Source organism: Aeromicrobium sp. A1-2 (assembly GCF_003443875.1).
GTDB lineage: Bacteria > Actinomycetota > Actinomycetes > Propionibacteriales > Nocardioidaceae > Aeromicrobium.
Window position 1 is genome coordinate 3,120,515 of the sequence record NZ_CP027482.1, and the last position, 57,671, is coordinate 3,178,185.

Sequence of the window (57,671 nt, forward strand, 5' to 3'; positions counted from 1 at the left end):
TCGTCCAGCTCGGTGCTCGACACGCCGGCCGAGAGCTTGTCGATGTCTGACCGCAGGCTCCGCGCATCGGCACGGCGCTCGTCGACGCGGTGCGCCCGTTCCTGCAGGAGCGAGGCCAGGTCGCCGCCGGCGGGGCGCAGGTCGTCGCCGCCGGCACTGACGGACGCCGCAACGAACAAGAAGCCCGTGACGGTGAACACGGCAAGGACGGCGAGCGGCCAACGCTGGCGTGCATGCATCCCGGTCTTTGCCACGCCGAACCCCTCTCACTCAATGGCCTACGCTATCGGAGAGCACCAATCGATGCGGCCGACGCCGCAGCAACCTTCCGGAGACGTCGTGGCGAAAGACAAGACCCCCCCGGGACCCAAGCCCACCAAGATCGGCAACCGGTGGGCTGGTCCGGCGATGATGGCTTCGGGCATCATCGGTCTGCTGTGGATTGTCGTGTTCTACACCCTCAGCAACCAGGCGATCAACTACCCGTCGTTCCTGCAGTGGTACGACGACCTGAGCAGTTGGAACCTCGTCATCGGCATGGGATTCATCGTGTCGGCATTCGGTTTCGCCATGAAGTGGGAGTGAGTTACACCGGTGTAGTTATCCACATCTGTGTGCACACCTGTTGACAGCGGCGTCGACGTAGTTAGCTGGTGAGTTGTCCCGTGCGGACGACGAGAGCGCCGATGATGCCGATCCACATCACCGCGAAAACGGTGACCTGGATCAGGGTCCGGCGATCGCGGGGGGCGTAGGCGAAGGCGAGCCCCAGCAGGCAGCCAAAGATGAAGCCGCCGAGGTGGCCCTGCCAGCTGATGTTGCCGCGCGTGCTGAGGAAGGCGTTGATCGCCAGCAGCACCAGCAGCGTGCTGACGTCCTGCTTGGCCTTGAGCAGGAAGACCAGCGCCATGCCGAACAGGCCGAACACCGCGCCGGAGGCCCCGATCGTCAGGGCCCGCGGCTCCGAGAGCCAGTAGACGAAGACCGAGGCGCCGATCGCCATCGTGAGATACGCGGCGATGAATCGCGCGGTGCCAAGGGCTCGCTCGACGAACGGGCCGAACAGGTACAGCGCGTACATGTTGAACGCGATGTGCAGCAGGTTCTGGTGCAGGAAGGCCGAGGTCAGCAGCCGCCAGTAGGCCCCGTCGTCGACGCCGGTCAGGACGTCGCCGGCACTGTTCACCGCACTGGACGACAGCATCGCCCCGTGCTGGAAGACCGGTCCACTGTTGCCGCCACTGACCAGCGTCACGAGGAAAGCCGCGACGTTGAGCGCGATCAGCACCATCGACACAGTGCCCGCGTTCGCCGAGATCGCCCCGCCGGCGATCGTGCGAGGTGCACGAACCGACTTGGCGCCCTCGGCGACGCACGACGGGCAGTGGAAGCCCACCGACGCATCGTTCATGCACTCCGGACAGATCAGCCGTTCACAGCGCTGGCACGAGATGTACGCCTCGCGGTCAGGATGCCGGTAGCAGCGATAGTCCGAAGCAGGGAGGTTCACGCCTCGCGACGCTCGATGGTCAACTTCTCGATCACGACAGGCGGGTTCGGTCGGTCGAAGCCGTCCGTCGCCACCGCGCCAATGGCGTCGACGACCGCCTTGCTGTCAGCGTCGACGACTGCACCGAAGATCGTGTGCTTGCGGTTGAGCCAGTCGGTCGGCACGAGGGTGATGAAGAACTGCGAGCCGTTGGTGCCCGGTCCGGCATTCGCCATCGCCAGCAGGTAGGGCTTGTTGAACTGCAGGTCCGGGTGGAACTCGTCCTCGAACTCGTAGCCGGGGCCACCGGTTCCGGTTCCCAGCGGGTCGCCGCCCTGCAACATGAAGTTGGGGATGACACGGTGGAAGCCGAGGCCGTCGTAGAACGGCTGGTTCGAGATCTGGCCCGTCTTGGGGTCGATCCAGTCCTTGGTGCCCTCGGCGAGGCCGACAAAGTTGTCGACGGTCTTGGGGGCGTGGTTGGGGAAGAGCTCCACGACGATGTCGCCGTGGTTGGTCGTGAAGGTCGCAATCAGCGAAGCCACAGTGGGTTGTCCTTTCAGTGTGGTCACCCCATCTTTTCATGGGATGCCAAGCGCGCAGCGGCGGCAGGCGGGTGCCCAGGCCACAGATCTGGTCGCTATCGTGACCCGCATGTCGAAGCCCAGTAAGAGACATCCCGTCCGCAAGATCCTCCTGGTCGCCCTGGCGGCCGGTGCTGCCGTCGCCGTCCGCAACGCGGTCGCCGACAAGGGCGGCTCGTACGACCCCTCCGACTCGGGCACCCGCTGATGTCGGTCTCCGTCGAACGTACCGAGGGCGACATCGCTGTCCTGACCTTCAGCGTGCCTCCGGTCAACCTCTATTCGCTCGAGCTCCACGAAGAGCTCGACCGGGCACTCGACGAGGTCGTAGCCGCACCGCCGCGGGCGCTCCTGATCCGAGCCGAGGGCAAGATCGTCTCCGGCGGCGTCGATGTCTCGCAGTTCCACGCCCGCCGCACCAAGGCCGACACCCAGGCCTTGTACGACCGGATGCTCGAGCTGCCGACCCGCATCGACGCGCTGCCGTTCCCCACGATCTTCGCTGCGCACTCCCTCACGCTGACGTGGGCGTTCGAGGTCGCGGTTGCATGCGACCTCATCCTTGCGTCCGAAAAGGCCCGGTTCGGGCTCGTCGAGCGGGTCATCGGCCTGACCCCGACGATGGGCGGCACACAACGCCTCGCAGCCCGCGCCGGTGTCGCCCGGGCCAAGGAGTTCGTCTTCACCGGCGATCTCTACGATGCGGCGACGATGGAGCGGTGGAATGTCGTCAACCGAGTCCTGCCGGTCGAGGGTTTCGACGAGGCCGTCCTGGCCTACGTCGAGCACATCGCGGTCGGTCCGACCCAGGCCTTTGCGGCTGCCAAGGAGATCTTGCGCCACTTCGAGGCCGGCGGTGTGCCCGAGGCGATCGCTCGGACGACCGGCATCGCAGCCGAGCTGTTCGACACCGACGATCTGCAGCACGGCATGGAGTCGTTCCTGCAGGACGGCCCGGGCAAGGCGACCTTCACGGGCCGCTGAGGGTCAGGGGGTCAGCTGCGGCGCATCGGCACGGTGCACCGCGGCCGTCGCTCGGTGCTCGGCCCAGAAGCTCACGAACGGGATCGTGGCCAGCAGCATCGTCGCGATGATGAAGGACGGCTTCCACTGGTAGCGGCGCGCCAAGATCGCGATCAGGACCAGAAGCGCCATGAAGAGATAGCCGTGGACCATGTCCACGATGCCGATCGCGCCGGAGTTGCGGTTCCACCACGACGAGTCCGCGGTGGAGAGCTGGGCAATCCAGGCGCCGATGACGAAGATCAGGTTGATGCCCACGACATAGGCGAGCACCCGGTAGGCAACGGCCACTTTGTTCACGGGCTCAGTGTTCACGGCGTCAGGCTACCTTCGCCCTCGTAGCGGCGACGCTCTCGGTCGACATCCGCCACCACATGAACACCGCGAACAGACCGAAGACCCACCACTGCAGGGCGTACGCCAGGTTGCGCAGACCCACGGTCCACGACACGTCGCCCGGCTTCGGGACCGGAACCAGCTCGAGCCCGCCGGACACTGGTGTCGTGGTGCTGATGGCGTAGCCGGAGAACAGGTCGTAGGGCAGCTCGTTGGTCAGGGCCGGGATCCGCACCGAGCCGATCTCGCGTCGATCCGGGTCGTACGCTGCACCTCCTGCCTCGCCGGGCTGAAGGACCGCGTCGATGCTGATCCGGCCGGGCGGCACCTCGGGCAGGCTCGTCGGCGCCGGCGCCCAACCGCGCACGACCAGCAGGGCGTGATCGCCCTCGACGAGGAATGGCGCCAGCAACCACGCGCCGGTGCGGCCGCCCTGCTTCTTGTCCGTGACCCACACCTGGTCGGATGTCGGGGCAAACGTGCCCTCGGCGGTCACCGGTCGACTGTTGAGCCTGGCCTCGAACGGCTCGTCCGGCCCCCAGAGGCCGGCCAGTGCGACGCGAGGCACCTCCTGTTTGTCGGCGCGCTCATGTCCCTGACGGGAGTCGTACACCCCGAGCTGCCACAGCCCCATGAAGACGCAGAAGGCCAGGGCGACCACGGCGAACAGATGCAGACCGAGCAGGCCCGGACTCACCCACAGCCGCGCGGTCGAGCTGCGCGTCACGCCGTGAAGGGTGTGATGTCCGGGTAGAGCGGGAAACGCTCGGCCAGCACCGTCACACGCTTGCGCAGACCCTCGAGGTCGACATCGCCGGGCAGCAGTGCTGCGGCGATGATGTCGGCCACCTCGGTGAACTCCGCGGCGCCGAATCCGCGGGTCGCCAACGCCGGCGTGCCGATGCGCAACCCCGAGGTCACCATCGGCGGGCGCGGATCGTTGGGGACCGCATTGCGGTTGACCGTGATGCCGGCCTCGTGCAGCAGGTCCTCGGCCTGCTGGCCGTTCAGAGCGGACTCACGCAGGTCCACCAGCACGAGGTGGACGTCCGTACCGCCGGTCAGCACGTTGATGCCGGCGGCGCGGGTGTCCTCGGCCATCAGGCGGGCGGCGAGAATCTGCGCGCCTTCGATCGTGCGCTGCTGGCGCTCGGTGAACTCCGGCTCGAGCGCCATCTTGAACGCCACGGCCTTGGCCGCGATGACGTGCTCGAGCGGTCCGCCCTGCTGACCAGGGAAGACGGCCGAACGCATCTTCTTGGCGACGTCCTCATCGTTGGTGAGGATCGCACCGCCACGCGGACCACCCAGGGTCTTGTGCGTCGTGGTCGTGACGATGTGTGCGTGCGGCAGCGGGCTGGGGTGCAGACCCGCGGCGACCAGACCGGCGAAGTGCGCCATGTCGACCCACAGCTTGGCGCCGACCTCGTCGGCGATCTCACGGAACAGCGCGAAGTCGAGCTGGCGCGGGTAGGCCGACCAGCCGGCGATGATCACGGTGGGCTGGTGCTCGTGCGCCAGTGCACGGACCTCGTCCATGTCGACCAGGCCGGTCTCGGGGACCACGTGATACGCGATCGGGCGGTAGAGCTTGCCGGAGAAGTTGAGCTTCATGCCGTGGGTCAGGTGCCCACCGTTGGCCAGGTCAAGACCGAGGATCGTGTCGCCGACTGTGGCAATCGCGTGCAGCGCGGCGGCGTTGGCGGTCGCGCCCGAGTGGGGCTGGACATTGGCATAGCCCGCGTCGAACAGCTGCTTCAGGCGATCGATCGCGATCGTCTCGACCTGGTCGACGAACTCGCAGCCGCCGTAGTAGCGCTTGCCGGGGTATCCCTCGGCGTACTTGTTCGTCAGGACGCTGCCCTGAGCCTCGAGCGACGCGACGGGTGCGAAGTTCTCCGAGGCGATCATCTCGAGCGTCGACTGCTGACGGTGCAGCTCAGCGTCGAGGAGCGCTGCGATGTCAGGGTCGAACTCGGACAGGTGCTGGTTGTGGCTCATGCGGCAAGGGTATATCGCCGCCGAATCTGCCCGATCGCCTGTCGTCGGTAATCAAACTGCAACTTTGCGAGACCTTTCCGGACCGCGACGGGCCGGTAACGTGCGAATGGCTCAGTCCAGCATTTGGACAACGCTGCCGTGCACTGCGGCTCGAACATGTAGGAGAGCAATGAAGAAGTTCCGACGCGGAACCGCGATCGTCGCGGCCACCGCACTCGCAGGTCTCACGCTTGCGGCGTGCGGCTCGGGCAAGGACAGCGGTGGCGGCGACAGCGGATCCGGCATCATCGTCGGCACGACCGACAAGGTCGTCTCGATCGACCCGGCCGGCGCCTACGACAACGGCTCGCTGAACGTCCAGACGCAGGTCTATCAATACCTCCTCAACTTCCCGGCCGGCAGCACGGACCTCACGCCCGACGCGGCTTCCAAGTGCGAGTTCGACGCCGATGACGCCACCAAGTACGTCTGCACGATGAAGGACGGGCTCAAGTTCGCCAACGGGAACGATCTCACCGCCTCCGACGTGGTGTTCTCCTTCAAGCGGATCGTCGCGATCAACGACCCCAACGGTCCTGCCACCCTGCTGGGTGCGATGAAGAGCATCGAAGCCACCGGCGACAGCACTGTGACGTTCACGCTCGCAGCGCCCAACGACGTGACCTTCCCGCAGGTCCTGGTGACTTCGGCCGGTCCGATCGTCGACGAGGAGACCTACCCCGCGGACAAGGTCATGGACGATGACGCCGCGGTCGCGGCCAACGGCTTCTCCGGGCCGTACACGATCTCGAAGTACAGCAAGAACCAGCTCGCCGAGTTCAAGGCCAACCCGGACTACGACGGCACCTACGGCAAGGCGAAGACCCAGACGGTCACGATGAAGTACTACGCCAAGGCCGAGAACCTCAAGCTCGACATCAAGAACAAGGACATCGATGTCGCCTACCGGTCGCTCACACCGACCGACATCGCCGATCTCGACAAGACCGACGGGGTCAACGTCGAGGTCGGAGCCGGTGGCGAGCTCCGCTACATCGTGTTCAACCTGAACAAGATGCCCGGCGACAGCCCCGAGCAGAAGCTCGCGATCCGTAAGGCGGTCGCCTCGTCCGTCAACCGCTCGGAGATCTCGACCGAGGTCTACAAGGGCACCTACACGCCCGCCTACTCGATGGTGCCGGACGGACAGGCCGGAGCAACGGAGGCGTTCAAGGATGCCTACGGCGACAAGCCGGACAAGGCCGCAGCCGAGAAGTACCTCAGCGACGCAGGTGTCTCGACCCCGGTGAGCATCAAGCTGCAGTACAACCCGGATCACTACGGGTCGAGCTCGGCCGAGGAGTACGCCGCGGTCAAGCGTCAGCTTGAAGCGACCGGGCTGTTCAAGGTCGACCTGCAGTCGACCGAGTGGGTGACGTACTCCGAGGAGTACCCCGCGGACACGTATCCCGTGCACCAGCTCGGGTGGTTCCCGGACTTCCCGGATGCCGACAACTACCTGTCGCCATTCCTGAGCCCGTACAACAAGGACAAGAGCGGCAACTTCACCAACTCGCACTACAACGACGAGGACACCGCATTCGTGGACACCACGATGTCGAAGCTCCTCGACAGCGAGCGCACCGATGGTGACCAGGCCTCTCGCGAGGCGACGCTCGGAGAGATCCAGGCCCGCGTCGCCGACGTGGTTCCCTACCTGCCGCTGCTGACCGGCACGTCCGTGGCCGTGGCAGTGGACGGTGTGGACGGCGTCAAGGACACCCTTGACGCATCGTTCAAGTTCCGCTTCACCTCGTTGTCGAAGTGATCCATTGAGGAAGGGCGGGTCCGGCTCGTCGCCGGACCCGCCCTTTCCCTTCGTACCAGCCGATCAGGCGCTCCGATCCTCACGAAATAGGTATCGATGACCACCGCAGAAGTCCTGGCCCCCACGCCTGGCCCGCCCGAATCGCCAGCGAAGCGCGGTGCCGGACTCAGTCCGCTCGCCCGCTACCTCCTCGTGCGCGCCGCGCTCCTGGTACCCATGGTCTGGGTGCTCGTCACAATGGTGTTCCTCCTCATGCGGGTCATCGGTGATCCGATCCAGGCAGCGCTGGGCGGGCGCCTGTCACCCGCGCAGATCGCTGAGCGAAAGGCCGACGCCGGCCTCGACCGGCCCATCCTGACGCAGTACTGGGAGTACATCTCCGGACTGTTCCGCGGCGACTTCGGCACGACCCTGACCGACAAGCGGCAGGTGTCGACGATCCTGGTCGAGAACGGCGCCGCGACGCTCGAGCTCGCCTTCTGGTCGCTGATCGTCGCCTTCGCGATCGGTATTCCGCTGGGACGGCTCGCCGCCCGCTACCGAGACCGGCTCCCTGACGTCTTGCTGCGACTGTTCGCGATCCTCGTGTACGCCGCGCCGGTCTTCTTCGTCGGGCTGCTGCTGAAGCTGGCCTTCACGCCGTTCGGCTGGCCGTCGTCAGGTCGCGCCTCGATCGGCACCGAGCTGACCCTGCAGGACGTCAATCCCCACACCAACATCATGATCGTCGACGCGATCCTGTGGGGCGACCCGGCCATGATCGGAGACGTGCTCAAGCACGCCATGCTCCCGGCCATCGCCCTGGGACTGCTCACGGGTGGCGTATTCCTCCGGCTCGTCCGGGTCAACCTTCTGCAGACGATGCGCATGGACTACGTCACCGCCGCGCGAGCCCGAGGTGTCAGTGAGCGGCGTGTCCTCAACAAGCACGCCTTCCGCAACGCACTGGTCCCGGTCGTCACTGTCATGGGCCTGCAGATCGCCCTGTTGCTCGGTGGCGCGATCCTGACCGAGACGACCTTTGAATGGAAGGGCCTGGGCTACCAACTCGCGGAGTACCTCATCAAGCGGGACTTCCTTGCTGTCCAGGGCATCGTCACGCTGATCGCGATCGTGGTCGGTGTGAGCAGCTTCCTGATTGACGTGATCGTTGCGTTCGTCGACCCCCGAGTGAGGTTCTGAGATGGCCGGCATCACCAAGAAGCTGGTTCCCACGATCGTGCGGCAGAGCCATGGCCTGCAACGGTTCATGCTGCTGTTCGGCTTCGCGATCATCGCCATCTTCCTGCTCGTCGCGATCTTCGCGCCATGGCTTGCCCCCTACAACTTCAACGCCGATCGCACCGCAGACGGCGTGGTGTTCGGCAGCCAGCAGGCGCCGTCCGCGGCTCACTGGTTCGGCACGACCGTTGGCGGCACGGATGTGCTGTCACGCGTCATCTTCGGAACCCGGACCGCGGTTGAGGTCATCGTGCTCGCCGTCCTGCTGTCGGGCGTCATCGGCGTGCCGCTCGGACTGGTGTCGGGATATCTCGGTGGCTGGCTCGACCGGGCACTCGTCCTGGTCATGGACGCGCTGTATGCGTTTCCGTCGCTCCTGCTCGCCATCGTCGTCGCCATCGTGCTCTCGGGCGGCAGCAGCAGCGCGTTCGGCGGAATCATGGCTGCGGCCATTTCGATCACCGTGGTGTTCATCCCGCAGTACTTCCGGGTGATTCGCAACGCCACCATCGCCGTCAAGGTCGAGCCCTATGTCGACTCGGCACGAGTCGTCGGCGTCCGCACACCGCGCATCCTGCGCAAGCACATCTTCTCGAACGTGTCTCAGTCGCTGCCGATCATCGGCACTCTCAACGCCTCCGAGGCGATCCTCACCTTGGCCGGTCTGGGATTCCTCGGCTTCGGCATCGAGCCGTCGGCCGCAGCCGAGTGGGGCTACGACCTCAACAAGGCCATGCCCGACGCATCATCGGGCATCTGGTGGACCGGTGTGTTCCCCGGTCTGGCGATCGTTCTCATCGTGCTGGGTGCCACGCTCGTCGGCGAAAGCCTCAACGACATCCTCAACCCGTTGCTGCGCAACCGCGGCACCGACACCACATCGGCCGACGAGGAAGAGATCGCCCACAAGTTCGAAGAGGTCACCGGCAGTGACGACGCGTCGGTCGAGGTTCGTGCCGAAGCGCCACCCGGTGATCCGAAACGTGTCGTCGCGCTGTCGCTGACCAAACTGGAAGTCACGTTCCAGACAGACGGTGGGCAGGTGCACGCGGTCAACGGTGTGAGCTTCGATGTCGCACCCGGCGAGGTTGTCGCGGTGGTGGGTGAGTCCGGCTCCGGGAAGTCGGTCAGCTCGCGGGCGATTCTCGGCCTGCTCCCCCCCAGTGCCGAGGTCGCCGGCTCGGTGCGCCTCGGTCAACGCGAGCTGCTCGGCATGTCCAACGACAAGCTCCGTCCGATCCGCGGCGACCAGGTATCGATGGTCTTCCAGGAACCGTCCACCGCCCTGAACCCGGTGTACACCGTCGGGTGGCAGATCATCGAGGGCCTGCAGGCGCACATCAACGTCTCGAAGAAGGACGCCCGCAAACGGGCGATCGAGCTGCTCGAGCTGGTTGGCATGCCCGATCCCGAGCACCGGGTCGACTACTACCCGCACCAGCTCTCGGGTGGTCAGAAGCAGCGAGTCGTCATCGCCATGGCGATCGCCTGCGAGCCTGACGTGATCATCGCCGATGAGCCAACCACGGCTCTCGACGTCACGGTCCAGGCTGCGATCCTCGAGCTCTTGCTGTCGCTGCGCGATCGGCTGGGGACTGCCATCGTGCTCATCACCCACAACATGGGTGTCGTCGCGGACATGGCAGATCGGGTCGTCGTGATGTACCGCGGCAATGTGGTCGAGACTGCGCCGGCACGGCAGCTTTTCGCGTCGCCAAAGCACCCCTACACGCGGGCGCTGCTCGACGCCGTTCCGCACCTCGGTCGCGAGAACGGTCCGGGGCTCGTGGAAGCCAACGACATCGTTCTCAAGGTGGACGACCTCGTCGTCGACTTCGCCGGCCGGTTCGGGCAACCGGTTTTTCGCGCCGTCGACCATGTGTCGCTCGAGGTGCGCAAGGGTGAGGTTCTCGGACTGGTCGGTGAGTCCGGCTCCGGCAAGTCGACCATCGGGCGGACGACGGTGGGTCTGCAGCAGCCCACCTCCGGCACGATCGACGTGTCGGGCAACCGAATCTCCGGGCTGTCGGATCGGCAGCTGCGGCCGTTCAGGTCGCGGTTCGGGTTCGTGTTCCAGGACCCCGCCTCATCGCTCAATCCGCGGATGTCGATCGGTCAGTGCATCGCCGAGCCCCTGCACGTACAGACCGACATGACGCAGGCAGAAGTCGACGCCAAGGTGAGGTCGCTGCTCGAGAGCGTCGAGCTGGGCGGTTCCTATTCCGAACGTTTTCCGCACGAGCTCTCCGGAGGACAACGACAGCGCGTCAGTCTCGCACGGGCGCTGTCGCTCGATCCGGATCTGCTGATCGCCGACGAGCCCACCTCCGCGCTCGACGTGTCGGTGCAGGCCAGGGTGCTCGAGCTGTTCACCGAGCTGCAGCATCGACTCCAGTTCGCGTGTCTGTTCATCAGCCACGACCTGGCTGTCGTGGACACACTTGCAAACCGGGTCGCGGTCATGCAGGACGGCAAGCTCGTCGAGATCGGGCCGCGCGACCAGGTCCTGGGCAATCCACGGGAGGACTACACCAAGCGGCTCATCGCGGCCGTTCCGGTGCCCGATCCCGATGAGCAACGGCGAAGGCGCGAGGAGCGCGGTCACCTGCTGACTGACATCTCCTGACGTGACCCTGGCCAGTTCAGGTCGTTGGTCCCTCCAGACCAATCTCCTGGAGGATCCATGTCCCGCACGCGACGTTTCACTGCAGCCTTTGCCCTGGTGGCATCGGGTGCACTGACGGTGTCCTCCATGGCCGCTCCTGCGGGCGCAGCCAAGCCCTCCCCCACGGTCTACAAGGAGTACGTCTCGCTCGGCGACTCCTGGACGGCCGATGTCGTCATCCTCAACGCGCAGGGTCTTCCCGCCACCGAGTTCGCCCCGATTGACTGTGCCCAGTCCCGCGTCAACTATCCGCGCCTTGTCGCCGCAGCCCTGAAGGTCAAGACCTTCCGTGACGCATCGTGTGGATCTGCGACGACCCAGCACTTCACCCAGCCGCAAACTGGCCTCCCGATCGGAGGCACCAACCCGCCGCAGTTCGATCGTCTGTCCAAGACCACCGATCTCGTGACGGTCGGCATCGGCGGCAACGACGCCGGCGTCGCCTCGGCCGCCATGGGATGTCTCAACCTGCTGCCAAATCTCGGCCTTGGCCTGCCGTCGCCCCTCGGTGGCTCCTGCAAGGACAAGCTGACGGCCGGGGGCAAGGACCAGCTGACGACTCAGATCCTGGCCGCCGAGCCGAAGGTCGTCGCTGCTCTCAAGGCGATCCACAAGAAGTCCCCGAAGGCGCGCATTCTGGCCGTCAACTACCTGGCCGCCGTGCCGAAAACCGGCTGCTACCCGTACGTGCAGGCCGACAATGCCGACATCGCCTATCTGTACGTGAAGTTCAACGAGCTCAACGCGATGGTCAAGAGGGCAGCGAAGAAGGGCGGAGCCGAGCTCGTCGACACCTACACGCCGACCATTGGTCACGACGTCTGCCAGCTGCCGCATGTGCGCTACGTCGAAGGCGTCATCCCGTTGTCACTCAACGCTCCGGCGCTGAGCATCCCGCTGCACCCCAACTCCTCCGGAGCTGCCGCTCAGGCGAAGGCAGTCCTCGCACAGATCCAGAAATAGGTTCATCGGGCGCGCAGGCGCCGGAGGGACACGGTCGGAGGTATGCACCCGGCCGAATCGACCCGGGTCCTGGTCGGGTGCCACCACCCGACCCGGATCCTGAGCGGCATCGCGGGTCTTGACGCAGACTGGGATGGTGAACACACGTGCCGCTCCGCCGCATGCCCCCGAGCGCCAGACGCTGGAGGCATTTCTGGACGTCTACCGCGTCACCGTCGTCCGCAAGGCGACGGGACTCACCGACGCCGACGGAGCACGGCGGCTCCTGCCGTCATTGACCACGGTGTCGGGACTGCTGCGACATCTCGCCGATAACGAGCGCAGCTGGTTCCGGGAGATCATGGCCGGTGAGGACGATGTGCCCAGCCTCTGGAGCGCCGAGGACCCCGACGCCGAGTTCCGGGTGACCCAGGACGACACCGTGGCCACGCTGATCGCCGACTACGAGACCGCCTGCGCGGAGTCCCGCGCGACGATCGAGGCGTTCAACCTCGAGGACCGGTGCGTCGGGCTCGAGCAGCAGTACACGCTCCGTTGGATTTTGCTCCACATGCTCGAGGAGACGGCCCGGCACGCCGGACACCTCGACATCCTGCGGGAGCTCCTAGACGGGAAGACCGGCGAATGACTCCGCTCCAGTCGGTCCGCAAGCGAGCCGGTGACGCGATCTTCGCCAGGGTCGCCGGGGACGAAGGTCCGGCGCGACGCGACCGGATCCATCTCGCCGAGGGTCCGCGCCGGTTTCCCTCGGGCTCACCCATCCATGTCGTGCATTCGGATGCGTCGATGTTCGTTGGCGGCATCCGAGCGCTGCTCCTGCAGTCGATGCACCCGCTCGCGATGGCGGCGGTCGACGCGCACTCGGGATTCCGCGGCGACCCGTGGGGCCGGTTGCAACGCACCAGCACGTTCCTGGCCGAGACGACCTTCGGGACCGATGAGGACGCCGACGGGGCCATCGCGGTCGTCCGAGCCGTCCACGACCGTGTCCGCGGCACGGCTCCCGACGGCCGGCCGTACGTTGCGTCCGACCCACACCTGATCCGCTGGGTCCACGTCGCCGAGATCGACAGCTTCCTGCGCGCGCACGACCGCTACGGCGCCCGCCCGCTCGATGCCGCAGGGCGCGACGAGTACGTCTCGCAGACAGCGCACGTGGCCCGCGCGCTGGGCGCTGTCGACGTCCCCGAGACGGTCGCGGAGCTCGAGCAGGTACTGGCCGACTACCGCCCCGAGCTCGAGGCGACCGACGCCGCCCGACGGGCGGCCCGCTTCATCTTGGTCCAGCCGCCGGTCCCGCTCACACTGCGAGCGCCGTATGGGCTGCTGTCCGCTGCGGGGGTCGCGATGATGCCCCGCTGGACGCGGTGGCCGCTGCGGCTGCCCTGGCTGCCGATCGTCGAGGCCACCGCGGTCCGCGCGAGTGGTGCCTTGATCACCAGCGCGATCCGCTGGGCGATCGGATCGGCGCCACCTATGCCGGATCACGCCTGACCGTGTGAGCCCCGCACATCGGGGTACGCGGTAGCGAAGGAGTGATTCATCGTGAAGAAGTTGACCCTGCTCGCCGCAGCGGCAGCCGGCTACGTCCTCGGCTCTCGCGCGGGACGCGAGAGGTACGACCAGATCAAGGCCCAGGCCACGAAGGCCTGGAACAATCCCACGGTGCAGAGCGCCGTCGACGACGTGCAGGCTCAGGCGAAGCAAGCAGGCGCCGACGCCGGGAGCAAGGTCGGGCACAAGGTCGCCGGTGCAGCGAGCGATGCCAAGGCCAAGGTCGCCGACCGGCTGTCCGGCGCCGACGCAGATCCGGCGTCAGACACGTACCGACCAGATGACGAGGTCGTCGGTCCGCCGCCCGCCCCCGGCGGGTCCCGCATTGCCGACGCGGCCCGGGAAGGGACCTCGTGACGCGCTCTGATCAGTCCGAGGCGTCCACCGGCCTGCTCATCGCCCAGGCCACCGAGGACATCTCCACCCTGATCCGCGACGAGATGCAGCTGGCCAAGCGTGATCTGGCGCAGAGCGGGAAGCGTCTGGGGACCGGGCTTGGCCTGTTCGGCGTTGCCGGAACGCTCGCGCTGTACGGCCTTGGCGCGCTGGTCGCCACCGCGATCCTCGCGATCGCCCAGTCGCTGGATCCGTGGCTCGCGGGCCTGATCGTGGCCGCGGCGCTGTTCTTCGTCGCCGGGCTGGCGGCGCTGGTCGGCAAGAACCGTGTGGGCAAGGTCGGCGAACCACCACTCGAGCGGGTCGACAGCGTCAAGGCGGACGTTGCGACGGCACGCCACGGTTCGGACGGAGGACACGCATGACCAGCGAGCTCGAGCAGGAGATCGACCAGACCAGGGAACACCTCGCCGCCACCGTCGACGCGCTGACTGCCAAGGCAGAGACCGGCCGGCGCCGCGCGACTGTCGTGGCTGGGATCAGCGCGGCTGCCGTCGTGGGACTGTTGCTCTGGCGCCGGTTCGGCTGACCCCTCAGCCGAGCAACGTACGGCGCAGCCAGTCCGCCTGGTCGGCGGCGATGCGCTGCTGACCTGCACCGAAGCACGGCTCGAAGTGATCGACGTCGTACCGGTGCAGCTCGGCTGCCGCGGCGCGCTCGGCGAGCCGTTCGATCGCCCGGTTCGAGACCGTGATGTCCCGCTCGCCGAGACTGACCCACACCGGGCACGTCAGGTCGCTCGCCAGCCGGACCGGGCGGTGGAACGCCACCGTCGCAAACACTGCCGGCGAGATCTCGTTGCGCCACGGTGAGCCTGGCGCCGCGGCGGCGGCGAACCCCTCGGCCTCGCCGGGCCAGGACATCGCTGCGCAAGACCCGGATGCTCCGGTGACCGGGATCAGGACGGGTCGGCCGGCCAGACTGCGCAACGCCGCCGCCATGACCCGCACCGCGACCAGCGGGCTGCGGCGGACCGTACCGATGACGCGGTGACGGCCGTCGAGGAATGGGTCCGTGAGGATCGCGCCGGCGATGCGCGGATCCGCGGCCGCGAGCTGCACCGCGGTGCCACCGCTGAAGGAGTATCCCCACACCACGATCCGATCGGGATCGACCCCGTCAAGTCCCCGTGCGTGCTCAACCGCCGCGACGAGATCGTCGCGCTGGTCCGCCGCGTTGAACGTCTGCCGTGGCTCCCCGCCGGAGTCGCCCAGGTGGCGGAAATCGAAAACCAGCACGGCTGCCCCGGCGGCGGCGAAGCGCTCGGCGTACGTCTCGAGGCCGTCGTGCCGAGTCATCGAGAATCCGTGCGCCATGACGACGCACGGCACCGGACCCGTGACGTCCTCAGGCCGGTAGAGCCAGGCGGCACACTCGTCGCTCCCCGACCTGAACGACAGGTCCTGGCGACTCACTGGCCGCGCGCGATCCACTCGTCAAGCTGTGGTGCCTCGGCACCGATCGTGGTGTCGTCGCCGTGACCGGTGTGGACCACGGTCTCGTCCGGGAGCATCAGCAGTCGCTCACGGATCGACCTGATGATCGTGTCGAAGTCCGAGTACGACCGTCCGGTCGCTCCGGGTCCGCCGGCGAACAGTGTGTCGCCGGTGAAGACGACACCCAGATCCTCGGAGTACAGGCACATGCTGCCTGGTGAGTGTCCCGGGGTCGGGATCGCCCGCAGCGTGGAGCCGGCGACCTCGAAGGTGGCGCCGGTGTGCAGCTCACGATCCGGCGGGGTGTCGTGCTCGACGTCCCACAGCATCCGGTCCGCGGGCGGGAACCAAACCTGGGCACCCGTGGCGCGGCCCAGCTCGACCGCGGCATTGATGTGGTCATTGTGGCCATGGGTCAGCACGATCGCGACGACCGAGCGGCCACCGATCGCGTCGAGGATCGCTGGGGCGTCGTGCGGCGCATCGATGACCAGCACCTCGGCGTCGTCGCCGACCAGCCAGACGTTGTTGTCGACATCCCAGCTGCCTCCGTCGAGGCAGAACTGGCCCGAGGTCACGACCTTGTTGATGCGGGCCGCCATCAGAGCTCCACGACCGAGCGCAGCACGGTGCCTTCGTGCATCTTGGCGAAGGCAGCCTCAACGTCGTCGATGCCGATCTTCTCGGTCACGAAGGCGTCGAGGTCGAGTCGGCCCTGCTGGTAGAGGTCGACCAGCATGGGGAAGTCGCGTGACGGCAGGCAGTCGCCGTACCAGCTGGACTTGAGCGATCCGCCACGGCCGAACACGTCGAGCAACGGGATCTCCAGCTGCATCTCCGGTGTCGGCACGCCGACCAGCACCACGGTGCCGGCCAGGTCGCGTCCGTAGAACGCCTGCTTCCACGTCTCGGGGCGGCCGACTGCGTCGATCACAACATCGGCGCCGTTGCCGCCGGTCAGTGCCTGGATCGCCTCGACGACGTCGCCGGCGCCGGCGTTGATCGTGTGGGTCGCGCCCATGCCCTTGGCCCACTCGAGCTTGCGGTCGTCCAGATCGATCGCGATGATCGTCGCGGCGTTGGCGAGTCGCGCTCCCGCGATCGCCGCGCTGCCCACCCCACCGCAGCCGATGACGGCGACGGAGTCGCCGCGCTGCACGTTGCCGGTGTTGATCGCGGCGCCGAGCCCCGCCATGACACCACAGCCCAGCAGGCCCACGGCTGCGGGCGAGGCAGTCGGGTCAACCTTGGTGCACTGGCCAGCAGCCACCAGGGTCTTGTCGGCAAAGGCCCCGATCCCGAGGGCGGGAGAGAGCTCCGTGCCGTCCTCGAGCGTCATCTTCTGCGTCGCGTTGTGGGTGTTGAAGCAGTACCACGGACGGCCGCGCAGGCAGGCCCGGCAGCTGCCGCACACAGCGCGCCAGTTGAGCACCACGAAGTCGCCCGGGGCCACGTCGGTGACGCCCTCGCCGACGGACTCCACTACGCCGGCGGCCTCGTGGCCCAGCAGGAACGGGAAATCGTCGTTGATGCCGCCCTCGCGATAGTGCAGGTCGGTGTGGCACACCCCGCAGGCCGCGATGTCGACCACGGCCTCACCCGGACCCGGGTCGGGGATCACGATGTTCTCGACGGTGACGGGTGCGCCCTTGGCACGAGCGATCACCCCACGGACGGTCTGCGGCATGCGGATCTCCTCGACGTGGTGGCGTTCACTGAGACGCTATCTGGCGGGTGGTTGCTCCGCCACAGCAGCCGCCACGGCAGGAGGATCCAGGTGAATTACATGCGTGTTGTTTGTCCACATGTATGTGCACAGGTGTGGATGAAGTCGGCCCGCCCACACGGCCCGGTGCCGCGTCGACGGTCTGCGCTTTTGGGTCACCGAACGACAAAACCTCCACCCCGTGATCGGGATGGAGGTTTGTCATGATGTGTGGGGGAGCCACGGGGATCCCTCGTCGGACGCCGTCCTCCGGGCGCCTTCGGCGCTGGTGGCACGGCGTGTTGGTGGAGCCACGGGGACTCGAACCCCGAACCCCCTGCTTGCAAAGCAGGTGCGCTACCAATTGCGCCATGGCCCCTCTGTCATGCACTCGCACCTTCGTGCGAGACCAACGTGTTCAGTTTTCAGCGGTCCCGCCAGGCGGAGCCGAGATCGTAGAGCCGGTCAGACCTGATCGCTGGCGGCGGCCCAGGTGTCGACGGGCTGCTGCTGCTTCGACCTGCCGATGGCCCAGATGACTCCGGCGATTGCCAGCCCGAGGGCGAGAATCTTCTTCATCTGGACCTCCATTCGAGTGGGCGTACGAGGACTTGAACCTCGGACCTCTTCCTTATCAGGGAAGCGCTCTAACCAAGCTGAGCTATACGCCCGCAACAGCGGTGAACTTTACCGCACCGCCCGCGGTCTCCCAAAACGGGGAGGGGTCAACTACTTCTCCTCGGTGAAAGTGACCTCCACGCCACCGAGAAGCTGGGCCGCCAAGTTGTACAGGTGCGCACCGATCGTGGCGACTGCGGTCAGCAGGATGACGTTGATCGCAGACAGCACCAGGGCCAGGCCCACCAAGCGTCCGAACCCGAGATAGTCAGTGATGTTGAAGCTCGACGAGTCGTCGCTCAGCACCGATGTCACGCTGCCGTTGATCTGGTCCCAGACACCCGTGGCCTCGAGCACAACCCAGAAGATCGTGACCGCGACGACCGAGACGATCATCATCGCGACGGAGATGGCGAACGCCAGTCGGGTGACCGACCACGGCTCGATGTGGGTCAGCCGCAGGCTCGCACGGCGACCTGAGCCGGACGCGGGAGATGGAGCCGTGGCGGGACGCGCCTTGTCCCTGAGCTTGTCGATCTTGTCCTTGACTGCCGGGATCACCGCGGTCGCCGAAGCAGACTGCGCGGTCGTGTGTGCATAGTCCGCCGCAGTGAGCGTCCGGCCCGTGGGCCCGCCGGTCGGCTTGCTCTGGCTCGTGGGAGGCATTGGCTTGTCCTTGGGCTCAGGCTGCTTCGGTGGGACCTTACGCGGACGACCCTTGTCGGTCTCGCTGACGGTCGGCTGGTTCGGAGCGGCCTTCTTGGCCGGCTCCTTCCTGGCCGCGGTCGCCTTCTTGGCCGATGATCCTGAAGGCTTCGGGACGCGCGGGACTGCCTGGGTAGGAGCCGCGTCCCCGGCGCCAGATCCTGGCGCAGAGCTCGGGTCCTGCTTGTCGTCTTCGCTCACTGGTCCTGATCCTCGTCGGTCGACGTCACCTCGGTCTGTGCCTCGTCCTGCGGAAGCTCGGCGTTGCGCGCAATCGTCACGACCCGGTCATTCCCCTTGAACTTCACGAAGCTCACCCCCATCGTGCCACGCCCGGTGGGATTGACACCTGAGACGAGGCTGCGAGTGACCTGGCCGGCCGCCGTCACCGAGATCACGTCCTCGGTATCGACCAGAACCAGACCACCGACGAGCTCACCCCGGTTCTCGGTGATCTGCATCGCCTTGATGCCCAGTCCGCCACGACCCTGCAGGCGGTACTGGTCAACCGGGGTCTTCTTGGCGTAGCCGCCGTCGGTGACCGTGAAGACGAACAGCTCATCGGCCTCCGGCACCTCGGTCTGCTCGAGGGCATCGGCCGAACGGCGGATGACCGACATCGAGAGCATCGAGTCCTCGCCGCGGAACTTCATGCCCGTGACACCTGAGGTTGCGCGTCCCATCGGGCGGAGCTGCTCGTCGTCGGCGCGGAACCGGATCGCCTGCGCCTTGCGGGAGATCAGGATCAGGTCGTCGTCGGGCGTGACGAGCTCGGCACCGATCAGCTCGTCGTCCTCGTCGCGGAAGTTGATCGCAATGACGCCGGCCTGACGCGGGCTGTTGTAGTCGCCCAGGCGGGTCTTCTTGACCAAGCCCTTCCTGGTCGCCAGCACGAGGTACGGCGCCTGCTCGTAGTCGCGGATCGCCAGGACCTGAGCGATGTCCTCATCGGGCTGGAACGACAACAGGCCGGCGACGTGCCCGCCCTTGGCATCACGTCCGGCCTCGGGCAGCTGGTACGCCTTGGCACGGTAGACCCGCCCAGCCGTCGTGAAGAACAGGATCCAGTGGTGGGCGGTCGTTGAGAACAGGTGCTCGACCATGTCGTCGCCGCGCAGTGCTGCGCCGCGAACACCCTTGCCGCCACGGTTCTGGACCCGGTAGAGGTCAGTCTTGGTCCGCTTGGCATAGCCGCCCTTGGTGATCGTGACCACGACCTCCTCGTCGGGGATCAAGTCCTCGTCGGACAGGTCGCCGTCCGCGGGGATGATCGACGAGCGGCGGTCGGTGCCGAACTTGTCGACAATCGCGGTGAGCTCGTCGGACACGATCTGACGCTGGCGCTCCGGCTTGGCGAGGATGTCCTTGAAGTCTGCAATCTCGATCTCGAGCTCCGCCAAGTTGTCGATGATCTTCTGCCGCTCGAGGGCAGCCAGACGACGCAGCTGCATGTCGAGGATCGCGCTGGCCTGAATCTCGTCGATCGCCAGCAAGCTCATGAGGCCCCCGCGAGCCTCGTCGACCGTCGGGCTGCGGCGGATCAACGCGATGACCTCGTCGAGGGCGTCGAGGGCCTTGGCGAGTCCGCGCAAGATGTGGGCGCGCTCCTCAGCCTGGTCCAAGAGGTACTGGGTGCGTCGCTGGATGACCTCGACCTGGTGGGTGATCCAGTTGCTGACGAAGCCGTCGAGCGTCAGGGTGCGCGGAACCTCGTCGACCAGTGCCAGCATGTTGGCGCTGAAGTTGGTCTGCAGCTCGGTGTGCTTGTAGAGGTTGTTGAGCACGACCCGGGCGATCGCGTCCTTGCGGATCTCGATGACGACGCGGCGACCGACGCGCGACGACGACTCGTCGCGCAGGTCCGAGATCCCCTGGATGCGACCGGCATTGACCAGGTCGGCGATCTTGCGCATCAGGTTGTCGGGGTTGACCTGATAAGGCAGTCCCGTGACGACAAGCTGGATGCGGCCCTTGGTGTCCTCCTCGATCGACACGATGGCTCGCATCATGATCGAGCCACGACCCGTGCGATACATGTCGTCGATGCCCTTGGTGCCGACGATCAGTGCGTCGGACGGGAAGTCAGGCCCCTTGACGCGCTCGATCAGCGCTTCGAGCAGCTCTTCCTTGGACGCGTCGGGGTGCGCCAGCGCCCACTGCGCACCCTCGGCGACCTCGCGCAGGTTGTGCGGCGGGATGTTGGTCGCCATGCCGACAGCGATACCTGCCGAGCCGTTGACCAGCAGGTTGGGGATGCGGGCCGGCAGGACCGTCGGCTCCTGCGAGCGGCCGTCGTAGTTGGGGCGGAAGTCGACGGTGTTCTTGTCGATGTCGCGCACCATCTCCATGGCGATCGGCGCGAGCCGGCACTCGGTGTACCGCATGGCGGCAGCGCCGTCGTCGCCCGGCGAGCCGAAGTTGCCCTGTCCGTCGATCATCGGTGCGCGCATGACCCACGGCTGGGCCAGACGGACCAAGGTGTCGTAGATCGCGGTGTCGCCGTGCGGGTGGTACTGACCCATGACGTCACCGACGATGCGGCTGCACTTGGAGAAGCCGCGGTCGGGCCGGTAACCGCCGTCGAACATCGCGTAGAGGACGCGGCGGTGCACCGGCTTGAGGCCGTCGCGCACGTCGGGAAGTGCGCGCGACACGATGACGCTCATGGCGTAGTCGATGTAGGAACGCTGCATCTCGTCCTGCAGCTCAACGTGCTCGATCCGGTCGTGCTCGGGAGGTGTGGTCTCAGTCATGTGGGGATCCCTGTCAGATCAGATGTCGAGGAAGCGGACGTCTTTGGCGTTGCGCTGGATGAACGAGCGCCGCTGCTCGACGTCCTCGCCCATCAGGATCGTGAACATCTCGTCGGCCATCGCGGCATCCTCGAGAGTCACCTGGCGCAAGATCCGGTTGGCCGGATCCATCGTGGTGTCCCACAGCTCGGAGTCGTTCATCTCGCCGAGACCCTTGTAGCGCTGGATCTGCTGGCCGACCTCCTTGGGAAGTCGCTTGCCGTCGGCTGCGCCGGCCCGGAGCATGACGTCGCGCTCGGCATCGGAGTAGGCCAGTTCGTCGGTCGAGTTGCTCCACTTGATCTTGTAGAGCGGCGGCTGGGCGAGGTAGACGTGCCCACCGTCGATCAGCGGCTTCATGAACCGGAACAGCAGGGTCAGCAGCAGCGTCGAGATGTGCTGGCCGTCAACGTCGGCATCGGCCATCAGGACGATCTTGTGATAGCGCAGCTTGGCGATGTCGAAGTCCTCGTGGACTCCGGTGCCGAGTGCCGAGATGATGGCCTGGACCTCGGCGTTCTGCAGGATCTTGTCGATGCGGGCCTTCTCGACGTTGAGGATCTTGCCGCGCAGCGGCAGGATCGCCTGGGTACGCGGGTCGCGACCGCCCTTGGCCGAGCCGCCGGCGGAGTTGCCCTCGACGATGAACACCTCGCACTCCTCTGGACTGCGCGACGAGCAGTCGGCCAGCTTGCCTGGAAGGCCGCCGCCGCCGAGGAAGCCCTTGCGGTTGCGGGCCAGGTCACGGGCCTTGCGGGCCGCCATGCGCGCGGTCGCGGCGTCGATCGACTTGCGCACGATGGTCTTGCCCTCGCCGGGGTGCTGCTCGAACCACGCACCGAGCTCTTCGTTGAGCACCGACTGGACGTACGACTTCGCCTCGCTGTTGCCCAGCTTGGTCTTGGTCTGGCCTTCGAACTGCGGCTCCTCGAGCTTGATCGAGACGATCGCGGTCAAGCCCTCCCGAATGTCCTCCCCCGAGAGGTTGTCGCTGGCCTTCTTGATCAGGCCCTGGGTCGTGGCGAACTTGTTGACCGTCGTGGTCAGTGCTGCCCGGAAGCCCTCCTCGTGCGTGCCGCCCTCGTGCGTGTTGATCGTGTTGGCGAAGGTGTGGACCGACTCGATGAAGCTGTCGTTCCATTGCATCGCGATCTCCAGCGACAGGCCCTTGGACTCATCCTCGGAGTCGATCGAGATGACATCGCGGTGGATCGGTGACTTGCTGCCGACGTTGATGTGCTCGACGTAGTCGACCAGGCCCTTGTCGTAGCGGAACCGGGCGTCGCGCTCGATCTCGTCGACGGCGGTGTCACCCTCGGCCGCGTCCTGGGCAGCGTCGCGGTCGTCGCGCAGGACGAGCTCGAGCCCCTTGTTGAGGAACGCCATCTCGCGGAACCGGGTCTTGAGCGTCTCGTAGTTGTAGACGACGCTCTCGAAGATGTCTTCGCTGGAGTAGAACGTCGTCGTCGTCCCGGTCTCGTCGGTCTCTTCGTGCCGCTCGAGTGGGGCATCCGGCACGCCGTACGTGAAGGACTGGGTCCAGCGGTAGCCGTCGCGCTTGATCTCGACGTCGAGCCGGGTCGACAGCGCGTTGACGACCGAGACGCCGACACCGTGCAGTCCGCCGGAGACCTTGTAGCCACCACCACCGAACTTGCCTCCGGCATGCAGCGAGGTGAGCACCAGTGTGACGGCAGGGATCTTTTCGGTCGGGTGCTCGTCGACCGGGATGCCTCGACCGTCGTCGACGACCCGCACGCCACCATCGGGCTGGAGCGTCACGGCGATGTGCGACGCGTATCCAGCCAGCGCCTCATCGACCGAGTTGTCGACGACCTCGTAGACCAGGTGGTGCAGGCCGCGCTCACCGGTCGAGCCGATGTACATGCCGGGACGCTTGCGGACCGCCTCCAGACCTTCGAGGACCTGAATGTTGCTGGCGTCGTATGAGGCTTCAGGATCTGGAGTTTGAGTCACTCGACCAGTATACGGGCGATTGTGTGCGTCTCAGTGGATACCCACAGTTCCAGGGTGGCGAGTCGCGACCACCGGGTGGCCCTGAGAGCCACAGAACGGCCGATTTGAAGCGGCCGGAGGCCCGTCACCAACCTCGGGTATCGCCCCGGGCGCCCCACGACGCCCATTCCGGGACCAGCGTCCGGCGCGGTCCCGAACACTTGGGGCGCATCGGGCATCGTAGAGGAATGATCACCGATGCCACCCGCCGCGACACCGCCATCCCGGCGCTCGGCGTTGCCGTGGTGGCAGCAGTCGTGCTGCTGGCGACCGTCCGCATCGCACTCCAGTCTTCCCGGGGACAGCACTGGGACAACTCTGCGATGACCACTGTCGTGGCGGGCAATGATGCCCAACTGACGTTGCTGAGCGGGCTCGGCTACGTCTCGATCGGCGCGATTGGGCTCGTCGCTGCAGGGTGCGTGCTGGTGGCCCTCCTCCGCGGCAACCTGCGCCTCGCGGTGGCCGCCGCGGTGCTCATCGCCGGTGCCAACATCACGACGCAGGTGCTCAAACGGGTCCTGCTCGATCGGCCCGACTTCGGCCTGGGAGTGCTCAACAGCCTGCCGAGCGGGCACACAACGGTCGTCGCGAGCGCGACAGGAGCCGTTCTGCTGGTGGCCCCCCGGGTGCTGCGGCCCGTGACCGCGGCCGTCGGCGGCTTCGCAACGACCCTGGTTGGCGCGTCGACGATCGTCGCGGGATGGCACCGCCCGGCGGACGTCGTGGCAGCGCTCGCGATCAGTCTGGTCTGGACCGGTGTCCTCGCGGCGATGATCCACGGACCACGCCACCCCGTCACCGGCACGTTCGTGAGCTCGGTGGTGGGCTGTGGCTCCGCGCTCGTCGTGCTCGTCGCGATCGGCGTCCGGCCTGCCTACGGCTGGGTCGGTTTCACCCAGGCCTCGCTGGTGCTGGGAGCTGTCACAGCCGTGACGGTGCTGTTCGTCGTCGCGGCTGCCGCGGTGTCTCCGGACGAATAGCCGCTGGTTGAGCCTGTCGAGAGCACGCTCGTTCGACAGGCTCAAGGACCGGGCTATCCGTAGGTGTCGCGGGGACCGCGAGCGCCGCGGATCGATCGGGGCCCCTTTTTCCACGACGGCGCCTGCGGTCCGCGCACGATGATGCGCAGCACCGACCCGTCACCGAGCTGTTCGTTGAGCTTGGCCACGACGCGCGGCGCGAGCATCCGCAGCTGGGTCGCCCACGCCGTCGAGTCCGTACGTACCTCGACCTCGCCATCGTCGAAGGCAATGACCTCCGAGTGCTGCGCGACCTCAGGGCCGACGATCCCGGCCCAGTCGGTGAAGACACGCTGCGCCGCGAGGCGTTCGTCCCAACCCTGGTCGTTGACGACCTGACCGAGCAGGTCGGCGAGCGGGCTCGGTTCGTCGCGCTTGTCGCGTGAGGGCTTGGCGGGTCGTACGCGACGCTTGCCGGACGGCGGGACGGGTGTGGCTTTGCCCCGATAGGAGTTGGCGATGTCGCGGGCCAGGCCGAGCCCGTCCTCGCGCGGTGTCGGCTCGTCGGGATCAGGCACGGACGACCTCCCCTCCCGCGACATCGAAGCGATGACCCTTCAGCGCCCCGGGCACGTCGTCGGCAACGGCGGCCGTGACGAGCACCTGCTCGGCATCGCCGACGAGCTCGGCCAGCTGTTGCCGCCGGCCCTGATCGAGCTCGGCAAAGACATCGTCCAGGATCAGCACCGGGTCGTCGTCATCCTCGCGCAGCAGCTCGAACGACGCCAGCCTCAACGCGAGGGCAAGCGACCACGACTCACCGTGGCTGGCATATCCCTTGGCCGGCAGGTCGCCGATCATCAGCGTGACCTCGTCCCGGTGCGGGCCCACCAGGCTGATGCCGCGGTCCATCTCGTCCTGTCGCCGGCGGGCGATCTCGTCCATCAGCGCTTCCTGGATCACTGCCTGGTCACGGATGTCGGGCGCCAGGTCGAGTGACGGCTTGTACGACGCGGTGATGGTCCGCCGGTCGGGGGCCGATGCCGCCGCGACGCGGACGTACGCCTCGACCAGGTACGGTCCGAGCGCGTCAAGCAGGCGAAGTCGGTTCGCCACGAGCTCGGCGCCGGTGCGTGCGAGGTTCTCGTCCCAGATGTCGAGGGTCGCGATCTCGACGTTGCGCCGCCCCCGCGCCGACTTCAGCAGCGTGTTGCGCTGCTTGAGCACGCGGTCGTAGTCCGCACGGACGCCGGCCAGCCGCGGCGTGCGCAGCACCAGGAGCGAGTCCAGGAATCGGCGTCGGTCGGACGGATCGCCCTTGACCAGCGCGAGATCCTCCGGCGAGAACATGACGGTCCGCAGGACGCCGATGATGTCGCGGGTTCGTGGCAGAGCCCCGCGGTTGACCCGGGCGCGGTTGGACTTGCCGGGCGTGATCTCGAGCTCCAACAGGGCCTTGCGGTCACCGCGGACCACGTCGGCCCGCACGACTGCGCGCTCGGCGCCCGCCCGCACCAGCGGCGTGTCGCCCGAGACGCGGTGCGAGTCCAGTCGGGAGAGATAGTCGATGGCCTCGACCAGATTGGTCTTGCCCTGGCCGTTCGACCCGATGAATGCTGTCGCTCCGGGGTCGAGGTCGATCTCGACCGAGGCGTACGACCGGAAGTCGTGCAGGATCAAACGGCTGACGTGCACGCCTAGACGGGATCCGAAGGATTCGGATCGGCGGGAGCGACACCAGCCTCCTCGGCGGCACGCACGGCATGTCCGCCGAACTGCTGGCGCATCGCGGCGACGGCCTGCATCGCGGGCGACTCCTCCTGGCGGGAGCTGAATCGTGCGAACAACGATGCCGCGATCGTGTGCATCGGCACCGCGTTGTCGATCGCGGCCTCAACGGTCCAACGGCCCTCGCCCGAGTCCTCGGCGTAGCCGCGGACCTTTGACAGGCCCGGGTCCTCCTCGAGCGCCTTGACCAGCAGGTCGAGCAACCAGGATCGAACGACCGTGCCGGTGCGCCATGAATCGAAGACCTCGGTGACGTTGTCGACCATGTCGACCTTCTCGAGCAGCTCGAAGCCCTCGGCGTACGCCTGCATCATGGCGTACTCGATGCCGTTGTGAACCATCTTGGAGAAGTGCCCGGCGCCGACGCGACCTGCATGGACGAACCCCGAGTCGCCCTCGGGCTTGAGCGCATCGAAGGCGAACTGCACCTTGGCGATGTCCTCAGACGTGCCGCCGGCCATCAGGGCGTAGCCGTTGTCGAGTCCCCACACGCCACCGCTGACGCCACAGTCGACGTAGCCGATGTTCTTCTTCTCGGCCAGGGCCGCGTGCTTCTCGTCGTCGGTCCAGCGCGAGTTGCCGCCGTCGACGATGACATCGCCCTCGCCGAGCAGCTCGATGAGCTCCTCGACCGTCGCCCGAGTGATGTCACCGGCGGGAACCATGACCCAGACGATCTTGGGGCTGGGCAGCCGGTCCACCATGTCGGCCAGGGACGACGCGTCGCTGATGTCCGGATTGCGGTCGTAGCCGACCACTGTGACGTCGGCATTGCGCAGGCGCGTGCGCATGTTGCCGCCCATCTTGCCGAGACCGACGATTCCGATGTCCATGGCCGTCACGATTCCCTTCGTCAGCTCTGCAGGCGAACCGGCATGATCAGGTAGCGGAACGCGACGTCCGGGTCGGCTCCGATCTCCGATACGCCTGATATCGCAGCAGGTTTGGTGTGCTGGGTGAAGGACAGGTGCACGACCGGATCGGACATGACCGCGAGCCCTTCCAGCAGGTAGGTCGGGTTGAAGCCGATCGAGATGTCGGCCCCGTTGATTGTCGCCTCGATCGACTCCGAGGCCTGGGCCTCGTCGCCGCTTCCGGCCTCGAGCAGCAGCTGCCCGTCCGAAAAGCTCAGGCGTACGGGTGTGTTGCGCTCCGCCACCAGGGCGACGCGCTTGACCGAGTCGACGAACGCCTGTGTCTCGACGTACGCGACCGTCTCGGCCTGGGCCTGGAACAGCTGACGCACGCGGGGGAAGTCCCCCTCGAGCAGGCGGGTCGTGGTGCGGCGGGTGCCGTTGCCCACGACGCCCTCGAAGCCGATCAGTCCGTCGCCGGCCTCGCCCGACGACACCGCGATGGTCACATCGCCGCCGGAGGTCAGGGCTCTTGCCGTCTCGTTGAGGACCCGCGCTGGCACGAGCGCCTGGGCGGAGAGGTCACTGGACTCGGGATACCACTCGAGATCACGCAGGCTGGCGCGGAATCGGTCGGTCGCCATCAGCGAGATCTTCGAACCTTCCAGCTCGAGCCGGACGCCGGTCAGCAGCGGAAGCATCTCGTCGCGCCCCGCGGCGGCACTGGCCTGGGACACCGCCGTGGCGAAGTCGTCGGCCTTGATCGTGCCGGATGCGGTTGGCATCTCGGGCAGCTGCGGGTACTCCTCGACGGGCATGGTCTGCAGGCTGAAGCGCGCGTTGCCGCACACGACCTGGACCTTGGTGCCATCGAGCGAGACGTCGACCGGCTTCGCCGGGAGGGACTTGACGATCTCGGCCAGGAGACGTCCCGAGACCAGAGCGCGGCCGTCGGCGCTGACCTCGGCCGGGAGCGTCGCGCGGGTCGAGGTCTCGTAATCGAAGCCCGACAGGGTCAAGCCATCCGCGGCCGTCTCGATCAGGAGACCGGCGAGGACCGGGACGCTCGGACGGTTGGGCAGGCTGCGCGCTGTCCAGGCGACGGCGTCGGCGAGCGTGTCGCGGTCGATGCGGAATTTCACGTGGTGGGGCCTTTCCGGGGACGGGAGCCGTCGTGATGAATCCTGCCACGGGATGCGTCGCGGGAGGTACCCAGGGGAACTCCAGAAATTGTCATCCACACACAGGCCGACACGTGACTTCTGCGGGTCTTGCGGAGATATAGAAGAGTAGTAGTCGTAGTAGCCTCTGTGGATTCGGTGGACAACCCCGATTCCTGCTGGCGAGACAGTGTTTGGACCGGTGGACAACCTGTGGTTCCAGCAGGCCCAAAACTACAACCTCCTGTGGATGTCCGCCGGCCGTTCACATCGTGTTCACATCGTGACCGAAGATGTCCACGTGACAGGTGGGTTTTCCCACAGCCTCGTCCCCAGGTGTGAATGGTCGATTTTGACCATTCACAGGTCATGACTGTCGGGCTTGCTGCTTGATGCGGGCGGTCAGCTCGGTGACCTGGTTGTAGACCGCGTGCTTCTCAGCCATGAGCTTGCGGATCTTGCGATCGGCGTGCATCACCGTGGTGTGGTCGCGGTTGCCGAATTCCTGTCCGATCTTTGGCAGCGACATCTCGGTGAGCTCTCGGCACAGGTACATCGCGATCTGGCGCGCGAGCACCAGATCGCGGCTGCGGTTGGTGCTGCACAGGTCGTCGATCGAGAACTCGGAGTACGCCGCGGTCTGCGCCATGATCATGCCGACCGTGATGTCGGGTTCCTCGCCCTCGGCAATGAGGTCCTTGAGGACGATCTGTGCGAGCTGCAGGTCGACCGTGGTGCCGTTGAGGTTCGCGAAGGCCGTGGCCCGAATCAGCGCACCCTCGAGCTCTCGAATGTTGGTCTGCACCTTGCTGGCGATGAATTCGAGCACGTCCGCCGGCGCTGTGAGCTTCTCGTTGGCGGCCTTCTTGCGGAGGATCGCGATGCGGGTCTCGAGATCGGGTGGTTGGACGTCGGTCGTCAGGCCCCATTCGAATCGATTGCGCAACCGGTCCTCGAGGGTCGTGAGGTTCTTGGGTGGCCGGTCCGACGTCATGACGATCTGCTTGTTCTCGTTGTGCAGTGCGTTGAACGTGTGGAAGAACTCGGTCTGTGTCGACTCCTTGCCCTCCAGGAACTGGATGTCGTCGACCAGGAGGACGTCGATCTCCCGATACTTGCGCTTGAGCGCGGCAGTGCGGTTCTCACGAATCGCGTTGATGACGTCGTTCGTGAACTCCTCGCTGTTGACGTAGCGCACCCGCGACGAGGGATAGAGGTTGAGGACGTAGTGGCCTATCGCGTGCAGCAGGTGGGTCTTGCCCAGACCGGACTCGCCGTGGATGACCAAGGGGTTGTACGCCTTGCCCGGCGCCTCCGCGACGGCGACGGCCGCGGCGTGCGCAAATCGGTTGGACGAGCCGATGACGAAGTTCTCGAACAGGTATCGGGGGTTGAGTCGTGCCTCGGCCACGCTGCCGATGCGCGGTGGACCGGTCTTGCGCTCCGCCCAGCTCGGCACGAACTCGTCCTGCGCATCGTCGTCATCGTCGAGATCGCTGTCGGGCACGTAGCGGTTAGGTCGATTTGTCGACATATCGTCTTGTGGACTTTGACTGAAGTCAATCAGAGTCGGCTCAATCGTGACGACGAGGCGCGTCTGCTGCTGCAGTGCCGTGCTGATCGCGTGTTCGAGCGCGGGGCGCACACGGGACTCAAGCTGTGCGCGGGTCAGGTCGTCCTGCACTGCGACAATCAGGATGTTGTTGTGCAGCGTGAGCGGCTTGGCCGAGTAGACCCAGACCTTCGCCCCCGGGGAGAGTGTGTCGACGGCTCCCTGCCAGACGCGGTTGAGATGTTCTTCCGGGCTGGGTTCCTGGCCGTCGCTCATTCAAATGCCTCCCGACATGTCCACAGGGTTTTCCACATGGTGTGAATGCGAACTCGAGAGTTGAGGCGGCCCTTGTGGAAAAGTCGATACCGCGGTGACGCTAGCAGCCTTGGAAGGTCCATACAAGCGGATTTCCCCAGCGCGTCCGGAGCCTGCGGCGTGTCGTGTGGACGGCGCTTCGCCTGTCGCGTATGAGTGTCAGTTTGACCGCGGTGCGGGCCACCCGTACCGTTGTCTAGTCGTCCTAGAACGACTTCCGCCGCATGCCCATGACAACTGCACTATCCGGTTGTGGGCGAGCGGTGGCCGTCGACCGGCCCAGACCGAATCCGTGAGGAACACATCGTGAGCAAGCGTACTTTCCAGCCGAACACCCGTCGTCGTAGCAAGAAGCACGGCTTCCGCCTTCGCATGCGCACCCGCGCCGGCCGCGCCATCCTGGGCGACCGTCGCCGCAAGGGCCGCGCCAAGCTGTCTGCCTGATCCGTTGCTCGCACGCGTTCAACGCATGCGCAGCGGGGATGACTTCCGGCACACGATCCGTCGTGGAGCCAAAGGCGCTCAGCCAACCCTCGTCACCCATGTCGTTCCGGGAACCGGCGGACCTACGTCCGTCGGTTTCGTCGTGAGCAAGGCCGTGGGTTCGGCGGTGGACCGCAACCGGGTCAAGCGTCGGTTGCGTCACTTGATGCGCGAACGGGTGGATGTTTTTCCAGCAGGGTCGCGCGTTGTCGTGCGAGCCCTTCCGACGTCGAATGGCGCGAGCTCAACGACGTTGGCCGAGCAGCTGGACGTGGCCCTGGCGCGGGCCGGTGCTCGGTGAAGTACCCCTTGATCTGGCTGTTGAAGGCCTATCGATTTGCGATCAGCCCGCTGTACGGGCAGGTCTGCCGCTATCACCCGACCTGTTCGGCCTACGCTTTGCAGGCCGTGGAGACTCACGGAGCGATACGCGGGACCTGGCTGGCGGGTCGGCGCGTCCTGCGTTGCCATCCCTGGAGTGCCGGCGGCTATGACCCGGTACCCCAGTCACACAGAGGAGAACAATGTTCGGCTTCCTAGGCGACATCGGCGGCGCGATCATGACGCCTCTGTACTACGCCGTCTCCGGAGTGCTGCTGGTGTGGCACCGGATCTTCTCGACCGTGCTGTCGGAGGACTCGGGCTGGACCTGGGCGTTGTCGATCATCGGCCTGACGGTGACGATCCGAACCATCCTGATCCCGCTGTTCGTCAAGCAGATCAAGTCGAGCCGCAACATGCAGCTGCTCCAGCCGCAGATCAAGGCGCTCCAGCAGAAGTACAAGCACGACCGCGAGCGCCTGACGCAGGAGCAGATGAAGCTGTGGAAGGACACCGGCACCAACCCCTTCGCTTCGTGTCTGCCACTGATCCTGCAGATGCCGATTTTCTTCGCTCTTTTCCGTGTGATCGACCGCGCTTCCAAGGACGGTGCAGAGGGCGCACGCGGGTTCCTCTCCGGCGCCGATGCGGAGTCGCTGTCCAAGGCGAAGCTGCTGGGAGCCCAGATCGCCGACACGTTCATCAAGAGCTCGGCCGTCGAGACCAAGATCCTGACCATGACTCTGGTGCTGCTGATGGTCTTCACGCAGTTCACGACTCAGCGCCAGCTGATGAGCAAGAACATGCCGGCAGACGCCATGACGGGTCAGTACGCCCAGCAGCAGAAGATGCTGCTCTACATCCTCCCGGTTGTCTTCGCCGTGGGTGGCGTGGCCTTCCCGCTAGGTGTCCTCTTCTACTGGACAACCTCGAACTTCTGGACGATGGGTCAGCAGTTCTACGTGATCCGCAACAACCCCGCCCCCGGCACGCCGGCCTTCAAGGCCAAGCAGGACCGCGATGCCAAGCACGGCAAGGCCGTCGACCCCGATCCGGCTACGGTCGAGATCGAGGAGGCGCCCAAGCCTCCGGCCCGCCAGCAGCCCAAGAACCAGGCCCGCAGCCAGCGTAAGAAGAAGCCCGCTGCCCCGCCACAGAAGAAGAAGAAGCCTGACATCACGAGCAAGAACGACACGGACAAGGACGGCACGCAGTGAGCGATTCCGCGAAGAAGTTGGAAAGGGAGGGCGACATTGCCGCAGACTTCCTCGAAGGTCTGCTTGACATTGCCGATCTCGATGGTGACATCGATATGGATGTCGACGGCGACCGTGCCGCGGTCGACATCGTCGGCGGCAACCTTGACCACCTCGTCGGCCGTGAGGGTGAGGTGCTGGATGCTCTGCAGGAGCTGACCCGCCTTGCTGTCTACCGCGAGACCGGTGAGCGTAGTCGCCTGATGCTCGACGTTGCTGGTTTCCGGGCAGCTCGTCGAGTCGAGCTCGTTGCGATCGCTGGCGTGGCGATCGAGAAGGTCAAGAGCAATGGTGACTCAGTCTCACTCGATGCCATGACACCGTTCGAGCGCAAGGTCGTGCATGACGCGGTAGCCGACGCCGGACTGTCCAGCTCCTCCGATGGCGTTGAGCCGAGCCGCTACGTCGTCGTCCACCCCGCGTCCGAGTAAGCGACGATGACAGGGTCCGATCCCGATCCTCGAAACATCACCGAGGGTGATGTTTCACGTGAAACACCCCCGCCGCACGCGGCGGGGGTGTTCGCTTCTCGTCTGCCGATGGCGCAGGAGTACGCGGACATCCTCGCGACCGACGGCGTTCTCAAAGGTCTGATCGGGCCGCGTGAGGTCCCCCGCATCTGGGACCGACACATCATGAACTCGGCCGTCGTGGTTCAGCGGGTGCCTCACGGAGCGTCGGTCGCTGACATCGGTACCGGCGCAGGTCTGCCTGGCCTGGTGTGGGCCATTGCCCGGCCTGATATTTCGGTCGCTCTGGTGGAGCCGTTATTGCGCCGCACGACGTTCCTCGAAGACGCCGTCCGAGATCTTGGCTTGGACAACGTCTCGATCGTGCGTGCCCGCGCCGAGGATGTACACGAGACTTATGACGTCGTCACGGCTCGCGCTGTGGCGGCGCTCGACAAGTTGGGTCGCTGGTGCCTCCCCCCTGTTGCGCCGGGTGGTGTCCTGCTGGCTTTGAAGGGCCGCACGGCTCAAGACGAGATCACCACGGCCACGGCAACCCTTCACCGGCTCGGCGCGACGACTATCGTGGTGGCGACGTATGAGAACGGCGACGTTCCGACGACTGTCGTGGAGGTGACCAAGTGAGCGACACACCACTTGTCTCAAACGTCCATGTTTCACGTGAAACCAACGAAGGGGATCTATGAGCGACATGTCGCCCACACCCGGCCCCGCGACAGCTTCGAGCTTTCGGGTGCCTGTGCCGTCTCATGACGACTCGACGCCACTCGCCTCGGAGGTCGAGGAACACATCGCACTGGTCCAGCGCGCCTCTGCCACGACCAGGTTCGATCCGCCGGTTTCCACCCGGGTGTTCGTGGTGGCGAACCAGAAGGGTGGAGTTGGCAAGACCACGACCACGGTCAACATAGCCGCGGCCCTGGCACTCAAGGGTCTGCGGGTGCTGGTCATCGACCTCGACCCGCAGGGCAACGCCTCCACAGCACTGAACATCCCGCATGCCGAGGGGACGCCCGGCGTCTACGAGGCGATCGTGGATGGCACCGACCTCGACGAGCTGGTCAAGCCATGCCCCGACATTCCCGGTCTTACGGTGCTGCCTGCATCGATCGACCTGGCCGGCGCTGAGATCGAGCTGGTGTCGCTGGTCGCACGTGAATCACGACTGGATCGCGCCCTGCAGACGTACCTCGCCGACTGCGAGGCGGCAGGAGATCGTATCGACTACGTGCTGATCGACTGCCCGCCCTCCCTGGGGCTCCTGACAGTCAACGCGATGGTCGCCGGTCGCGAGGTCTTGATTCCGATCCAGTGCGAGTACTACGCCCTGGAGGGTCTGGGGCAGCTGGTCCGCAACATCGACCTGATCCGTTCCCACCTCACCCCCAAGCTCGAGGTCTCGACGATCTTGCTGACAATGTTCGACGCGCGTACGCGGCTGTCTGCTGGCGTTGCCGACGAGGTCCGCAGCCACTTTGCCGACAAGGTGCTCAGGACAGCAATCCCCCGATCCGTACGTATCTCGGAGGCGCCCAGCTACCAGCAGTCGGTCATCACCTACGACAGGTCGTCATCGGGCGCGCTGTCCTATCTCGAAGCAGCCCGGGAGATCGCCGTGGCCGGACGTCAGGAGTCACACCGATGAGCACCACTCGACGCGGCCTGGGCCGCGGCCTGGAGTCGCTGATTCCTTCGAGCCCGGCCGAGGCGCAGGCATCAGGTCTGCAGGAGATTGCCGGCGCACGGTTCGCCGAGATCCCACTCGAGCAGATCGTCGCCAACCCTCGTCAGCCTCGCCAGGTGTTCGACGAGGATCACATGGCCGAGCTGGTCCACTCGATCAAGGAGGTCGGGCTGCTTCAGCCCGTCGTCGTTCGTGAGGTCGGCAAGGATCGCTACGAACTCATCATGGGTGAGCGTCGGTGGCGGGCCAGTGGCAAGGCGGGCCTCGACACGATCGGCGCGATCGTTCGGGACACCTCGGACGAAGACCTGCTGCGCGACGCGCTGCTGGAGAACCTGCACCGTTCACAGCTCAACCCGTTGGAAGAAGCGTCGGCGTATCAGCAACTGCTGGAGGACTTCGGCTGCACGCACGAGGAGCTCGCCGAACGCATCGGGCGCTCCAGGCCACAGATTAGCAATACGTTGCGGCTGCTCAAGCTGACCCCGGCCGTCCAGCGCCGGGTCGCTGCGGGCGTGCTGTCGGCAGGCCATGCGCGTGCGCTCGTCAGCATCAGCAACCCCGAGATCCAAGACCGACTTGCGACCCGAGTGGTTGCGGAGGGTCTCTCGGTGCGTGCGCTCGAGGAGATCGTGACGGCGGGCCCCGACTCGACCAAGCGACCGGCGGCTCGGCAGTCACCCAAGATCTCGGCGCCGCGGCTGGCCGACCTGGCGGCGCGACTCTCGGAGCGTTACGACACCCGGGTCAAGGTCGATCTCGGCCGATCCAAGGGCAAGGTCACGGTTGAGTTCGCGACGCTCGACGACCTCGAGCGGATCGTCGACATGATGGACCCCAAGAAGCCCTGATCGCCAGGTCGTCACGTCGCCACATTGCTAAGTCGTCACATCGCTAGGTCGACATATCGATAAGTCGACTTAACAACTTAGCAACTTAATGATTCAAGGCGGTGGGCTGTCGCCGACGACGGTGCAACCCCAGCGCGCATGCGATTGTCGCGATCATGAGTGATACCTCGGCCAGTGCTGTCGAGCACCGTTGGCCGCCAGTCGGGACTCTCCTGACCACGCTGAACGGGAAGGCCGCGCGGCGCGGCGCATGCTGACACGGCGCATGCTGACCTAAGAGTCGACCCGCCAGCAAGGGCTAGGTCGAGAGTCGACCCGGACTGCACGACCCTTCCCGCATCGTTGTGGCGGGTCTCCGCAATGCCACGGCAACGCAGGCAACCGAGACATTGCGTCACGCCAATTAGAACTTGAGTTCGGGTTCAACTGCGGCCGAATCGCTGTTACGGTGTGAGCCGGGCCACGCAACTTGCGGCCCCGGACTGAAGGGAAGAACGTGAATCCACGTCGATTGAAGATGCTGAGCCTTGTCGCATCAGCCGCTGCCTGTGCACTCGTCCTGTCTGCGTGCCAAGCGGGCACTGACAGCGGTTCCAGCAGCAAGGACGGTGGCAAGTACGACATTGCCCTCAGTCTGAGCTATACCGGAAACGACTGGCAGGACAACGCCACCAACCTGGTCAAGGCCGCGGCGAAGACCGCGCCCTACGACAAGAAGGTCAACCTGCGCGTCGACATCGCCGGCAGCGAGGTGGGCAAGCAGATCCAGACGTTGAACAACGAGATCTCCGCGGGCGTCGACGCGATCATCGTGTACCCGATCTCGCCGACAGCCCTGAACGCCACGATCAAGAAGGCCTGTGACGCCGGCATCATCGTCTACGCCTACGACAGCCTGGTCACCGAGCCGTGCGCTTACAACGTGCACATCGATCAGTACGAGTGGGGCGTAGTCAACGCGACCTGGCTGGCCGAAGAGCTCGGCGGGAAGGGTGACATCGCCGTGATCGATGGAGTTCCGGGCACCACGGTCGCCCTCGACCGGCAGAAGGGCCTCGATGACGTCCTGAAGAAGTACCCCGACATGAAGGTCGCGGGCAAGGCTCCGGGCGCCTGGGCGCAGGCTCAGGGCAAGACGGCATTCACCTCGATCGAGGCCGCGAACCCCAACCTGGACGGCATCTTCGCCCAGGCCGGCTGCTACGCCATCACGAAGTACCTGAACGACGGTGACAAGAAGGTGTTGCCCTGCGCCGGTGAGTACTCCAACGGTCACCACGTGCAGATGCTTTCGCCCGAGGTGTGCAAAGAGGTCGACATAGACCCCAAGGAATGCCTGCACCTGCCCAGCATCTCTTCGGGCTCACCGGCCTATTCAGGCGAGCTGGCGTTCATCAACACCGTCCGACTCCTGGACGGCGAGAAGGTTGGTCGCAACACGATCCTGCCGCTGCCGAGCTTCACCACCGATGACCTTGATGCGTTGGGTGCCAAGGGAGTCGGCGACGATCCGGCCAAGGGCGCTCTGGTGTTCACTCCGTCGAAGGCATCGCCGGGAATGTTCGGCTCCTTCTGGTCGCCGTTGGTCGAACAGGGACTGCTTGCCAACCTGAAGGGTGTCTCGGACAAGATCAGCGACGCCAAGCCGTGCGCCGAGGTCGAAGGCTGCAAGACGACCGACAAGCTGACGTTCGACGATAACCACTCCGGTGGCAACTGAGCGATGAGTGATTCTTCGCAGAAGGGCGACCACGGTTCCCAGGTAGAGGGCGCTGCCCTCGAAGTGCTGGGAGTGTCCAAGTCATATGGGGCAACAGTCGCCCTTCGCGAGGCGTCGTTCTCAGTCGCCTCGGGATCAATACACGCGTTGATCGGTGAGAACGGCGCCGGCAAGTCGACGTTGGTCAAGATCCTGAGCGGGTTGGTCGAACCGGACGAAGGAACGATCCGAGTGGGTGCGCAGGCCATCGGCCTGCGCACCCCGCGGGCCGCCATCGCCGCAGGCGTTTCGACAGCCTTCCAGGAGCTGACCCTGGTTCCGAAGATGACGGTGGCGCAGAATCTCCTCCTCGGGCGTGAGCCCAGGAGCAGGCTGGGGTTGATCTCCGATGAGCGCATGAACCGCTTGGCGAGCGAGATCCTGGCCGAGTGGGACCTCCCTGACGTCAGCCCGACGGTTGCAACAGAAGACTTCGCCCTGGGCGTCCGTCAGCAGATCGAGCTGGTTCGCGCGTTCAGTCGCCACGGAGCGGTGCTGCTGCTGGACGAGCCGACGGCCGCTCTTGCTGCTTCGCAGGTGGATTGGCTTTTCGCTCAGATCCAGAAGGTGCGTGCCACGGGGGTCGCGATCGTGTTCATCTCGCACCGGATGGACGAGATCCGTGACATCTGCGACGCAGGCACCGTTCTGCGAAACGGCCAGCAGGTATCAACCTTCAACGTGGCCGACGTCAGCGATGACGAAGTCATACAGATGATGGTGGGTCACTCGCTCGCCGAGCGCATCCACACCGAACCGCCTCACGTAGAACCCACGGGCACCCCGGTCCTCTCGGTCCGTCACCTGCAACGACGGGAAATGGCCGACGTGTCGTTCGACCTGTACGAGGGCGAGGTCCTCGGACTCGCCGCGCTCCAGGGACATGGACAGCTGGAGCTGTTCAACACACTCTTCGGAGCCCTTCGTCCCAGTGGCGGCGAGATGTCCATCCGAGGCCGAAAGGTCCGCATCACCTCGCCGCGGCAGGCGGTCAGACACGGTCTGGGCATCAACCTGGTGCCCGAAGATCGCAAGGCCGAAGGTGTGCTGACCGGCATGAGCAGCCTCGTGAACGTGACCTTGCCGAACCTGCAGGGCTTCAGCCGATTCGGATTCCTGCGAAGGAAGCACGAGCGCGGCCGTGCGGCCGAGATCTTCAAGCTGCTCAACCTGCGACCCACCGCGATGCACAGCAACGTCGCAACCCTCAGTGGCGGCAATCAGCAGAAGGTGGCGATCGGCAAGTGGATGCTGAGTCCGAGCGACATCCTGCTGATGTACGACCCCACGCGAGGTGTTGACGTCGGCACGAAGGCAGAGATCTTCGACCTCATGCAATCCATGGCCGACGACGGACGGGCCATTCTCTTCTACTCAACCGATCTCGCCGAGCTCCTGGCGGTGTGCGGAAGGATCCTCGTGATGTACAAGGGCAAGGTCGTCGCGGACCTCACCGGAGCCGAGCGGAACCACAGCGCGGCACTCGCGGCCATGGTGGGCAGTGCCCAGTCTGCCGATCCGGCAAGCTCCACCAGCGAGCTGGTGCAGTGATGGGATCACTTTCGACGCACACCGCACCGCACTACCGGACCGGGATCAAGGCGCAGGTCAGCCGACACCTCAGGCGCGCCTCGGCATCGGGTGTGGTTGGCCCCTTGCTCGTCCTCGCCGTCCTCTTCGTCGTCTACGTCGTGGTACGCCCTGCGGTGGTGTACCTGCCGCAGTTCAACACGATGGCAAATGGTGGTGCTGGGCTGGCCATCGCTGCTGCCGGCGGAGCGGTGGTGATCCTGATTGGCGGCTTCGATCTCTCAGTAGGTGCCGTCATCTCCCTGGTGAATGTCATCGTGGCCACGAGGATCACGGACTCGGTCGGCTCCGAGCTGACGATGATCGGGCTGGCCATCCTGATCGGCGCCGGAGCGGGTCTCATCAATGGCCTCCTGGTGACCTTCCTCCAGATCCCATCGATCGTTGCCACCCTTGCCATGTCGTTCTTCGGGGGCGGTGCTGCGCTTCTTGTGCTGGCGCAGCCGGGCGGATCGGTCCCCTCGGGGTTCGTGTCCGCCTTCACCGGGAACGTCGGAAATGCGATCCCGGCCTCGGTGATCCTGCTGCTGCTGATCTCGATCGTGTGGCTGCTGATCAAGCGGACCGGATTCGGGCTCGGCCTGTACGCGGTCGGCGGCGAGGTCAACGCCGCGGTGTCCAACGGTGTGAAGGTGCGGCAGGTGCAGATCATGGCCTACAGCCTTGCCGGCGCGCTCTACGGCGTGGCTGCGATCTTCCTGACCGCACAGACCTCAAGCGGCGACCCACGCATCGGACAGCCGATGTTGCTCAACGTGTTCGCAGCGATCGTCATCGGTGGCGTCCTGCTCGGCGGCGGCAAGGGTGACCTCGTCGGGGCCATCATCGGTGCGTACATCCTCTACGTCGTCACCGACGTGCTGTTCGCGCTCGGCGTTTCGTCCTTCTACTCGGCCATCCTCAACGGCGTGCTCCTGCTGATGGCGGTCGTCGTGACCGCTCTGCCGAGCGTCCGAAAATGGCAATGGTTGCAGAACAGGTCGAGACCTCCTGTGTCCATGGTCGACGAGGCAGACGCAGCACGGGGAGCGAGCAGATGAGCCAGCTACTTGGACCCAACCGATCCAGCGACGACGACAGCGCCGATCCGCAGCAGTCCAGCGACAAGCGGACGACCGGACTGCGTTCGTGGGGCATCGGAGCGCAGGGAAAGACGGTCATCGGGGTCTATGTCTTCCTGTTGATCCTGATCCTTGCCTCGCGATTCGTCAGCCCTTCCTTCGGGTCGATCTCCTTCACCAAGACCGTGGTGGTGCTGTCTGCCTTCACCATCATTGCCTCGTTCGGGCAATACATCGTCGTCGTGACCGGCGGTCTCGATCTGTCGATCCCGGGGGTGATGTCGGTCGGTGGGCTGCTCATCACCGGATTGTCACTGGGACAGAACTCTCGTCTCTGGTGGGCCGTTCCGATCGTCCTGGGAGTGGGATTCCTGATCGGTGCCGTGAATGGCATCGGCGTGGTCTATCTGAAGATCTCGCCAGTGATCATGACCCTGGCGGCCAACGTCATCCTGGGTGGCGTGGTCCTGGTCTACACCGATGGCACGCCACGAGGCAGCACACCGCCATTCCTGGTCGAGTTGATCCAGGGACGATTGTTCGGAGGGGCGCTTCCCAAGGTGATCGTCGGGCTGGTCGTGTTCATGATCATCGGGTCGATCCTGATGAATCAGACCTCGTTCGGTCGCCGGGTGTATGCGGTCGGGAGCAACCCCCGGGTCGCCTACCTTTCCGGTGTACGCGTCAACCTGATCATGATCCTGGTCTATGCGATCAGTGGCTTCTGCGCGGCGCTGGCCGGCATGGCGCTGGCCGCCTACAGCAACAACAGCTTCCTGGGGATGGGTGATCCCTACCTGCTGCTGAGTCTGGCCGCAGTCGTCGTGGGCGGTACCAGCATCTTGGGCGGGCGCGGGCTCTTCGTGGGCGTCGTGGGTGGCGCCATCATCCTGACGACCATCACCACCACCCTCGCGGGGACATCGATCCCTGACTCGGCGCGCGACATGGTCATCGCCGTGGTCATTCTGGCCGCCGTCATCGTGGCCAGGCAGGAAAAGCTGGACTGAGCGCGGCCTTCACCCACTGAAGCGCACGTCGGACATCAACGATAATTGGAGGAGCAATATGAGCACGTCAGGTTCCAATCTGGACATCAACACGGTCCTGGAAAAGTCTGCCAAGTACCGGAACTGGGGCAAGTGGGGCAGCGAGGACGAGCTCGGCTCGGGCAACTACGTGACAGCGGAGACGATCGCCCGGGCCGCCACGCTGGTCAAGAAGGGCAGCGTGTTCTCGCTGGCCCTGCCACTGGACTCCAAGGGCCCGATGGACGGAAGCTTCGACCGGGTCAACCCGATCCACCTGATGATGCAGGACGGCGGCGACATCGCGGCCGGTGGTCAGGACCACCTCGCGACACTGCGCTACACCGACGACTCGGTCTACCTGGTCCTGCAGAGCTCGACGCAGTGGGATGCGCTGTCGCACATCTACCACGACGGAAAGATGTACAACGACTACGGCCTCGAGATGGTGACGAGCCAGGGTGCGCACAAGAACAGCATCACCAACATGAAGGATCGTGCTGTCGGGCGCGGAGTTCTGCTGGACATCGCTCGGTACAAGGGCAAGAAGAGCCTGGATGTCAGCGAGCCGATCTCGAACGAGGATCTCGAGGGTTGTGCCGCAGCAGAAGGCGTCGAGATCGGGGAGGGCGACTTCGTCCTGGTCCGGACCGGGCAGATGCAGCAGCGACGTGATGCCGGAAGCTGGGGTGACTTCGCCGGCGGTCCGGCACCGGGACTCGCCATCAGTGCCTCGGACTTCTTCTGCCCGCGCCACGTCACCGCTGTCGCCACCGACACGTGGGGCACAGAGGTCCTGCCGAACGAGACGCCTGATGTCTTCCAGCCGCTTCACATCATCATGCTGGTCAACGCGGGAATCTACCTCGGTGAGATGTGGGACATGGAAGAGCTCGCGGCCGACTGCGCCGCGGATGGAGTCTACGAGTTCATGCTCGTGGCGCCGCCGCTCACAGTGACGGGATCGGTTGGATCACCCGTCAATCCCCAGGCCATCAAGTGACGGGGCTCGAGGGCACGACGCCGAGCACGTCGCCACCGGGCGGGGGGCCGAAACCATGGCTGAAGCTGTACGACGAGGGCCAGCCGAACCATATCGAGATCGAGTACGAGAACGCCCTGGAGATGTTCAAGGCCTCGGTCGATCGCTCACCGGACTCGGCGCTGATCACCTACTTCGACACCACCATCTCGGTGTCGGAGGTGGACCACCTCAGCGACTCCCTTGCCTGCGGGCTGCTGGCGCAAGGCATCGGGAACGGTGACCGGGTGGCGGTCTACCTGCAGAACGTGCCGCAGTACCTGATCAGCCTGATAGCGATCTGGAAGGTGGGTGGAATCCTGGTATCGATCAACCCCATGTACCGGGGTCACGAGGTGGAAGCACTGCTCAACGACTCGGGCGCTGTGGCACTGGTGTGTCTGGAGGATCTGTATCGCGATGTCGCGGCCGACGTGATCGCCAAGACGGATGTGCGACTCGCGCTCACCACGTCGGAGCTGGAGTTCCAGGAGGATTCCAGCCGGCCGATCTTTGCCGGGATCGAGCGGCATCGCGAGGAGGGCACCATGGACTTCCTCGAGCTGATCGAAGCGCACCGAGGTGAGGTTCCGCCGGCGGTGCAGCTGAGTGGGGACAGCGTCGCCTTCTTGACCTACACGTCGGGCACGACGGGTCCGTCAAAGGGTGCGATGAACAGCCACTCCAACGTCGTGTTCACGGCGCAGGCCTACCGGGACTGGGTGGATCTCACCAGCGATGACGTGGTCCTGGGTGTGGCTCCGCTGTTCCACATCACCGGATTGATCGGCCACATGGCGCTGTGCCTGCTGATGCCGGCTCGACTGGTGTTCGGCTATCGGTTCGACCCTTCGGTCGTCCTGGAGTCGATCGAGTCGAACAAGACCACCTTCACCATCGGTGCGATCACGGTGTTCACGGCCCTGATGAATCATCCGGAGTTCGAAGGCCGGGACCTGTCCTCACTCAAGAAGATCTACACGGGGGGGCAGTCTGTGCCGCCCTCGATCGTCGAGGAGTTCGAACGCCGCACCGGCGCCTACATCCATGTCGCGTACGGCCTGACCGAGTCGACGTCGCCGTCGCACTTCGTGCCCCTGCACGGTCGTTCGCCCGTCGATCAGGACTCGGGTGCGCTGTCGGTCGGAGTGCCGATCTACAACACCACCGCGTCGATCGTCGACGAGAATGGCGAAGACCTGCCACCCGGCCGGGTGGGCGAGATCTGCTTGTCGGGCCCGCAGATCGTCCAGGGCTACTGGCGCAAGGAGGCAGAGACCGCACACGCCTTCAGGGATGGACGATTCTTCACCGGTGACGTGGGGTTGATGGACGAGCAGGGCTGGTTCTACGTCGTCGATCGCAAGAAGGACATGATCAATGCCTCGGGCTACAAGGTGTGGCCGCGTGAGGTCGAGGACGTGCTGTACGAGCACCCCGCCGTCCGCGAAGCAGCGGTCATTGGTGTTCCGGACGAGTATCGCGGCGAGACGGTCATGGCGTTCGTGAGTCTGCGGCCAGGACTCACGGCGACGGCCGACGAGCTCAAGGCCTTCTGCAAGGAACGAATCGCCGCCTACAAGTATCCGCGCGTCATCGAGTTCATGGATGAGCTGCCGAAGACCGTCACGGGCAAGATCCTCCGTCGAGAGCTTCGGACGCTGCCCGTCGCCGAGACGAAGTGACGGCCTAGCCACCCGCAACATCTCGGCAACGACGAGGCCCCGGCGAGAACCTCACCGGGGCCGTCGTCTGCTGCAGGTCAGGTCTGCTGCTGGTCAGGCAGTGTGCTCCTCGAGCTCACTGAGGATCGCACTCTTGGGCCGAACGCCGACGATCGACCGGACGACCTCGCCCTTGTAGTACAGGTTCATGGTCGGCAGTCCGGTCACGCGATACTGCGCCGGGGTGACCGGGTTCGCATCCGCGTCCATCTTGACGATCGTGAGCTTGTCGCCCTTTTCGCCGGCGATCTCCTCGAGGATCGGAGCCAGCTGACGGCACGGGCCGCACCAGCTCGCCCAGAAGTCCACGAGAACGGGACCGTCAGCCTTGAGCACCTTCTCGTCGAAGTCTGCGTCGGTGACGGCGGTGATGTCTGCCATGGGTTTCTCCTTCAGGTCTGTGTGGATGTCAACGTCGTGCGGTGTGGGTTATTCCGTTCACTGGGCCATCGCGACGTCCGTGGCGGGCTCGCCGGCCGCATCCATGTCCGCCAGGAAGCGCTCGGCGTCGAGCGAGGCCGCGCAGCCGGTTCCGGCCGCGGTGATGGCCTGGCGGTAGGTGTGGTCGACGAGGTCGCCGGCGGCGAAGACGCCGGGGACGTTGGTCGCGGTGGAGCCGGCCTGGACCAGGACGTAGCCCTCGTCGTCGAGCTCGACCTGGCCCTTGAGCAGCTCTGAGCGCGGGTCGTGACCGATCGCGATGAACAGGCCGGTCGCGTCGAGCCGGCGGGTCTGGCCGGTCACGGTGTCGCGAAGGACGACACCCTCGAGCTTGTCGGCGCCGATGATCTCAGCGACCTCGGAGTTCCACGCGAAGTCGATCTTGTCGTTCGCGAAGGCACGGTCCTGCATGATCTTGGAGCCACGCAGCTCACCGCGGCGGTGGACCATCGTGACCTTGCTGGCGAACCGGGTCAGGAACGTCGCTTCCTCGAGGGCAGAGTCGCCACCGCCGACGACGATGATGTTCTGCTCGCGGAAGAAGAATCCGTCACACGTGGCACACCAGGAGACTCCGTGGCCGGACAGCCGGTCCTCGCCCTCGACGTCGAGCTTGCGGTAACCCGATCCCATCGCGAGCACGACAGCCTTGGCCGAGTAGGTGGTGCCGTCAGCCAGGGTCACGGTCTTGATGTCACCCTCGAGATCGACCGACGTGACGTCGTCGGTGATCAGCTCGGCACCGAAGCGTTCGGCCTGGGCGCGGAGCTTGTCCATCAGCTCCGGGCCCATGACGCCGTCGGGGAAGCCGGGGAAGTTCTCGACATCGGTCGTGGTCATCAGCGCGCCGCCGGCGGTGACCGAGCCCTCGAAGACGAGTGGCTCGAGGTTCGCGCGAGCGGCGTAGACCGCCGCGGTGTAGCCCGACGGGCCCGAACCAATGATGATGAGATTGCGTATGGTGTCGCTCATTTAGCACCTTCTGATCGTGGTACGGGTGTCAACGAATTCTAGGCGCCGGGCATTCCTTGGGCCGCACGGACCGATCAGCTCAGGACTGCCCGCGCACGACGACCTCGCGGATCTCGCCACGGAACCGACCGGGCTCGATCTCTGGCACCGAGCGGAGCCAGACCACGACGTAGCGGGTCAGTAGCCCGGACTGGAGCGAGACGGACGAGTCTGTGCCTGCCTTGTCGAGCACGGCCACGCGGCGAAGCCCGGTCAACGTCTTGGGTGTCTTGGTCGCGGTGGGCGACGAGGTGTAGATGGAGAAGTCGGTCGGTCGGCCAGCCAGCCGAATGCGCAATGAGTCGACCTCACGGGGACCGCCGAGGTCGAGAACGATTCCGACGCCATCCTTGAGGCCACCAAGCTCCGCGGAGCCGAGGTAGGTCGCACTCTGCCAGCCCGTGCGCATGTTGCCGTCGATCGTGCGCTTGGCCTGCTCGGGATTTTCGCTGCCGTCCTCGCCCTGCGGGTCGAAGTCGACGACGCGTTGTACCGGGAGCACACGCGATGGTGAAGCGCGATCGACCGGGCTCGCGGAGTCGTTGGTTGAGCGGCCGACGAGGAACGCCAGCACAGTGGCGAGCAGCAGGGCGCCGATGATGCCGAGGAGCACGAGCCCGCGGTCACCCTTGGCCGCCCGGCGGGCGCGCAGCTTGCCCCGCTGCAGGGTCGTGGGTGGCGCCGGATCGTATGCCTTGGGTCGACGGCGTGGGGGCTCGAGTCCGGGAGGAGGCCCACCCGGGACGATCACCGGGTCGAGGCGGAGCAGGTCTGGGGAGGACAGCCCCGCAAGGCTCGGCTGGTCATCGAAGAGGTCGTCGTCCTCGCCGGACAGCCTGAGGGTCCTGGCGATGTCGGCGGCCTTGCGTAGTGGCGGGGCGTGATGGCGTGGCGGAGTGCCAAGGATGCGGTCGCAGGTCGTGTCGATGTCACGGGACACCCCGGCACGGACCTGACGTGGGCGCAGGAGGCGCCCGTGCTCGGTCGGTGCGGCCCGCAGCCCGTCCACGTGAGCGCCCGGCCAGCGGCTCGTCAGGCAGGCGTAGAGGAGCTTGCCGATGGCCTGGACGTCGAGCTGCTCGTAGGCCTGCAGATCGGTCAACGAGTCCTGGCGGCCCACCGGACTCAGGGCTGTCGCGACCCCGAGCCCGACGACCCGCACTGCGCCGGACTGCTTGAGCATGACCTGGTGCGGCGTCAGCCGACGGTGATAGACGCCATGTTCGTGCGCGGCGGCCAGCGCTTCGGCGACCTCGGCGACGACAGTCGCGGCGCGTCGGTTCGGCAGCGGCGACTGAGCGAGCAACTGATCCAGGGGGAACGCGCGAGCCCACTCGCGGATCACCAGGTGATGCTGCTGCTCGTCCTCGATCAGGTCGAGGACCCGGAGGAACCGCGGATCGGTGACGGCCGTGGACTCGCGCGCCGCCGACAAGAAGTGGTTGGCGCGAGGATCGGCGCTGGAGATCATCTCGATGCCGACGTTGCGGTTGAGCACCTTGTCGTGCGCCCGCCATGTCGTGGAGCCGAGCTTCTCGGTGACGAGGTCCTGGAGTTCGTAGCGGTGCGCGAGCACGTCTCCGGAGGCCAGTGGCCGCCTCTCGCTCATCTACCGCCCCTTCTCACGAGAACCGGCTCGTGCCCGCCTCCATGCTAGTCCGCAGGTCAGACCACGTCCGACAATTCAGCGCCGCCGGAGCAAGGTGTCGACCAGGTAAGCCAGCTGGGTCATGCCGATGACTCGAGCCGCCGCGACGTACGTGATGGCTCCGCCGAGTCCGGCGACGGTCGTGGTCACGAGCCCGCCGGTAGCGGTGGACGGCTCAACTCCGAGCACCTCGAGCCCGCGTGCAAAGCCCAGCATCACGAAGGCCGCGAGGGTGCAGGCCACGAGCAGGCGTGCCACGAACACCACCATCTCGCGGTCGAACACTCGGCCCACAGCCCGGGACAGCAGGGACACCGACAGGATCGACCCGATCAGGTAGGCGATGCCGTACGAGAGGGCCAGCATCATGGCGACCTGTTCCGGCTCGACGCTGCGGGCCAACGACAGAGCCGCGCCGATGTTGACCGCGGCGATCACGACCTGGATGAAGAACGGCGTGCGGTTGTCCTCGTTGGCGTAGAAGCCGCGCAGCATCAGGTAGTGCACGGTGAATGTCACCATCGCCAGCGAGAACGCTTGGATCGTGTAGCCGATCGCGACGGTGCTGCTCCCCAGTGATCCGAGCCCGCCGACGATCGCTGCTGCGGACTGTCCGAGGCACAGCAGCGCGACGGCGGCGGGGGCGACGATGACCAGCGCGATACGCAGCGTTCGACTCAGCTCGATCCGGAACCGGTCGTAGTGGCGGTCTGCGGCCAGGGCAGCGAGCGTCGGGATGATCGCCGTCGCCAGCGAGACCGTGATGACGCCATGTGGCAGCTGACTGATCAGGAAGCCCAGTCCGTACACCGTGGAACCTGCGGCGGACTTGTCGTCGGCGGCCCCCTCGAGGGTCGCGCCCGTGGCGATCTTGTTGACCGTGACGAAGGCGATCTGGTTGACGACGATGAACAGCAGCGTCCACGCGCCAAGCCGCAGTGTGTGCCCCAGACCAACGCCGCGGAAGTCGAACCGCGGCCGGAAGCGGAAGCCCGCCTTGCGGAGGTAGGGCACCAGGACCAGGGCCTGCAGCGCGATCGCGCCCGTCGAGCCGAGTCCCAGCACCAGCGCCTGCTCGGTCGAGTAGCCGTCCCTGGCATTGCTTGCCCCGAACACGAGAGCGTAGATCACGATGACGGTGCTGGCCACGACGTTGTTGACGATCGGGGCCCACATCATCGGACCGAACCGCCCGCGAGCGTTGAGCACCTGGCCAACCAGCACGAATGCGCCGTAGAAGAACACCTGGGGCATGCACAGGAGCATCAGAAGCTCCGCCGACGCACGTTGGTCGTCGAACTGCGAGGTGAACAGTTGTGGATCGAAGACGATGTGCAGGAGCGCCGGGACTGCGATCGTCAGCACGACGGTGCCGACTGCGAGCACGAGCAGTCCCAAGGTGATGACGCGGTTGGCGTACGCCGTGCCGCCGTCGGCATCGTTCTTCATCGACCGGACGAGCTGGGGCACCAGCACGACGTTGAAGATGCCGCCAGCGACCAGGATGTAGAGCGTGTTGGGGATCGTGTTGGCGATGTCGAACAGGTCGGCGTTGAGCGCCGTGCCGATGACCACGGCCAGCAGACCGGCCCGAAGGAAACCGGTCAATCTCGAGACGATCGTCCCCAGGGCCATCCACGCGCTTGCGCGGGCGACCCCCTGGTCAGTCATCGTCGTCGACCGGTCGCTCCGACACGATCCGGCCACGGTTCCTCGTACGGTGACGTGTGAAACGGCGCGCCAGGGCGACCAGCACGAAGAGTCCGGCCAGCGCCATGGCGATCCACAGCACGGCGCCGATGTGGCTGGAACGCACGTTGAACTCAGCAGCCGTCCCGATCGGCTCGCCGTCCGCGGACACGAGTCGGGCAGTCAGCGACGTCGTGCTCTGGTGACCCAGGTCGATGTCGACCGTCAGCGTGCGTCGTTCGCCGGCGCCGATGTCGACCGGCGCGACGGCGGGGATCCTCAGTGCCGGATTGCTGGAGTCGATCGACACGCCCACACGAATCTCTTCGTCGGTGTCATTGCGGATCGTCACCGGGAAGCCGCCCTTGGAGCTGGACAGGGTCACGAGCTGGGGGCCGTCGATCGTGATCTTTCGCAGCTGGGAGCCGGCCCGTCGGGCCAGCTCGTTGGCGATCGAGGTCGCTTCCTCGGGATCCTTGCGCCAACGGACGCCGAGGATGCCGGCCACGTCGCGGGCCAGCGAGTCGTCGACGGAGTCCCGCTGCGGGACCAGCGAGCTCAGGGCGCTGCCCTTGGCCAGGATGTCCGAGGCGGCCACGAGGGTGGAGCGGTCCAACGGGGTGGCCTTGGCCGACTTGGGCACCGAGCCCTGGTAGGACGTGAGTGATCGGGTGAGCACCGAGTCCAGGCTCGCGGCAATTGTGAAGGGGGTGGAGAACGCCTCGGACAGCTTGCCCTCGGACCAGTTCGGGCCGGGGTCCCAGCCCGGATCGACCATCGTGATCGCGTCGGCCCGCGACTGGGGGTCGATCGTGCGCTGCAGAGCCGCGAGTGCCGCCTCGCTCAGGATCCGCTGGCGGAGCGTCGTGACCGAGTCCAGACCGGGCACGTCCGCGTCGAGCTCGTCGTCGACGAACAGCGGTACAGGGCCGTTGGGGGTGGTGTACTGGACGACCGAGCCCTGGCGTCGGTCCCACCCAGACAGGGCTTCGCGAGTGACGATGACCGGGGAGTCGCCGGCGCCTCGCAGATCGCTGAGCAGACCGGAGGTCACGCCCTGGCTCGTCGGCCAGGACACCCGCCGACCGCTGAGCTGAAACTTCGTCAGTGCGGCATCCGTGGCGCGTTGGATCGCCTCCGAGAGCGGCGCCTTCAAATCGCTGTTCTGCGACAGGGCCAGGAGATCGGGACGATCGAAGTCGATGATCCAGGTGCTCCGGGCCCGCGCGAAGGCCAGCAGGTCCTGCTCGAACAGCTCCGCCTCAGAACGTTGCTGGTCGGTGATCTCGACACCGGCGGGCACATGACGGTCGTTGGCCAGGTCGTCGACGCCGACGAGTAGCGCAGGGTCGACCAGGACCGTGGTGGCGTTGCCGGAGGTGCTCGTGGCGAGGTCGAGAAGATTGCGCAGTCGGCCCTGTGGCGCGATTGCCTTGAGCAACCCGGCCGGGTCCTCGTAGTCCCCGTCCTTGCCGCGTCGATCCGGCATGAGGAACGGCCAGACGATCGAGGTTGGGACTGGAGCCTTGGTTGAGGTCAGCAACGGGAGGAACGTCGTTGCCCGACCGAGGGCGTTGATGCTGCGCGCCCCGTCTGTGTCAGTGGCCAGGATCTGCACTCCGACCGGATAGACCCCTTCGGCACCCGAGACGGCCAGATCGTCGTACGGCACCTTGATCGTGAAGGACCGGGTCTGTCCTGGGGCGAGATCGCCCATGTCGTCGAACGTCCCGGGCTCGACGACCCGCGTGCCGGTGTAGGAGTTGCCGTTGTCAATCGCGGCCAGGATCTGCGCACGGGTCGTGAACGGGACTGTGGGGATCACCAGGTAGGCCTGCATGTCGACCCACGCGTGATCATCGCGGTTGGTGACGGTGCCGGTCATCGTCACCTTCTTGCCGACCGCGAGTCGGCTCGGACTCAGCGACTGGATGCTGACCTTCAGATCAGGATTCTTATCGGCGGCCTGCGCCGGTCCGGCCGGCACGAGCAGTAGTGCCGGGAGCATCGCGAGCAGCACGACGAGGAGGGGAAGACGGCGGCTGCTCACCCGAACATGCTAGACGTAGCCTGCACAGCCACCGTATTCGTGGAAGCGCGCCGCCGGACGGGTTCGAGCGCTCCGCGGCGACCGATAGAGTATGTCCCCGTGCACTCGACCACGCTGACACCCGATCGCCGGGCCCGGATCGACGCCTCGTTGGGCGCCAACACCTTCCTGGTCGAGCTCGGCGCGCTGTTCGAAGCCGCGGGCCACGAGATTGCGATCGTCGGCGGGCCCGTCCGCGACGCCGTGCTCGGCCGCCCGGGCAACGACTGGGACTTCACGACCTCGGCGCGCCCGGACCAGATCGAGCAGATCGCCGGCGCCTGGGCCGACGCCATGTGGGACGTGGGGCGGGAGTTCGGCACGATCGGCCTCCGCAAGGCACAACACGAGCTGGAGATCACGACCTACCGGACCGACGAGTACGACACCGGCTCCCGTAAGCCGGAGGTCCGCTTCGGGGACACGCTTGAGGGCGACCTCTCACGACGAGACTTCGCGGTCAACGCGATGGCGGTCCGCCTTCCCTCGCAGGAGTTCGTCGACCTGTTCGGTGGGCTCGCCGATCTCGACGAGCAGGTGTTGCGGACACCGGTCACTCCGGAGCAGTCGTTCAGCGACGATCCCCTGCGGATGATGCGCGCCGCCCGGTTCGTGTCACAGCTGGGGTTCCACGCGGCCCCCGAGGTCGTCGCCGCCATGACCGACATGGCTGCCCGGCTCGAGATCGTGTCGGCCGAACGGATTCGGGACGAGCTCAACAAGCTGCTCTGCGGTGCTCATCCGGTTGAGGGTCTGCGCCTGCTGGTCGGCACCGGACTGGCCGAGCAGATGCTGCCCGAACTGCCGGCCCTGATCCTCGAGCGCGACGAGCACCACCGGCACAAGGACGTCTACGAGCACTCCTTGATCGTTCTGGAGCAGGCGATGGCCCTCGAAGGCCGGCTCGAGTCGTCGCCGGACCTGGTGATCCGGCTTGCCGCGCTGCTGCACGACATCGGCAAGCCCAAGACCCGCCGGTTCGTGGAGGGTGGGGTCGTCACGTTCCACCACCATGACGTGGTCGGGGCCAAGCTTGTCCGCAAGCGCATGCGAGCCCTGCGCTACAGCAATGACGTGATCGACCAGGTCGCCAAGCTCGTCGAGCTCCACCTCCGGTTCCACGGCTACGGCTCCGGCGAGTGGACCGACTCGGCGGTGCGCCGCTACGTCCGCGACGCCGGCGATCAGCTCGAGCGGCTGCACATCCTGACGAGGGCCGACAGCACAACCCGCAACCAGAAGAAGGCACTGCGCCTCCAACGCACCTACGACGAGCTCGAGGCACGCATCGCGGTGCTGGCCGAGCAGGAGGAGCTCGGGTCAATCCGGCCCGATCTCGACGGCGCTCAGATCATGCAGATCCTCGGCATCTCGCCAGGACCTGAGGTTGGCGAGGCGTACCGCTTCCTGCTCGACCTGCGGATGGACCGTGGTCCGCTCGACGAGGCCGACGCCACCGAGGCCCTCAGGTCCTTCTGGGCCGCCCGGCCGTCGGCCTGAGCCGGAGACGACGGAAGGCCGCCCCCCCTGGGTGCCGGCCTCCGTCGCCCGCCTCGGCCACGTACGCCCGGCGGTGGTCATGCATCTCGTGCGCTGGCCCCGACCCTGTCGGGAGGAGGTCCTCCCAACAGGATCGGGGACCAGAACTGCTGCCTACTGCAGGCTGAAGCAGGGCTTGCTGAAGTCGTAGCCTTCAGCGGTCGGCCCGGTGGTCAGCTCCTGCGTGATGGACACGCCGGTCGGCGCATCCTTGTCGACCTTGCTGATCACGCTGGAGCGGAACGCGACCTCGGACGGATCGCCCTTGGTTGCACCCGCCTCGGCCGGCAGGATGCCCTCGTAGTCGACCTCGGTCAGCTCCTTGGATGCCTTGACCAGGCTCTCGCGGGTGATGTCGCCATCCTCGCCGGCCTTCTTGAGCGCGGCCAGGAGCGGGTAGCTCCAGACCCAGCCTGCGGTGTAGCCGTCGTTGGGGGTGACGTCACCGAGCGCATCGCGCATCGCCTTGTGGCCCGGGGTGTCGGTGCCGAAGGGGCCCCACGGTCCGGCCTGGAAGTAGAGCTTCTCGAGTGCCGGTGCGGCGGCCGACTTCAGCAGCGCCGGGTTCCACGTCGGGCTGGAACCCACGAAGGTTCCGGTGAAGCCCTGCGCAGCGGTGCCGCCGACGATCGTCGCCATCTCTGCGGGCCCGGTGCTCACGAACACCAGTCCGGGCTTCTGCTTGAGGATCGCTGCGACAGCGCCGGCCTGGTTGTCCTGGCCTGCAGGAGTCTCGATCTTCTCGAAGTCGAGGTTGTTGGCCTTGGCGGCCGCCTCAACCCCGGCAGCGGCGTCTCCGCCGTAGTCACCCGCGTAGCCCACCGCGACGACCTTGCCCTTGACGCCACGGTTGGCGACGGCCCAGTCGGTGCCGTTCATCGCCTCGAAGCAATAGTTGGCTCCGCTCTCCAGGATCTGGTCGTCGAACTCCCACGCGGAGTTCCACGAGGCCGGAACGCCGATCACGTTGTCGGACTTCATGTCGTCAAGGATCGCGAGCGTCTGGGAAGACCCGAGGGTCTGGCCCAGCGCCAGGATCTTCTTGCGCATCTCCTGATACTTGCGGTTGTGGATCTCGGGGTTGTACTCCGCGTCGGCGATGTTGGACGTGACGTCGATGTCGTAGCCGGCGACGCCACCGTCCTCGTTGACCTTGTTCCAGAACGCCTTCTGTGCGTCGGTGATCGGAACGGCGAGCGGCGCGAACGGCCCCTTGGTGAGGTCGGAGATGACGCCGAGCGAGATACACCCGTTGTCCTTGTTGACGGCCTTGGGGCACGCCTCGTCCGTGATGCCCGGGCTCGCGCCGGAGCCCTCGTCGCTGCTGCTGCGGCAGCCGGTGAGGACGAGCGCAGTCGCCGCGAGCACGACGGACGTGCGCAGGACGTGTCGATTGAGCTTCATCTGATCATTTCCTTCGGTGAGTCGATGTGCGTGGTGGGGTGCCGCAGGTGCGGCTCACGACAGGGTCAATAGGAGAACGGCCATCCTTTCCAGTAGTTGCGTACCCGAGTCCAGATCCCGAAGAGCCCGCGTGGCTCGAAGATCAGGAAGACGATGATCAAGACGCCATAGAGGATCGCCTCGAGCTGGAAGACCGACAGGAGTCCGCTGGAGCCCGAAGACTCGCTGATGAAGGGCAGGATATGGGCGATTTCTCCGGAGATGCGTCCGAGCAGGCTGATGAAGAGCGCGCCCATGATCGATCCGGAGATCGTGGCGACGCCACCGATCAGGATCATGGCGAGGTACTGGATGCTCAGTAGGAGACCGAACGCGCTGGGCTCGAACACCCCGACGACGGCGTAGTAGAGAGCTCCCGTCACACCGGCGAAGAACGAGGACATCGCGAATGCCATGACCTTGTACTTCGTGAGGTCGACCCCCACGACGGCGGCGGCGACATCGCGATCGCGGATCGCCGAGAACGCCCGCCCGACGCCGGATCGGGCGATGTTGCGTCCCAGAATGGCGAAGACGATCAGGAAGACCAGGGCCATCAGGAACTGACGCTGCTCGCGGGCCAGGTCAAGACCCAGCACGATTCCGCTGTCGTTCATGTCGATGCCGAAGATCATCAGGTCGGGCCCGCGTCGACCGACCCCCGGTCCGCCGGTCAGTGTGCGTGCTTCACGAAAGATGTGGTCGCCGAGGAAGACCAGACCCAGGGTGACGATCGCGAGGTAGAGCCCACGCAGGCGTACGGCGATCGGGCCGACGAGCAGTCCGGCCAGAGCCGCGACGACTCCCGCAGCGGGGAGCCACACGTAGATGGGCAGGCCGTAGCCGGTGACTGCGGCATCTGTGTCGCCACCCAGCACTGCGCCTGTGTAGGCGCCGATCCCGATGAAGAAGGCGTGGCCGAGGGACACCTGGCCGGCATAGCCGGTGACGAGGTTGAGTCCGATCGCGCCGACGGCGGAGATCATGCCGAGGGTCAGCACGAGCAGCAGGTCGTCGGTCACCACGAACGGGATGAGGAACGACACCACGATGATCGCGATCGTCGAGCGTTTCTTGGCGGGGGTGTCCAGGAGCGCCATGTCCTGGGCGTAGCTCGTGCGGATGAGGGGCCGTCCGCGCAGACGGGTGCTCATACTCGCTCCACCTCCTTGGTGCCGAATAGTCCGTATGGTTTGACCAGCAGCACCACGAACATCAGCGCATAGGGAGCGACGAGCGCGAAGTTGGCGCCCAGCCACGGTGCGACGTCCGGCTGGAACGTCGCGGTGAGCGCCTCCACGATCCCGACGGCAAGGCCACCGACGACCGCGCCGGGTACTGAGTCGAGACCGCCGATGATGATGGCCGGCAGGGCCTTGAGCGCGATGACCCAGCTGGTCTGCTCGATGCCCGCGTTGCCGGCTGCGACGAACGTTCCTGCGATCGCCGCGAGTCCACCCGCGATGGCCCAGGCGAGAGCGAAGACCGCACCGACTCGGATGCCCTGCGCGAGCGCGGTCTCCTGGTCGAAGGCCGTGGCCCGCATCGCGAGTCCGGTGCGTGAGTAGCGGAAGAACAGGGCCAGCGCCACGACCGTGACCGCTGTGACGGCGATGAGCCCGAGTCGCTGGTGCGAGATCGAGACTCCACCGAGGCGGAAGCGTTCGCCGCCGTTCGGGTACTCGACGATCTTGGACTGCACGCCGATGTAGCGGTTGGCGATGATGCGCAGCACGATGTCGACGCCGATCGTGATGATCGCGAGCGTGAACACCGGCTTGCCGAGCATGGGTCGCAACGCGACCCGCTCCACGATCATGCCGACGGCCGCGCCACAGGCGATGGCCAGCAGCATGCCGATCCAGAACGGCAGGCCGAGCACGGAGGTGAAGTGATAGGCGAACAATCCGCCCACGACCATCAGCGCCGGCTGGGCGAAGGAGATGACGCGCGTCGCCTTGTAGATCATGACGTAGCCCAGGGCGAGCAGCGCGTAGATGGAGCCCTGGCCGAACCCGTTGACGACAGCCTGCAGGAACTCGGTCATCGGCCCGCTCCCGCGTACATGCCTTCGATGTCGTCGGAGAACTGCGCCGTGATGGCGGAGCGCTTGACCTTCTGGGTGGCAGTGAGCTCGCCCTGCTCGTGGTCGAGCTCCTTGGGCAGCAGCCGGAACGCCTTGATGGTCTCGACGGACGCGAACTGGACGTTGGTCTCGTCGACGATGCTCTGCACCAGCTCGATCACCTCCGGCTTGCCCGTCAGGTCTCGATAGGTCGTGAACGACAGGCGCCGTTTCTGCGCCCAGTCCCCGACGGTGTCCAGCTCGATGCCGATCAGGGCCGTCAGGTAGCTGCGCCGGTCACCGATGACGATGGCCTCCTTGATGAAGGGCGAGGCCTTGAGTCGATTTTCGATCTCGCTGGGAGAAATGTTCTTGCCTCCGGCAGTGATGATGATGTCCTTGAGCCGATCGGTGATCTTGAGGTGCGTGCCGTCGACCCACTCGCCGACGTCGCCGGTGTGCAGCCAGCCGTCCGCGTCGATAGCGGCGGCCGTCGCCTCGGGGTTGTTCCAGTAGCCGGCGAACGTGCCGGCGTGCCGGGTGAGGATCTCGCCCGTCTCGTCGATCCGTAGCTCCGTGCCGGGCTGGATCTCGCCAACGGTGCCCACTCGCACTCGCCCGCGCATGTTGGCCGTCGCGATCGCGCTGTTCTCGGTCATGCCGTAGACCTCGAACATCGGGAGCCCGATCCCCATGAAGAACTCGAGCACCTCCGGCGAGATCGGCGCAGCTCCCGAGGCCGCGTAGCGGACCTTCGACAGGCCGAGTCGCTCACGTAGCGGGCGGTAGAGCATGACCCACCCGATGCCGTACGCGATCCGGGTCGCGACAGAGTGGCGTCCCTGCCGGGCGACGAGCGTGCGCCCGATCCAGCGTGCGAGCCTCATCCACACCGCGAAATTGGCGCGCTTGATGCGGGAGGCACCGCTCATGCGGATGTGCACGCTGGCGACGAGCTTCTCCCAGATGCGGGGGACGCCGAACAGCAGCGTCGGCTGGACCTCGCGCAGGTTCTGCGGCACGGTGTCGATCGACTCGGCGAAGAAGACCTGGGTGCCGACCCCGGCGTTGAACCACGTCGTGAAGACGCGTTCGGCCACATGGCACAGCGGGAGGTAGGAGACGAGGAGGTCCTTCTCGCCGGCCGGCGGATCCACGAAGGCACCTTGGTTCTGGAGCGTCTCGAGGACGAACTCGACGTTGCCCATCGTCAGCATCGCGCCCTTGGGGGGGCCGGTGGTGCCCGAGGTGTAGACCAACGTGGCCAGGTCGCTGGACTCCACGGCGTCCAAGCGTGACCCGAGGGCCTCGGGATGCGCCGAGCGATGCTGCTCACCGATCTTGATGAAGGAGTCCCACGACATCAGACGGGGGTCGTCATAGCTGCCGACGATGCCGCGGGGCTCGAGATAGACCAGGTGCTGGAGGTCGGGCAGGTCACCGATGACGTCCAGGGCCTTGTCCAGCTGCTCCTGGTCCTCGACGACGAGCAGCCGGGCACCGGAGTCGAACAGCACGTGGTGGACCTCCGGCGCCGGATTGGTCGGGTAGAGACCCACGGTCGCGGCCCGGGCGGCGGTGATGCCGATGTCGCAGAAGAGCCATTCCCGCCGGTTCTCGCTGTGGACGGCGATCCGGTCACCGGGCTCGATGCCGAGCGACAGGAGCGCGTTCCCGACGAGGGATGCTGCGTCCCAGTAGCCCGCCCAGGTCACCGGCTCCCAGAGGCCGTGGTACTTCTCGTGCATCGCCGTGCCGTCGGGGTGGGTCGTCGCGCGGGCCCTGATGCGCTGCGGCAGGGAGGTCTGAACTGTGCTCATGCGTCCTCCTCGGTGTCGTCGGCGGTGCCGAGGTAGGCGCGGATGACCTCGGGGTGGGCCTGCACCTCAGCGGGCCGCCCGGTCGTGATGGGTCGGCCGAAGTCCATGGCCATGACCCGGTCGGCCAGGTCCATCACGAGTCCCATGTCGTGCTCGACGAGGATCATCGGGATCCCGAGCTCACTACGGATGTCGAGGATGAACCGAGCCATGTCCTCGGTCTCCTCGCCGTTCATGCCGGCAACCGGCTCGTCGAGCAGCAGGAGCCGTGGCTCCATCGCCAAAGCCCGTCCCAGCTCGATGCGTTTCTGGATGCCGTACGGGAGCAGGCCGACCGGCATGCGCCGGTAGGTCTCGATCTCGAGGAAGTCGATGATCTCCTCGACGCGGCGACGGTTGCGGATCTCCGCGGCGCGAGCGCGTCCGACCCAGGCGACCGCCGACGGCCAGCCGTAGCCGACGTGGTGGTGACGTCCCAGCATCAGGTTGTCAACCACGTCGAGGTTCTCGAACAGCTCGATGTTCTGGAAGGTGCGCGCCATGCCGAGGCCAGCGATGACGTGCGGTCGGCGACCCAGGAGGTTCTCACCGAGGAACGTGACGTTGCCGACCTGCGGCCGGTATACCCCCGAGAGGACGTTGAAGATCGAGGTCTTGCCGGCACCGTTGGGTCCGATGATCGCGAACAGCTCGTTCTCGGCGACGTCGAAGCTCACACCGCTCAGGGCCTTGACCC

General features: G+C 66.0%; 55 protein-coding genes and 2 tRNA genes (2 of these 57 running past the window's edge). 28 read left to right on the forward strand and 29 right to left on the reverse strand.

Features of this window, described 5'->3' with window-relative positions; genetic code table 11:
• Nucleotides 1-254: the beginning of a DUF881 domain-containing protein gene (locus C6I20_RS15335; RefSeq protein WP_162891363.1), read on the reverse strand. The gene continues 478 nt to the left of window position 1, outside the view; the window shows 254 of its 732 coding nt (coding positions 1-254); it begins with the start codon at nt 252-254; the stop codon falls past the left edge of the window.
• An 85-nt stretch (nt 255-339) separates the two neighbouring features.
• Here C6I20_RS15335 and C6I20_RS17195 point away from each other — a divergent pair, with 85 nt between their 5' ends.
• Nucleotides 340-585, forward strand: coding sequence for a cell division protein CrgA (locus C6I20_RS17195; RefSeq protein ID WP_162891364.1), 246 nt, complete (start codon nt 340-342; stop codon nt 583-585).
• Between the two features lie 61 nt (nt 586-646).
• Here the strand turns inward: C6I20_RS17195 and C6I20_RS15345 are convergent, their stop codons facing one another.
• Both C6I20_RS15345 and C6I20_RS15355 read right to left on the reverse strand, forming a co-directional pair.
• Nucleotides 647-1,510, reverse strand: a complete 864-nt coding sequence (locus tag C6I20_RS15345; protein ID WP_162891365.1) for a rhomboid family intramembrane serine protease — start codon at nt 1,508-1,510, stop codon at nt 647-649.
• Nucleotides 1,507-2,025 carry a peptidylprolyl isomerase gene (locus C6I20_RS15355; protein ID WP_216823111.1) on the reverse strand — a complete coding sequence of 173 codons (519 nt, stop codon included), beginning with the start codon at nt 2,023-2,025 and terminating at the stop codon, nt 1,507-1,509. Before C6I20_RS15355 ends, C6I20_RS15345 begins: the two co-directional genes overlap by 4 nt.
• Before the next feature lie 118 nt (nt 2,026-2,143).
• On the opposite strand from C6I20_RS15355, the gene C6I20_RS15360 reads away from it, so the two are divergent.
• Nucleotides 2,144-2,281, forward strand: a complete 138-nt coding sequence (locus tag C6I20_RS15360) for a hypothetical protein (RefSeq protein ID WP_162891366.1) — start codon at nt 2,144-2,146, stop codon at nt 2,279-2,281.
• The gene (locus tag C6I20_RS15365; protein WP_118397611.1) at nt 2,281-3,057 is read left to right on the forward strand and encodes an enoyl-CoA hydratase/isomerase family protein; all 777 of its coding nucleotides are present in this window, start codon (nt 2,281-2,283) and stop codon (nt 3,055-3,057) included. Before C6I20_RS15360 ends, C6I20_RS15365 begins: the two co-directional genes overlap by 1 nt.
• 3 nt (nt 3,058-3,060) lie before the next feature.
• On the opposite strand, the gene C6I20_RS15370 is transcribed toward C6I20_RS15365, so the two are convergent.
• Genes C6I20_RS15370 through glyA form a run of 3 tightly spaced genes read right to left on the reverse strand, consistent with a single transcriptional unit; the run spans nt 3,061 to nt 5,433 of the window.
• A complete protein-coding gene (locus C6I20_RS15370; RefSeq protein WP_162891367.1) occupies nt 3,061-3,396 on the reverse strand; it encodes a DUF3817 domain-containing protein in 336 nt (111 codons plus the stop codon).
• Nucleotides 3,397-3,415: 19 nt separating this feature from the next.
• Complete coding sequence (locus C6I20_RS15375) at nt 3,416-4,159, reverse strand: SURF1 family protein (protein ID WP_118397617.1); 744 nt, start codon at nt 4,157-4,159, stop codon at nt 3,416-3,418.
• Nucleotides 4,156-5,433, reverse strand: coding sequence for a serine hydroxymethyltransferase (glyA, locus tag C6I20_RS15380; protein ID WP_118397620.1), 1,278 nt, complete (start codon nt 5,431-5,433; stop codon nt 4,156-4,158). The genes C6I20_RS15375 and glyA overlap by 4 nt, the downstream gene beginning before the upstream one ends.
• Nucleotides 5,434-5,602: 169 nt before the next feature.
• On the opposite strand from glyA, the gene C6I20_RS15385 reads away from it, so the two are divergent.
• The 9 genes from C6I20_RS15385 (at nt 5,603) to C6I20_RS15425 (ending at nt 14,568) form a co-directional block, all read left to right on the forward strand.
• A complete protein-coding gene (locus tag C6I20_RS15385; protein ID WP_118397623.1) occupies nt 5,603-7,240 on the forward strand; it encodes an ABC transporter substrate-binding protein in 1,638 nt (545 codons plus the stop codon).
• Between the two features lie 96 nt (nt 7,241-7,336).
• Nucleotides 7,337-8,422 (forward strand): ABC transporter permease, encoded by a 1,086-nt coding sequence (locus tag C6I20_RS15390; protein WP_118397626.1) that lies wholly within the window; start codon nt 7,337-7,339, stop codon nt 8,420-8,422.
• Nucleotide 8,423: 1 nt separating this feature from the next.
• Complete coding sequence (locus C6I20_RS17655; protein ID WP_118397629.1) at nt 8,424-11,087, forward strand: dipeptide ABC transporter ATP-binding protein; 2,664 nt, start codon at nt 8,424-8,426, stop codon at nt 11,085-11,087.
• Nucleotides 11,088-11,144: 57 nt separating this feature from the next.
• Complete coding sequence (locus C6I20_RS15400; RefSeq protein WP_118397632.1) at nt 11,145-12,089, forward strand: SGNH/GDSL hydrolase family protein; 945 nt, start codon at nt 11,145-11,147, stop codon at nt 12,087-12,089.
• Nucleotides 12,090-12,225: 136 nt separating this feature from the next.
• Nucleotides 12,226-12,717 (forward strand): DinB family protein, encoded by a 492-nt coding sequence (locus tag C6I20_RS15405; protein ID WP_216822912.1) that lies wholly within the window; start codon nt 12,226-12,228, stop codon nt 12,715-12,717.
• Nucleotides 12,714-13,583 carry an oxygenase MpaB family protein gene (locus C6I20_RS15410; protein WP_118397638.1) on the forward strand — a complete coding sequence of 290 codons (870 nt, stop codon included), beginning with the start codon at nt 12,714-12,716 and terminating at the stop codon, nt 13,581-13,583. The genes C6I20_RS15405 and C6I20_RS15410 overlap by 4 nt, the downstream gene beginning before the upstream one ends.
• A gap of 51 nt (nt 13,584-13,634) precedes the next feature.
• Nucleotides 13,635-14,000, forward strand: coding sequence for a YtxH domain-containing protein (locus tag C6I20_RS15415; RefSeq protein ID WP_118397641.1), 366 nt, complete (start codon nt 13,635-13,637; stop codon nt 13,998-14,000).
• Nucleotides 13,997-14,404, forward strand: a complete 408-nt coding sequence (locus C6I20_RS15420; RefSeq protein ID WP_118397645.1) for a phage holin family protein — start codon at nt 13,997-13,999, stop codon at nt 14,402-14,404. Before C6I20_RS15415 ends, C6I20_RS15420 begins: the two co-directional genes overlap by 4 nt.
• On the forward strand, nt 14,401-14,568 hold the full coding sequence (locus C6I20_RS15425) for a DUF3618 domain-containing protein (protein ID WP_118397648.1): 168 nt from the start codon (nt 14,401-14,403) through the stop codon (nt 14,566-14,568). Before C6I20_RS15420 ends, C6I20_RS15425 begins: the two co-directional genes overlap by 4 nt.
• 4 nt (nt 14,569-14,572) lie before the next feature.
• On the opposite strand, the gene C6I20_RS15430 is transcribed toward C6I20_RS15425, so the two are convergent.
• The 8 genes from C6I20_RS15430 to gyrB form a co-directional block, all read right to left on the reverse strand.
• Nucleotides 14,573-15,472, reverse strand: a complete 900-nt coding sequence (locus tag C6I20_RS15430; protein WP_118397651.1) for an alpha/beta hydrolase — start codon at nt 15,470-15,472, stop codon at nt 14,573-14,575.
• Nucleotides 15,451-16,077, reverse strand: a complete 627-nt coding sequence (locus tag C6I20_RS15435; RefSeq protein ID WP_118397654.1) for an MBL fold metallo-hydrolase — start codon at nt 16,075-16,077, stop codon at nt 15,451-15,453. The genes C6I20_RS15430 and C6I20_RS15435 overlap by 22 nt, the downstream gene beginning before the upstream one ends.
• Nucleotides 16,077-17,162 carry an S-(hydroxymethyl)mycothiol dehydrogenase gene (locus tag C6I20_RS15440; protein ID WP_118397657.1) on the reverse strand — a complete coding sequence of 362 codons (1,086 nt, stop codon included), beginning with the start codon at nt 17,160-17,162 and terminating at the stop codon, nt 16,077-16,079. The genes C6I20_RS15435 and C6I20_RS15440 overlap by 1 nt, the downstream gene beginning before the upstream one ends.
• Nucleotides 17,163-17,483: 321 nt before the next feature.
• A tRNA-Ala gene (locus C6I20_RS15445) sits at nt 17,484-17,559 on the reverse strand.
• A gap of 217 nt (nt 17,560-17,776) precedes the next feature.
• Nucleotides 17,777-17,851 (reverse strand) — tRNA-Ile (locus C6I20_RS15450).
• Between the two features lie 58 nt (nt 17,852-17,909).
• Nucleotides 17,910-18,704, reverse strand: coding sequence for a DUF3566 domain-containing protein (locus C6I20_RS15455; protein WP_254052162.1), 795 nt, complete (start codon nt 18,702-18,704; stop codon nt 17,910-17,912).
• Nucleotides 18,701-21,256 carry a DNA gyrase subunit A gene (gene gyrA, locus C6I20_RS15460; protein ID WP_118397660.1) on the reverse strand — a complete coding sequence of 852 codons (2,556 nt, stop codon included), beginning with the start codon at nt 21,254-21,256 and terminating at the stop codon, nt 18,701-18,703. The genes C6I20_RS15455 and gyrA overlap by 4 nt, the downstream gene beginning before the upstream one ends.
• Before the next feature lie 18 nt (nt 21,257-21,274).
• A complete protein-coding gene (gene gyrB / locus C6I20_RS15465; RefSeq protein ID WP_118397663.1) occupies nt 21,275-23,272 on the reverse strand; it encodes a DNA topoisomerase (ATP-hydrolyzing) subunit B in 1,998 nt (665 codons plus the stop codon).
• 227 nt (nt 23,273-23,499) lie between these two features.
• Between gyrB and C6I20_RS15470 the strand changes: the two genes are divergently transcribed.
• Complete coding sequence (locus tag C6I20_RS15470; protein WP_162891368.1) at nt 23,500-24,294, forward strand: phosphatase PAP2 family protein; 795 nt, start codon at nt 23,500-23,502, stop codon at nt 24,292-24,294.
• A 53-nt stretch (nt 24,295-24,347) separates the two neighbouring features.
• Here the strand turns inward: C6I20_RS15470 and C6I20_RS15475 are convergent, their stop codons facing one another.
• From C6I20_RS15475 to dnaA, 5 genes are all read right to left on the reverse strand, one after another.
• Complete coding sequence (locus C6I20_RS15475) at nt 24,348-24,851, reverse strand: DUF721 domain-containing protein (RefSeq protein WP_162891369.1); 504 nt, start codon at nt 24,849-24,851, stop codon at nt 24,348-24,350.
• Nucleotides 24,844-25,968, reverse strand: a complete 1,125-nt coding sequence (gene recF / locus C6I20_RS15480; protein ID WP_118397672.1) for a DNA replication/repair protein RecF — start codon at nt 25,966-25,968, stop codon at nt 24,844-24,846. Before recF ends, C6I20_RS15475 begins: the two co-directional genes overlap by 8 nt.
• 2 nt (nt 25,969-25,970) lie before the next feature.
• Nucleotides 25,971-26,894, reverse strand: a complete 924-nt coding sequence (gnd, locus tag C6I20_RS15485) for a phosphogluconate dehydrogenase (NAD(+)-dependent, decarboxylating) (RefSeq protein WP_118397675.1) — start codon at nt 26,892-26,894, stop codon at nt 25,971-25,973.
• A 20-nt stretch (nt 26,895-26,914) separates the two neighbouring features.
• Nucleotides 26,915-28,057: a DNA polymerase III subunit beta gene (dnaN, locus tag C6I20_RS15490; protein WP_118397678.1), complete on the reverse strand. Its 1,143-nt coding sequence runs from the start codon at nt 28,055-28,057 to the stop codon at nt 26,915-26,917.
• Nucleotides 28,058-28,442: 385 nt separating this feature from the next.
• A complete protein-coding gene (gene dnaA / locus C6I20_RS15495; RefSeq protein WP_118397681.1) occupies nt 28,443-29,903 on the reverse strand; it encodes a chromosomal replication initiator protein DnaA in 1,461 nt (486 codons plus the stop codon).
• Nucleotides 29,904-30,248: 345 nt separating this feature from the next.
• On the opposite strand from dnaA, the gene rpmH reads away from it, so the two are divergent.
• The 14 genes from rpmH to C6I20_RS15565 all read left to right on the forward strand — a co-directional run bounded on the left by rpmH (nt 30,249) and on the right by C6I20_RS15565 (nt 43,151).
• A complete protein-coding gene (rpmH, locus tag C6I20_RS15500) occupies nt 30,249-30,386 on the forward strand; it encodes a 50S ribosomal protein L34 (RefSeq protein WP_118399011.1) in 138 nt (45 codons plus the stop codon).
• A 4-nt stretch (nt 30,387-30,390) separates the two neighbouring features.
• Nucleotides 30,391-30,726 carry a ribonuclease P protein component gene (rnpA, locus tag C6I20_RS15505; RefSeq protein ID WP_118397684.1) on the forward strand — a complete coding sequence of 112 codons (336 nt, stop codon included), beginning with the start codon at nt 30,391-30,393 and terminating at the stop codon, nt 30,724-30,726.
• On the forward strand, nt 30,723-30,965 hold the full coding sequence (yidD, locus tag C6I20_RS15510; RefSeq protein WP_118397687.1) for a membrane protein insertion efficiency factor YidD: 243 nt from the start codon (nt 30,723-30,725) through the stop codon (nt 30,963-30,965). Before rnpA ends, yidD begins: the two co-directional genes overlap by 4 nt.
• The gene (gene yidC, locus C6I20_RS15515; RefSeq protein WP_118397690.1) at nt 30,950-31,963 is read left to right on the forward strand and encodes a membrane protein insertase YidC; all 1,014 of its coding nucleotides are present in this window, start codon (nt 30,950-30,952) and stop codon (nt 31,961-31,963) included. The genes yidD and yidC overlap by 16 nt, the downstream gene beginning before the upstream one ends.
• Nucleotides 31,960-32,433, forward strand: coding sequence for a R3H domain-containing nucleic acid-binding protein (locus C6I20_RS15520; protein ID WP_118397693.1), 474 nt, complete (start codon nt 31,960-31,962; stop codon nt 32,431-32,433). Before yidC ends, C6I20_RS15520 begins: the two co-directional genes overlap by 4 nt.
• 87 nt (nt 32,434-32,520) lie before the next feature.
• Nucleotides 32,521-33,096 carry a 16S rRNA (guanine(527)-N(7))-methyltransferase RsmG gene (rsmG, locus tag C6I20_RS15525; protein ID WP_254052164.1) on the forward strand — a complete coding sequence of 192 codons (576 nt, stop codon included), beginning with the start codon at nt 32,521-32,523 and terminating at the stop codon, nt 33,094-33,096.
• Between the two features lie 109 nt (nt 33,097-33,205).
• The gene (locus C6I20_RS15530) at nt 33,206-34,117 is read left to right on the forward strand and encodes a ParA family protein (RefSeq protein ID WP_371682641.1); all 912 of its coding nucleotides are present in this window, start codon (nt 33,206-33,208) and stop codon (nt 34,115-34,117) included.
• Nucleotides 34,114-35,007 carry a ParB/RepB/Spo0J family partition protein gene (locus tag C6I20_RS15535; protein WP_118397701.1) on the forward strand — a complete coding sequence of 298 codons (894 nt, stop codon included), beginning with the start codon at nt 34,114-34,116 and terminating at the stop codon, nt 35,005-35,007. Before C6I20_RS15530 ends, C6I20_RS15535 begins: the two co-directional genes overlap by 4 nt.
• Before the next feature lie 517 nt (nt 35,008-35,524).
• Entirely contained in the window at nt 35,525-36,727 is a 1,203-nt protein-coding gene (locus C6I20_RS15540; protein WP_118397704.1) for a substrate-binding domain-containing protein, read from the forward strand.
• Nucleotides 36,728-36,730: 3 nt separating this feature from the next.
• Entirely contained in the window at nt 36,731-38,317 is a 1,587-nt protein-coding gene (locus tag C6I20_RS15545) for a sugar ABC transporter ATP-binding protein (protein WP_118397707.1), read from the forward strand.
• Nucleotides 38,317-39,396, forward strand: coding sequence for an ABC transporter permease (locus C6I20_RS15550; protein ID WP_118397710.1), 1,080 nt, complete (start codon nt 38,317-38,319; stop codon nt 39,394-39,396). Before C6I20_RS15545 ends, C6I20_RS15550 begins: the two co-directional genes overlap by 1 nt.
• The gene (locus C6I20_RS15555; RefSeq protein WP_162891370.1) at nt 39,393-40,427 is read left to right on the forward strand and encodes an ABC transporter permease; all 1,035 of its coding nucleotides are present in this window, start codon (nt 39,393-39,395) and stop codon (nt 40,425-40,427) included. The genes C6I20_RS15550 and C6I20_RS15555 overlap by 4 nt, the downstream gene beginning before the upstream one ends.
• Before the next feature lie 58 nt (nt 40,428-40,485).
• Entirely contained in the window at nt 40,486-41,448 is a 963-nt protein-coding gene (locus tag C6I20_RS15560; RefSeq protein WP_118397715.1) for a cyclase family protein, read from the forward strand.
• Nucleotides 41,445-43,151: an AMP-binding protein gene (locus C6I20_RS15565; protein WP_216822913.1), complete on the forward strand. Its 1,707-nt coding sequence runs from the start codon at nt 41,445-41,447 to the stop codon at nt 43,149-43,151. Before C6I20_RS15560 ends, C6I20_RS15565 begins: the two co-directional genes overlap by 4 nt.
• Before the next feature lie 93 nt (nt 43,152-43,244).
• Here C6I20_RS15565 and trxA read toward each other — a convergent pair whose 3' ends face one another.
• From trxA to C6I20_RS15590, 5 genes are all read right to left on the reverse strand, one after another.
• On the reverse strand, nt 43,245-43,571 hold the full coding sequence (gene trxA / locus C6I20_RS15570; RefSeq protein WP_118397718.1) for a thioredoxin: 327 nt from the start codon (nt 43,569-43,571) through the stop codon (nt 43,245-43,247).
• 57 nt (nt 43,572-43,628) lie between these two features.
• Nucleotides 43,629-44,603 (reverse strand): thioredoxin-disulfide reductase, encoded by a 975-nt coding sequence (gene trxB, locus C6I20_RS15575; RefSeq protein WP_118397721.1) that lies wholly within the window; start codon nt 44,601-44,603, stop codon nt 43,629-43,631.
• Between the two features lie 79 nt (nt 44,604-44,682).
• Entirely contained in the window at nt 44,683-46,251 is a 1,569-nt protein-coding gene (locus C6I20_RS15580; RefSeq protein WP_118397724.1) for a protein kinase family protein, read from the reverse strand.
• A gap of 75 nt (nt 46,252-46,326) precedes the next feature.
• Nucleotides 46,327-47,961, reverse strand: a complete 1,635-nt coding sequence (gene murJ, locus C6I20_RS15585) for a murein biosynthesis integral membrane protein MurJ (protein ID WP_162891371.1) — start codon at nt 47,959-47,961, stop codon at nt 46,327-46,329.
• Complete coding sequence (locus C6I20_RS15590) at nt 47,954-50,029, reverse strand: DUF6049 family protein (RefSeq protein WP_118397730.1); 2,076 nt, start codon at nt 50,027-50,029, stop codon at nt 47,954-47,956. Before C6I20_RS15590 ends, murJ begins: the two co-directional genes overlap by 8 nt.
• Nucleotides 50,030-50,128: 99 nt before the next feature.
• Between C6I20_RS15590 and C6I20_RS15595 the strand changes: the two genes are divergently transcribed.
• Nucleotides 50,129-51,568 (forward strand): CCA tRNA nucleotidyltransferase, encoded by a 1,440-nt coding sequence (locus C6I20_RS15595; RefSeq protein ID WP_371682642.1) that lies wholly within the window; start codon nt 50,129-50,131, stop codon nt 51,566-51,568.
• A 153-nt stretch (nt 51,569-51,721) separates the two neighbouring features.
• On the opposite strand, the gene C6I20_RS15600 is transcribed toward C6I20_RS15595, so the two are convergent.
• The 5 genes from C6I20_RS15600 to C6I20_RS15620 all read right to left on the reverse strand — a co-directional run.
• The gene (locus tag C6I20_RS15600) at nt 51,722-53,011 is read right to left on the reverse strand and encodes an ABC transporter substrate-binding protein (RefSeq protein ID WP_118397736.1); all 1,290 of its coding nucleotides are present in this window, start codon (nt 53,009-53,011) and stop codon (nt 51,722-51,724) included.
• Nucleotides 53,012-53,076: 65 nt separating this feature from the next.
• A complete protein-coding gene (locus C6I20_RS15605) occupies nt 53,077-54,204 on the reverse strand; it encodes a branched-chain amino acid ABC transporter permease (protein ID WP_118397739.1) in 1,128 nt (375 codons plus the stop codon).
• Entirely contained in the window at nt 54,201-55,097 is an 897-nt protein-coding gene (locus tag C6I20_RS15610; protein WP_118397742.1) for a branched-chain amino acid ABC transporter permease, read from the reverse strand. The genes C6I20_RS15605 and C6I20_RS15610 overlap by 4 nt, the downstream gene beginning before the upstream one ends.
• Complete coding sequence (locus C6I20_RS15615; RefSeq protein ID WP_118397745.1) at nt 55,094-56,935, reverse strand: long-chain fatty acid--CoA ligase; 1,842 nt, start codon at nt 56,933-56,935, stop codon at nt 55,094-55,096. Before C6I20_RS15615 ends, C6I20_RS15610 begins: the two co-directional genes overlap by 4 nt.
• Nucleotides 56,932-57,671 carry the 3' portion of an ABC transporter ATP-binding protein gene (locus C6I20_RS15620; protein ID WP_118397748.1) on the reverse strand. The gene runs 121 nt beyond the window's last position, so 740 of the gene's 861 nt are visible here — the last part of the coding sequence; the start codon falls outside the window, past its right edge; it ends in the stop codon at nt 56,932-56,934. Before C6I20_RS15620 ends, C6I20_RS15615 begins: the two co-directional genes overlap by 4 nt.

Excerpts from the sequence above, each read along its gene's own strand:
- C6I20_RS15360 (WP_162891366.1), top strand. The coding sequence starts at position 2,144 with ATGTCGAAGCCCAGTAAGAGACATCCCGTCCGCAAGATCCTCCTGGTC.
- C6I20_RS15365 (WP_118397611.1), top strand. The coding sequence starts at position 2,281 with ATGTCGGTCTCCGTCGAACGTACCGAGGGCGACATCGCTGTCCTGACC.
- glyA (WP_118397620.1), bottom strand. The coding sequence starts at position 5,433 with ATGAGCCACAACCAGCACCTGTCCGAGTTCGACCCTGACATCGCAGCG.
- C6I20_RS15385 (WP_118397623.1), top strand. The coding sequence starts at position 5,603 with ATGAAGAAGTTCCGACGCGGAACCGCGATCGTCGCGGCCACCGCACTC.
- C6I20_RS15390 (WP_118397626.1), top strand. The coding sequence starts at position 7,337 with ATGACCACCGCAGAAGTCCTGGCCCCCACGCCTGGCCCGCCCGAATCG.
- C6I20_RS17655 (WP_118397629.1), top strand. The coding sequence starts at position 8,424 with ATGGCCGGCATCACCAAGAAGCTGGTTCCCACGATCGTGCGGCAGAGC.
- C6I20_RS15400 (WP_118397632.1), top strand. The coding sequence starts at position 11,145 with ATGTCCCGCACGCGACGTTTCACTGCAGCCTTTGCCCTGGTGGCATCG.
- C6I20_RS15410 (WP_118397638.1), top strand. The coding sequence starts at position 12,714 with ATGACTCCGCTCCAGTCGGTCCGCAAGCGAGCCGGTGACGCGATCTTC.
- C6I20_RS15425 (WP_118397648.1), top strand. The coding sequence starts at position 14,401 with ATGACCAGCGAGCTCGAGCAGGAGATCGACCAGACCAGGGAACACCTC.
- C6I20_RS15435 (WP_118397654.1), bottom strand. The coding sequence starts at position 16,077 with ATGGCGGCCCGCATCAACAAGGTCGTGACCTCGGGCCAGTTCTGCCTC.
- C6I20_RS15440 (WP_118397657.1), bottom strand. The coding sequence starts at position 17,162 with ATGCCGCAGACCGTCCGTGGGGTGATCGCTCGTGCCAAGGGCGCACCC.
- gyrA (WP_118397660.1), bottom strand. The coding sequence starts at position 21,256 with ATGACTGAGACCACACCTCCCGAGCACGACCGGATCGAGCACGTTGAG.
- C6I20_RS15470 (WP_162891368.1), top strand. The coding sequence starts at position 23,500 with ATGATCACCGATGCCACCCGCCGCGACACCGCCATCCCGGCGCTCGGC.
- gnd (WP_118397675.1), bottom strand. The coding sequence starts at position 26,894 with ATGGACATCGGAATCGTCGGTCTCGGCAAGATGGGCGGCAACATGCGC.
- dnaA (WP_118397681.1), bottom strand. The coding sequence starts at position 29,903 with ATGAGCGACGGCCAGGAACCCAGCCCGGAAGAACATCTCAACCGCGTC.
- yidC (WP_118397690.1), top strand. The coding sequence starts at position 30,950 with ATGTTCGGCTTCCTAGGCGACATCGGCGGCGCGATCATGACGCCTCTG.
- C6I20_RS15535 (WP_118397701.1), top strand. The coding sequence starts at position 34,114 with ATGAGCACCACTCGACGCGGCCTGGGCCGCGGCCTGGAGTCGCTGATT.
- C6I20_RS15540 (WP_118397704.1), top strand. The coding sequence starts at position 35,525 with ATGCTGAGCCTTGTCGCATCAGCCGCTGCCTGTGCACTCGTCCTGTCT.
- C6I20_RS15545 (WP_118397707.1), top strand. The coding sequence starts at position 36,731 with ATGAGTGATTCTTCGCAGAAGGGCGACCACGGTTCCCAGGTAGAGGGC.
- C6I20_RS15550 (WP_118397710.1), top strand. The coding sequence starts at position 38,317 with ATGGGATCACTTTCGACGCACACCGCACCGCACTACCGGACCGGGATC.
- C6I20_RS15555 (WP_162891370.1), top strand. The coding sequence starts at position 39,393 with ATGAGCCAGCTACTTGGACCCAACCGATCCAGCGACGACGACAGCGCC.
- C6I20_RS15560 (WP_118397715.1), top strand. The coding sequence starts at position 40,486 with ATGAGCACGTCAGGTTCCAATCTGGACATCAACACGGTCCTGGAAAAG.
- trxA (WP_118397718.1), bottom strand. The coding sequence starts at position 43,571 with ATGGCAGACATCACCGCCGTCACCGACGCAGACTTCGACGAGAAGGTG.
- trxB (WP_118397721.1), bottom strand. The coding sequence starts at position 44,603 with ATGAGCGACACCATACGCAATCTCATCATCATTGGTTCGGGCCCGTCG.
- C6I20_RS15580 (WP_118397724.1), bottom strand. The coding sequence starts at position 46,251 with ATGAGCGAGAGGCGGCCACTGGCCTCCGGAGACGTGCTCGCGCACCGC.
- murJ (WP_162891371.1), bottom strand. The coding sequence starts at position 47,961 with ATGACTGACCAGGGGGTCGCCCGCGCAAGCGCGTGGATGGCCCTGGGG.
- C6I20_RS15600 (WP_118397736.1), bottom strand. The coding sequence starts at position 53,011 with ATGAAGCTCAATCGACACGTCCTGCGCACGTCCGTCGTGCTCGCGGCG.
- C6I20_RS15605 (WP_118397739.1), bottom strand. The coding sequence starts at position 54,204 with ATGAGCACCCGTCTGCGCGGACGGCCCCTCATCCGCACGAGCTACGCC.
- C6I20_RS15610 (WP_118397742.1), bottom strand. The coding sequence starts at position 55,097 with ATGACCGAGTTCCTGCAGGCTGTCGTCAACGGGTTCGGCCAGGGCTCC.
- C6I20_RS15615 (WP_118397745.1), bottom strand. The coding sequence starts at position 56,935 with ATGAGCACAGTTCAGACCTCCCTGCCGCAGCGCATCAGGGCCCGCGCG.